The organism is Hafnia sp. HMSC23F03 (assembly GCF_001816025.1).
GTDB lineage: Bacteria > Pseudomonadota > Gammaproteobacteria > Enterobacterales > Enterobacteriaceae > Hafnia > Hafnia paralvei.
Genome location: NZ_KV824202.1, coordinates 20,988 through 71,731, shown reverse-complemented (window position 1 = coordinate 71,731; position 50,744 = coordinate 20,988). Strand labels below are relative to the sequence as shown.

At 49.3% G+C, this 50,744-nt stretch carries 43 protein-coding genes; 31 read left to right on the top strand and 12 right to left on the bottom strand.

What is annotated here, in order from left to right; translation table 11 throughout:
* Positions 1–121: 121 nt before the first annotated feature.
* The 4 genes from HMPREF3091_RS04535 to map form a co-directional block, all read right to left on the bottom strand.
* Positions 122–508, bottom strand: coding sequence for a DUF3461 family protein (locus tag HMPREF3091_RS04535; protein WP_035503752.1), 387 nt, complete (start codon positions 506–508; stop codon positions 122–124).
* Positions 509–651: 143 nt separating this feature from the next.
* Entirely contained in the window at positions 652–1,476 is an 825-nt protein-coding gene (dapD, locus tag HMPREF3091_RS04530) for a 2,3,4,5-tetrahydropyridine-2,6-dicarboxylate N-succinyltransferase (RefSeq protein WP_004094357.1), read from the bottom strand.
* A gap of 160 nt (positions 1,477–1,636) precedes the next feature.
* Entirely contained in the window at positions 1,637–4,306 is a 2,670-nt protein-coding gene (gene glnD / locus HMPREF3091_RS04525; protein WP_035503698.1) for a bifunctional uridylyltransferase/uridylyl-removing protein GlnD, read from the bottom strand.
* Positions 4,307–4,395: 89 nt separating this feature from the next.
* The gene (gene map / locus HMPREF3091_RS04520; protein ID WP_008814516.1) at positions 4,396–5,196 is read right to left on the bottom strand and encodes a type I methionyl aminopeptidase; all 801 of its coding nucleotides are present in this window, start codon (positions 5,194–5,196) and stop codon (positions 4,396–4,398) included.
* Positions 5,197–5,570: 374 nt separating this feature from the next.
* Between map and rpsB the strand changes: the two genes are divergently transcribed.
* From rpsB to HMPREF3091_RS04400, 24 genes are all read left to right on the top strand, one after another.
* On the top strand, positions 5,571–6,296 hold the full coding sequence (gene rpsB, locus HMPREF3091_RS04515; RefSeq protein ID WP_004094351.1) for a 30S ribosomal protein S2: 726 nt from the start codon (positions 5,571–5,573) through the stop codon (positions 6,294–6,296).
* A gap of 248 nt (positions 6,297–6,544) precedes the next feature.
* A complete protein-coding gene (gene tsf / locus HMPREF3091_RS04510) occupies positions 6,545–7,396 on the top strand; it encodes a translation elongation factor Ts (RefSeq protein WP_008814515.1) in 852 nt (283 codons plus the stop codon).
* Positions 7,397–7,602: 206 nt separating this feature from the next.
* Complete coding sequence (gene pyrH, locus HMPREF3091_RS04505; RefSeq protein WP_020303583.1) at positions 7,603–8,328, top strand: UMP kinase; 726 nt, start codon at positions 7,603–7,605, stop codon at positions 8,326–8,328.
* A gap of 190 nt (positions 8,329–8,518) precedes the next feature.
* Positions 8,519–9,076, top strand: a complete 558-nt coding sequence (gene frr / locus HMPREF3091_RS04500; protein WP_004094336.1) for a ribosome recycling factor — start codon at positions 8,519–8,521, stop codon at positions 9,074–9,076.
* 168 nt (positions 9,077–9,244) lie between these two features.
* Positions 9,245–10,444, top strand: coding sequence for a 1-deoxy-D-xylulose-5-phosphate reductoisomerase (gene ispC / locus HMPREF3091_RS04495; protein WP_070714488.1), 1,200 nt, complete (start codon positions 9,245–9,247; stop codon positions 10,442–10,444).
* 276 nt (positions 10,445–10,720) lie between these two features.
* Complete coding sequence (gene ispU, locus HMPREF3091_RS04490; RefSeq protein ID WP_008814512.1) at positions 10,721–11,482, top strand: (2E,6E)-farnesyl-diphosphate-specific ditrans,polycis-undecaprenyl-diphosphate synthase; 762 nt, start codon at positions 10,721–10,723, stop codon at positions 11,480–11,482.
* A gap of 9 nt (positions 11,483–11,491) precedes the next feature.
* A complete protein-coding gene (gene cdsA, locus HMPREF3091_RS04485; protein ID WP_008814511.1) occupies positions 11,492–12,343 on the top strand; it encodes a phosphatidate cytidylyltransferase in 852 nt (283 codons plus the stop codon).
* 25 nt (positions 12,344–12,368) lie between these two features.
* Positions 12,369–13,724, top strand: coding sequence for a sigma E protease regulator RseP (gene rseP, locus HMPREF3091_RS04480; protein ID WP_070714486.1), 1,356 nt, complete (start codon positions 12,369–12,371; stop codon positions 13,722–13,724).
* A 37-nt stretch (positions 13,725–13,761) separates the two neighbouring features.
* The gene (gene bamA, locus HMPREF3091_RS04475) at positions 13,762–16,149 is read left to right on the top strand and encodes an outer membrane protein assembly factor BamA (protein WP_070714483.1); all 2,388 of its coding nucleotides are present in this window, start codon (positions 13,762–13,764) and stop codon (positions 16,147–16,149) included.
* A 174-nt stretch (positions 16,150–16,323) separates the two neighbouring features.
* Positions 16,324–16,821 carry a molecular chaperone Skp gene (skp, locus tag HMPREF3091_RS04470; RefSeq protein WP_035503696.1) on the top strand — a complete coding sequence of 166 codons (498 nt, stop codon included), beginning with the start codon at positions 16,324–16,326 and terminating at the stop codon, positions 16,819–16,821.
* A 3-nt stretch (positions 16,822–16,824) separates the two neighbouring features.
* Entirely contained in the window at positions 16,825–17,847 is a 1,023-nt protein-coding gene (gene lpxD / locus HMPREF3091_RS04465; RefSeq protein WP_070714481.1) for a UDP-3-O-(3-hydroxymyristoyl)glucosamine N-acyltransferase, read from the top strand.
* A 239-nt stretch (positions 17,848–18,086) separates the two neighbouring features.
* Complete coding sequence (gene fabZ, locus HMPREF3091_RS04460) at positions 18,087–18,542, top strand: 3-hydroxyacyl-ACP dehydratase FabZ (RefSeq protein ID WP_004094325.1); 456 nt, start codon at positions 18,087–18,089, stop codon at positions 18,540–18,542.
* A gap of 3 nt (positions 18,543–18,545) precedes the next feature.
* Positions 18,546–19,334, top strand: coding sequence for an acyl-ACP--UDP-N-acetylglucosamine O-acyltransferase (gene lpxA / locus HMPREF3091_RS04455; RefSeq protein WP_004094324.1), 789 nt, complete (start codon positions 18,546–18,548; stop codon positions 19,332–19,334).
* Positions 19,335–19,337: 3 nt separating this feature from the next.
* Complete coding sequence (lpxB, locus tag HMPREF3091_RS04450) at positions 19,338–20,528, top strand: lipid-A-disaccharide synthase (RefSeq protein ID WP_070714480.1); 1,191 nt, start codon at positions 19,338–19,340, stop codon at positions 20,526–20,528.
* A gap of 27 nt (positions 20,529–20,555) precedes the next feature.
* Positions 20,556–21,167, top strand: coding sequence for a ribonuclease HII (gene rnhB / locus HMPREF3091_RS04445; RefSeq protein WP_168168178.1), 612 nt, complete (start codon positions 20,556–20,558; stop codon positions 21,165–21,167).
* Between the two features lie 182 nt (positions 21,168–21,349).
* A complete protein-coding gene (dnaE, locus tag HMPREF3091_RS04440; RefSeq protein ID WP_070714478.1) occupies positions 21,350–24,832 on the top strand; it encodes a DNA polymerase III subunit alpha in 3,483 nt (1,160 codons plus the stop codon).
* A 12-nt stretch (positions 24,833–24,844) separates the two neighbouring features.
* The gene (gene accA / locus HMPREF3091_RS04435; RefSeq protein ID WP_004094320.1) at positions 24,845–25,804 is read left to right on the top strand and encodes an acetyl-CoA carboxylase carboxyl transferase subunit alpha; all 960 of its coding nucleotides are present in this window, start codon (positions 24,845–24,847) and stop codon (positions 25,802–25,804) included.
* Positions 25,805–25,985: 181 nt separating this feature from the next.
* On the top strand, positions 25,986–26,402 hold the full coding sequence (locus HMPREF3091_RS04430; RefSeq protein ID WP_070714476.1) for a VOC family protein: 417 nt from the start codon (positions 25,986–25,988) through the stop codon (positions 26,400–26,402).
* Positions 26,403–26,509: 107 nt separating this feature from the next.
* Positions 26,510–28,120 (top strand): lysine decarboxylation/transport transcriptional activator CadC, encoded by a 1,611-nt coding sequence (gene cadC, locus HMPREF3091_RS04425; protein WP_070714474.1) that lies wholly within the window; start codon positions 26,510–26,512, stop codon positions 28,118–28,120.
* A gap of 426 nt (positions 28,121–28,546) precedes the next feature.
* Positions 28,547–29,869 (top strand): cadaverine/lysine antiporter, encoded by a 1,323-nt coding sequence (gene cadB / locus HMPREF3091_RS04420; RefSeq protein WP_035503692.1) that lies wholly within the window; start codon positions 28,547–28,549, stop codon positions 29,867–29,869.
* A 150-nt stretch (positions 29,870–30,019) separates the two neighbouring features.
* On the top strand, positions 30,020–32,161 hold the full coding sequence (locus HMPREF3091_RS04415) for a lysine decarboxylase CadA (protein WP_004094314.1): 2,142 nt from the start codon (positions 30,020–30,022) through the stop codon (positions 32,159–32,161).
* Positions 32,162–32,234: 73 nt separating this feature from the next.
* Positions 32,235–33,719 (top strand): dipeptide permease DtpD, encoded by a 1,485-nt coding sequence (dtpD, locus tag HMPREF3091_RS04410; RefSeq protein ID WP_008814499.1) that lies wholly within the window; start codon positions 32,235–32,237, stop codon positions 33,717–33,719.
* Positions 33,720–33,797: 78 nt separating this feature from the next.
* The gene (gene tilS / locus HMPREF3091_RS04405) at positions 33,798–35,117 is read left to right on the top strand and encodes a tRNA lysidine(34) synthetase TilS (protein WP_004094312.1); all 1,320 of its coding nucleotides are present in this window, start codon (positions 33,798–33,800) and stop codon (positions 35,115–35,117) included.
* A 290-nt stretch (positions 35,118–35,407) separates the two neighbouring features.
* Positions 35,408–35,725, top strand: a complete 318-nt coding sequence (locus HMPREF3091_RS04400) for a c-type cytochrome (RefSeq protein WP_020303586.1) — start codon at positions 35,408–35,410, stop codon at positions 35,723–35,725.
* Between the two features lie 81 nt (positions 35,726–35,806).
* Here the strand turns inward: HMPREF3091_RS04400 and rof are convergent, their stop codons facing one another.
* Both rof and HMPREF3091_RS04390 read right to left on the bottom strand, forming a co-directional pair.
* Positions 35,807–36,067, bottom strand: coding sequence for a Rho-binding antiterminator (rof, locus tag HMPREF3091_RS04395; RefSeq protein ID WP_004094310.1), 261 nt, complete (start codon positions 36,065–36,067; stop codon positions 35,807–35,809).
* Entirely contained in the window at positions 36,054–36,254 is a 201-nt protein-coding gene (locus tag HMPREF3091_RS04390; protein ID WP_008814496.1) for a YaeP family protein, read from the bottom strand. Before HMPREF3091_RS04390 ends, rof begins: the two co-directional genes overlap by 14 nt.
* A 226-nt stretch (positions 36,255–36,480) precedes the next feature.
* Between HMPREF3091_RS04390 and HMPREF3091_RS04385 the strand changes: the two genes are divergently transcribed.
* The 3 genes from HMPREF3091_RS04385 (at position 36,481) to nlpE (ending at position 38,189) form a co-directional block, all read left to right on the top strand.
* A complete protein-coding gene (locus HMPREF3091_RS04385; RefSeq protein WP_004094307.1) occupies positions 36,481–37,029 on the top strand; it encodes a YaeQ family protein in 549 nt (182 codons plus the stop codon).
* Between the two features lies 1 nt (position 37,030).
* Positions 37,031–37,447 carry an alternative ribosome rescue aminoacyl-tRNA hydrolase ArfB gene (gene arfB, locus HMPREF3091_RS04380; protein ID WP_070714472.1) on the top strand — a complete coding sequence of 139 codons (417 nt, stop codon included), beginning with the start codon at positions 37,031–37,033 and terminating at the stop codon, positions 37,445–37,447.
* A 61-nt stretch (positions 37,448–37,508) separates the two neighbouring features.
* Positions 37,509–38,189: an envelope stress response activation lipoprotein NlpE gene (gene nlpE / locus HMPREF3091_RS04375; RefSeq protein WP_070714471.1), complete on the top strand. Its 681-nt coding sequence runs from the start codon at positions 37,509–37,511 to the stop codon at positions 38,187–38,189.
* 40 nt (positions 38,190–38,229) lie between these two features.
* Here the strand turns inward: nlpE and HMPREF3091_RS04370 are convergent, their stop codons facing one another.
* Positions 38,230–38,490, bottom strand: a complete 261-nt coding sequence (locus HMPREF3091_RS04370; protein ID WP_004094302.1) for a YfhL family 4Fe-4S dicluster ferredoxin — start codon at positions 38,488–38,490, stop codon at positions 38,230–38,232.
* A gap of 265 nt (positions 38,491–38,755) precedes the next feature.
* On the opposite strand from HMPREF3091_RS04370, the gene yfhb reads away from it, so the two are divergent.
* The gene (gene yfhb / locus HMPREF3091_RS04365; RefSeq protein ID WP_139146193.1) at positions 38,756–39,406 is read left to right on the top strand and encodes a phosphatidylglycerophosphatase C; all 651 of its coding nucleotides are present in this window, start codon (positions 38,756–38,758) and stop codon (positions 39,404–39,406) included.
* A 38-nt stretch (positions 39,407–39,444) separates the two neighbouring features.
* Here yfhb and HMPREF3091_RS04360 read toward each other — a convergent pair whose 3' ends face one another.
* Both HMPREF3091_RS04360 and HMPREF3091_RS04355 read right to left on the bottom strand, forming a co-directional pair.
* The gene (locus HMPREF3091_RS04360) at positions 39,445–40,128 is read right to left on the bottom strand and encodes an isochorismatase family protein (protein ID WP_070714469.1); all 684 of its coding nucleotides are present in this window, start codon (positions 40,126–40,128) and stop codon (positions 39,445–39,447) included.
* A gap of 71 nt (positions 40,129–40,199) precedes the next feature.
* Positions 40,200–41,069: a pirin family protein gene (locus HMPREF3091_RS04355; RefSeq protein WP_070714468.1), complete on the bottom strand. Its 870-nt coding sequence runs from the start codon at positions 41,067–41,069 to the stop codon at positions 40,200–40,202.
* 116 nt (positions 41,070–41,185) lie between these two features.
* Here HMPREF3091_RS04355 and HMPREF3091_RS04350 point away from each other — a divergent pair, with 116 nt between their 5' ends.
* Positions 41,186–42,085, top strand: a complete 900-nt coding sequence (locus HMPREF3091_RS04350; RefSeq protein WP_070714466.1) for a LysR substrate-binding domain-containing protein — start codon at positions 41,186–41,188, stop codon at positions 42,083–42,085.
* Positions 42,086–42,152: 67 nt separating this feature from the next.
* Here HMPREF3091_RS04350 and yiaY read toward each other — a convergent pair whose 3' ends face one another.
* Both yiaY and pspE read right to left on the bottom strand, forming a co-directional pair.
* Complete coding sequence (yiaY, locus tag HMPREF3091_RS04345; protein ID WP_035503685.1) at positions 42,153–43,304, bottom strand: L-threonine dehydrogenase; 1,152 nt, start codon at positions 43,302–43,304, stop codon at positions 42,153–42,155.
* 293 nt (positions 43,305–43,597) lie between these two features.
* A complete protein-coding gene (gene pspE, locus HMPREF3091_RS04340) occupies positions 43,598–43,918 on the bottom strand; it encodes a thiosulfate sulfurtransferase PspE (protein ID WP_246839956.1) in 321 nt (106 codons plus the stop codon).
* A 220-nt stretch (positions 43,919–44,138) separates the two neighbouring features.
* Here pspE and tadA point away from each other — a divergent pair, with 220 nt between their 5' ends.
* Positions 44,139–44,651 carry a tRNA adenosine(34) deaminase TadA gene (tadA, locus tag HMPREF3091_RS04335; protein WP_035503746.1) on the top strand — a complete coding sequence of 171 codons (513 nt, stop codon included), beginning with the start codon at positions 44,139–44,141 and terminating at the stop codon, positions 44,649–44,651.
* Here the strand turns inward: tadA and mltF are convergent.
* Entirely contained in the window at positions 44,648–46,144 is a 1,497-nt protein-coding gene (gene mltF, locus HMPREF3091_RS04330; protein ID WP_004094278.1) for a membrane-bound lytic murein transglycosylase MltF, read from the bottom strand. The genes tadA and mltF overlap by 4 nt on opposite strands.
* A 316-nt stretch (positions 46,145–46,460) precedes the next feature.
* Here mltF and purL point away from each other — a divergent pair, with 316 nt between their 5' ends.
* Entirely contained in the window at positions 46,461–50,351 is a 3,891-nt protein-coding gene (purL, locus tag HMPREF3091_RS04325) for a phosphoribosylformylglycinamidine synthase (RefSeq protein ID WP_070714462.1), read from the top strand.
* Positions 50,352–50,744: the final 393 nt, after the last annotated feature.

The window sequence follows — 50,744 nt, the reverse complement described above, 5'->3', positions numbered from 1 at the left end:
GTTGCGCGCTGGCAACCTCTCGTCGGACGCCTACACTAGCGGGGTCATAGAAACACAAATGCTGATGGGCGGACGAAACCCTTCACTGCTCTAGTAGAGAAGTGTCGTCTTACTTGGACGCCTACTTCTGCGTCAACTTCTCCAAATCCGCCTCAATCTCGGCGATCTTATTCGCTACTACGCTTTCAAGATGACGTAGATCGTCCAAGATCTTATGTTTCAGATCGACTTCTACCTGATCGCGTTTGCAGATCCGATCGAGTTCATCAATGACATAGCGAAGGTTTGGGTTAATTTCGTGGATCTCTTTGTAGCCTTGCCCTGCATTATCGGCCACGATAGTTTTGCGTTGGCGTGGATATTTGAACTTCACGCTTTTGGCAAAAAACTCGCCTTTATCTTTACGGAAATAAATCTTCAGTATGTCGTTATTGGCCTCCTGACGAAGGCTGTAGCGGTCAATCTCTTCGGGTTGATTAATCCCCAAGCTTTTCAGGTTGTCATACATAGAGGCACCTTTGGTATCTTTCATGAGAAGATGAAATATAGACTAAATAACGGCATCCATTAAATCTGCGTGGCGTATCACTCTGTCAGTGCAACGTGACAGATAAAAAAATAGCGGGCTGATGGCCCGCTATCAATGTTGTGTTAGTCGATACTGCGTAACAGCTCGTTAATACCAACTTTCCCGCGTGTTTTCGCGTCTACTTTCTTCACGATGACCGCGCAGTACAGGCTGTATTTACCATCTTTTGACGGCAGGTTGCCAGAAACAACCACCGAGCCTGCCGGAACACGTCCGTAATGAACTTCGCCAGTTTCACGGTCGTAGATCTTGGTGCTTTGACCCAGATAAACGCCCATGGAAATCACCGAGCCTTCTTCAACGATAACGCCTTCAACGACTTCGGAACGTGCGCCGATGAAGCAGTTATCTTCGATGATGGTAGGGTTAGCCTGTAAAGGCTCTAAAACGCCGCCGATACCCACGCCGCCAGACAGGTGAACGTTCTTACCAATCTGCGCGCAAGAGCCTACGGTTGCCCAAGTATCAACCATGGTGCCTTCGTCAACGTAAGCACCGATATTAACATAAGAAGGCATCAACACGGTGTTGCGGGCGATAAATGCACCTTGGCGGACGCTTGCTGGCGGCACGACACGGAAGCCTTCGCGCTGGAAACGAGCTTCATCGTAGTCAGCAAACTTCATTGGTACTTTATCGTAAAAGCGAGTCTCAGCGCCTTCCATCAGCTTATTATCGTTGATGCGGAAAGAGAGCAGTACGGCTTTTTTCAGCCACTGATGAGTTACCCATTCGCCGTTAATTTTCTCAGCGACGCGCAGTTCGCCAGAGTCTAATAGCGCAATAACCTGATTAACCGCTTCACGCGTGATGCTGTCTACGTTAGCCGGAGTGATATCCGCGCGGCGCTCGAAGGCGTTTTCAATAAGAGTTTGCAACTGCTGCATATTTGTTCTATTCCCGAAGATTAATTGACGTATACCCTTGATACTTCTAGTTGTTGATGCATTGTTCCCCAGTGGCATCGTTAGCGATGCTGCTAGGGACTCACAAATTTGCCGCATCACGTCAACTCGAATTATTTGGGCATATATCACAAAAAATACATCATCCTTTATCGGTTGGATCGAGGGCTTCTGTCAACCGCTGAGCCAATTCTGACTGCATTTTAATGCTTAATGCTTTACGTTCGCCGTCTGCCAGAATAAATAAATCCTCAACCCGCTCGCCGATGGTGGTAATTCGAGCGCTGTGTAGCGACAACCCCATTTCGGCAAATACTTCTCCCACCTGTGCCAATAATCCAGGCTGATCCAAAGCGACCAGCTCCATATAACTACGGCGCTCGTTGTGCATCGGCAGGAAACTGACCTCAGTAGGCACCGTAAAGTGACGGAGTTTTGGCGATGGGCGGCGCGTGCGCGGGTGGCGGTAATGTTGTTGAGTTAACGCCTGCTCTAGAGAATGTTTGATGGTGGCGTGACGATCCTGTGCTAGAGGGCTACCGTCTGGCTCAAGCACAACGAAGGTGTCCATGGCAAAGTTATCGCGATTAGTGAAGATCTGCGCGTCATGGACACTCAGGTTGCGGCGATCTAGCTCGCCTGCGACGGCGGCAAACAGATAAGGGCGATCGGGGCTGTAGATAAAAATCTCGGTGCCGCCGCGTGTGGCCAAATGGCTGACGAGTACCAGCGGCTTGCTAGCATCATGCTTGAGCAAATGACGAGCGTGCCACGCCAGTTGGTTGGGATTGTGGCGCAGGAAATAATCAGCGCGGCAGCGGCTCCAAATGTGGTGCAGCGCCTCCTCGTTTATATTGTCCATACGCAATAATGCCAGCGCCTGTAAGCGGTGATGGCGAACTCGCTCACGCATGTCTGGCGTATTTTGCATGCCGCGACGTAGCTGTTTTTCAGTGGCGAAATAGAGTTCGCGCAACAGGCTTTGTTTCCAACTATTCCATAGCGTTTCGTTGGTGGCACAAATGTCGGCCACGGTGAGACTCACCAAATAGCGCAGTCGGGTTTCACTTTGTACTTCAGCGCTAAATTGCTGGATGACCGCAGGATCTTGAATATCGCGACGCTGAGCGGTTACCGACATCAGTAAGTGGCAGCGTACTAGCCATGAAACGAGCTGCGTTTCGCGAGAGTTTAAGCCGTGCAGTTGGGCAAACTCGAGCACGTCCTGTGCGCCGAGAATAGAGTGATCGCCACCGCGTCCTTTGGCAATATCGTGGAAGAGTGCAGCAAGAAGTAGCAATTCTGGCTGTGGTAAACGCGGATAAAGCTCTACGCACAGCGGATGGCGTTGGCGTGTATTTTCATCGGAGAAACTTTCTAGTTTGAGCAGCACGCGCATGGTGTGCTCGTCCACCGTGTAGGCGTGAAACAGATCGAACTGCATTTGACCGACGATTTTTCCCCACTGCGGCATATAGGCCCACAGCACGCTATGGCGGTGCATGGGCAGCAGTGCGCGATTTACCGCTCCCGGATGACGCAGTATTGCCATAAACAGCTTACGTGCCTCAGGTAAATCACACAGCGGCTGAGCAAGGTGACGACGGGCGTAACGCAGATGCCGCAGGGTTGTTGAATAAATCCCCGTTATCTCCTGATTTTTTGCCATCACGTAGAACATTTGCAAAATGGTGACAGGATCGCGCATGAAGGTTTCTGCATCGCGAAGATCGATAAGGCTGCCGCGTAGCTGGAAGTGATCATCCAGCGGGCGCGGTTTTTCATTGGTTCCCAGCGCGAGAATGGCCTCATCGAACAGCTGTAACAACATTTGGTTGAGCTCGCCAACGCGGCGCGTCATGCGATAAAAATCCTTCATCATGCGTTCAATGGGCGCATTGCCTTCGCCTTCGTAGCCCAACAGCTGTGCGACGCTAAATTGGCGATCAAACAGCAGACGGTTATCGTAGCGATTGAGAACCAAATGCAGGGCAAAACGGATGCGCCATAGAAAGCTTTGGCATTCGTTGAGCTCATCGCGTTCAGCCTCAGTGAGAAAGCCGAAACCAACCATTTCATTCATGGAGGTCGCGCCGAAATGACGATGTGCAACCCACAGCAAAGTATGAATATCACGCAGCCCGCCGGGGCTGGTTTTGATATCTGGTTCAAGGTTATAGCTGGTGCCGTGGTAGCGCTGGTGGCGGTCTTTCTGCTCCTGAATTTTGGCATCGAAAAACTTAGGTGATGGCCAGAATTCGTCGCTGAAAATTTGTTTTTGCAATTGTAAGAACAACGCTACGTCACCATAAACCAGCCGCGATTCAATCAGGTTGGTTGCCACCGTGAGGTCAGAAAGGCCTTCTTGCAGGCATTCATCCAGTGTACGCACGCTATGTCCGACCTCCAACTTGAGATCCCATAGCAGCGTAATCAGTTCGCTGATGCGCTGTGCGTCAGGCTCATCCAGTGAAGTTTGGCTCAGAATGAGAAGGTCAATATCAGAAAGCGGATGCAATTCGCCGCGGCCATAACCCCCAACCGCGATTAGCGCTATGCCTTGGCGTTCTTTAAAACCGAGATGGATCCACAAACGTGTCAGTAAACGATCGATATAGAGCGTTCGAGCGGCAATCAATGATTCCGCAGACTCTCCAGCCTGAAACGCGGCGGACATCCATTGCTGAAAACGCTCAAGCGATTGTTTTAGTGGTGCGCACTCAAGGTCGGTCGCCGCGAAGTTGTCAGGGGAGGGGGGCTGAATCAGTCGCTCAGTGGGGGATTCTGATGTTGCTGAATTCAATATGGGCATGGGCATCTCCCGTTGTTGCCTTGTTTTTAGAGTGCAGACCATAAAAAAAGCCGGCATAAGCCGGCTTGTTTCAATATTGACACGACGTGTTATACGTTCTCGTGAACGATAACGCGTGGGAGGTCAGTTTCTTCCTCGCGCAGGGTCAAAATCTCACAACCGTTATCTGTCACCACAATAGTATGCTCATACTGTGCCGACAAGCTACGATCTTTCGTTTTTACCGTCCAGCCATCTTTCATGGTACGGATGCGGTAATCACCAGCGTTAACCATAGGCTCAATGGTAAAGGTCATGCCTTTTTGTAGTACTACGCCGCCATCATCAGCATTGTAATGTAGAACTTGAGGCTCTTCATGGAACACCTCGCCGATGCCGTGGCCGCAATATTCACGTACGACGGAGAAACCATGAGATTCAACAAACTTCTGGATCTCGGCACCGATGGTGCGCAGGCGGATGCCTGGTTTAACCATTTTCAGTGCCAGATAAAGGCTTTCTAGCGTGATGCGGCACAGACGCTCACCAAGAATGGTTGGCTTACCGACGATGAACATCTTGGAGGTATCACCATGCCAGCCGTCTTTAATAACGGTAACGTCGATGTTGACGATGTCACCGTCTTTCAAGATTTTTTCATCGCTAGGAATACCGTGGCAGACCACTTCGTTTACAGAGATACAAACGGATTTCGGATAGCCGTGATACCCCAGACAGGCGGAGATCGCTTGCTGTTTTTGGGTAATGTAATCATCGCAGATACGATCGAGTTCACCGGTGCTAACACCGGGAACCACGTATGGCTCGATAATTTCTAGAATTTCCGCCGCCAGTCGCCCAGCAACGCGCATTTTTTCGATTTGTTCAGGTGTTTTTATTGAGATTGCCATGAAATATATGTCCGCAGGTGTCGTGAAATCGACAATGAGAATCAATTGCTGAACATGGTAACAGTCCTCGTAACCGCTGCCAAATCCTACGATAACCGTGGGCTCAAAATGCAACAAAAGGTGGAGTCTGTGGCTGGTTTATGGTATAAAGCGCGCCGCAGTTCTTATATCTGTTTTCATTAATGAGGCCGATAGGGAAGCTGTAAATCTCAATTGTGTTATTTGTATTCTTTGCAAAGAAACGACAACAACACACACATATCGGCACGTGCGCCGGGGTGCCTTGCAGGATGAGTCTTCGGACAAATGCCTTGCTGGGTCGGCTCATGGGATATGTGGAGGCTTAACCCCAAACTTTATATAGAGGTTTAATCATGGCAACTGTTTCCATGCGCGACATGCTCAAGGCTGGTGTACACTTTGGTCACCAGACCCGTTACTGGAACCCGAAAATGAAGCCTTTCATCTTCGGTGCACGTAACAAAGTTCACATCATCAACCTTGAAAAAACGGTTCCAATGTTCAACGAAGCTTTGGCTGAGTTGCAGAAGATTTCTGCTCGTAAAGGCAAAATCCTGTTCGTTGGTACTAAGCGCGCTGCAAGCGAAGCGGTAAAAGAAGCTGCTAACAGCTGCGACCAGTTCTTCGTGAACCATCGCTGGTTGGGCGGTATGCTGACTAACTGGAAAACCGTTCGTCAGAGCATCAAGCGTCTGAAAGATCTGGAAACCCAGTCTCAGGATGGCACCTTCGAAAAACTGACCAAAAAAGAAGCGCTGATGCGCGCTCGTGAACTGGCCAAGCTGGAAAACAGCCTGGGCGGTATCAAGGACATGGGTGGCTTGCCAGACGCTCTGTTCGTAGTTGATGCCGATCACGAACACATCGCGATTAAAGAAGCCAACAACCTGGGTATCCCGGTATTCTCTATCGTTGATACCAACTCCGATCCGGACGGCGTTGACTTCGTTATCCCTGGTAACGATGACGCAATCCGTGCAGTAAGCCTGTACCTGAACGCTGTAGCGGCAACTGTTCGCGAAGGCCGTTCTCAGGATCTGGCTACCCAAGCGGAAGAAAGCTTCGTAGAAGCTGAATAATAAGGCAAGCGCAAGCTTATACCCAAGAGGTTTGGAGTTGCCGCCAACACAGCAGCAGCGCCAAATAAAAAGGTATAGCCCTTATTAACCAGGTATTGAAATATGTTGGTTAGGGGGCCTTTATGGCCCCCCCTTTCTTTGTGAAAATCGCCTTTTTTATCACGGCGATATAAAGAACCAATCCCTAGATGAGAGAACCAGTCTCCGTGAGGTTCGCTCTTCACGACGAGACCACCGAGGAAAATACAATGGCTGAAATTACCGCCACCCTGGTAAAAGAACTGCGTGAACGTACTGGCGCAGGCATGATGGATTGTAAAAAAGCGCTGACCGAAGCCCAAGGCGACATCGAGCTGGCGATCGAAAACATGCGTAAATCTGGCGCGATCAAAGCGGCGAAAAAAGCAGGCAACGTAGCTGCTGACGGCGTGATCAAAACCAAGATCGTTGGCAACTACGGTGTGATTCTGGAAGTTAACTGCCAGACTGACTTCGTTGCTAAAGATGGTGGTTTCCAGGCATTCGCTGAGAAAGTGCTGGATGCTGCTGTTGCAGGCAAAATCACTGACGTTGAAGTTCTGAAAGCACAGTTCGAAGAAGAACGTGTAGCGCTGGTTGCGAAAATCGGTGAGAACATCAACATCCGTCGTGTTGCCTCTCTGGAAGGCGACGTACTGGCTAGCTACCTGCACGGTGCTCGCATCGGTGTTCTGGTTGCTGCTAAAGGCGCTGATGAAGAACTGGCTAAGCAACTGGCAATGCACGTTGCTGCAAGCAAGCCTGAATTCGTTAAGCCAGAAGACGTATCTGCTGAAGTGGTAGAAAAAGAGTACCAAGTTCAGTTAGACATCGCGATGCAGTCTGGTAAGCCGAAAGAAATCGCAGAGAAAATGGTTGAAGGCCGCATGAAGAAATTCACCGGCGAAGTTTCTCTGACGGGTCAAGCTTTCGTTATGGACCCAAGCAAAACTGTGGGTCAGTTGCTGAAAGAGCACAACGCTGACGTTACCAATTTCATCCGCTTCGAAGTGGGTGAAGGTATCGAAAAAGCGACCGTAGACTTTGCTGCAGAAGTTGCATCAATGACTAAAGGCGCTTAATCGCCTTCAAATGGAACCGCCGTGATGGTGGTTCCATTGTTTTATGTAACGTTAAATAAACCTGAAAACGTTCGACGAAGTTCAATGTAGAAAGGTTTACACTAGTAAGTATCCAGCCAGCATTAGAATGTATCCCAATGATCGGTTACGACCGTGCATTGAAATACCTCCGACAATTTATTGACTGCTTCTTAGGACAGAACACCATGGCAACCAACTCCAAACCCGTATATCAGCGTATCCTGCTCAAGCTTAGCGGTGAGGCCCTGCAAGGTGCAGAAGGTTTTGGCATCGATGCAAGCGTACTGGATCGTATGGCTCAGGAAGTGAAAGAGCTGGTCGAATTAGGAATTCAAGTCGGTGTTGTGATCGGCGGCGGTAATCTGTTCCGTGGTGCCGGTTTGGCTCAGGCGGGGATGAATCGCGTTGTTGGCGACCACATGGGGATGTTGGCAACGGTGATGAACGGTTTGGCAATGCGCGATGCACTGCATCGTGCCTATGTTAACGCGCGTCTGATGTCTGCAATTCCGCTGAATGGCGTTTGTGACAACTACAGCTGGGCTGAAGCTATCAGCCTGTTGCGTAACAACCGAGTGGTCATATTCTCTGCTGGTACGGGAAATCCATTCTTTACAACGGACTCCGCTGCTTGCCTGCGTGGCATTGAAATTGAAGCTGACGTTGTACTGAAAGCGACAAAAGTTGACGGCGTATACTCAGCCGATCCGGTAACTAACCCAGACGCAACGCTGTTTGATCAGATGACCTATCAGGATGTCTTGGAAAAAGAACTGAAAGTCATGGATTTGGCAGCTTTCACTCTGGCTCGTGACCATAACCTGCCGATTCGTGTATTTAACATGAATAAGCCGGGTGCTTTGCGTCGCGTCGTCATGGGTGAGAAAGAAGGTACGCTGATTTCTAAATAATCGGTGTGACTTTTTAGCAGCATAACGGCGCTCTACGAACGAGGAAGGTTCAGTTTATAAGGCTCTCTGGTAGTTTTACTGCCGTGAGCATTGTGCAGGACTTTCTTGCCAGTTACGCTGGATTGAAAATATATCGACGTTTCTCACGATGAAGCGTCAGTTTAATTAACCGTTTTCAAGGGTTCGCAACGTGATTAACGAAATTAAAAAAGATGCTGAAACACGCATGGACAAATGTGTTGAAGCATTTAAATCAAACATCAGTAAAATCCGCACCGGTCGTGCTCATCCGAACCTGCTGGATGGCATCTCTGTAGAATATTATGGTTCTGCGACACCTCTACGTCAGGTTGCTAACGTTGTCGCTGAAGACTCTCGCACATTGGCCATTACCGTGTTCGACCGTTCTCTGTCTGCTGCAGTAGAGAAAGCGATTATGGCATCTGATCTGGGCCTGAACCCAATGTCTGCGGGTGCCGTTATCCGTGTTCCATTGCCAGCACTGACTGAAGAGCGCCGTAAGGACCTGATTAAATTGGTTCGCGCTGAAGCAGAGCAGGGTCGCGTATCTGTACGTAACGTACGTCGTGACGCTAACGATAAAGTCAAAGTTTTGCTGAAAGATAAAGAAATCAGCGAAGACGAAGATCGTAAATCTCAGGACGAAGTGCAGAAAATGACTGACGTGATGATCAAAAAGATCGATTCCGCGTTAGCGGACAAAGAAAAAGAGTTGATGGAAGTTTAATTCTACTCTGGCTTGAAAAAAGCGTCGCTCCGGCGGCGCTTTTGTTTTTTTGGCTATCCGAGAAATACCAGACTATTGCTGAAGACGGGCTAATTCTCATAGACAAGCCGCGACCTTCGTTTCAGACTGATGTATCTCCTGTTCTAAACAGTTATTCAGAAGACCCTCATGAAGCAACTGACTATTCTTGGCTCTACCGGTTCTATTGGCACTAGCACGTTGGCTGTAGTGCGAGCAAATCCCGATGATTTTAGCGTTACCGCGCTGGTAGCGGGTAAAAATGTTGATGTTATGTTCCAGCAGTGCGTTGAGTTTGCTCCGCGCTATGCGTCAATGGCTGACGAAAATGCTGCTCAGGCTCTCCGTCTGCGTCTCATCGATGCAGGGCTAGGGGATATTGAGGTTAGCGCTGGCGAACAAGCTGCGTGCGATCTAGCCGCTCTGGATGATGTCGATCAGGTCATGGCCGCCATTGTAGGGGCTGCCGGCCTAATGCCGACGTTGGCCGCTATCAAAGCAAACAAGCAGGTTCTGCTCGCCAATAAAGAAGCCTTGGTAACTTGCGGTCGGTTGTTTATGGATGCGTTGAAGCAGAGTGAGGCTCAGCTTTTACCTATCGATAGCGAGCATAATGCTATTTTCCAAAGCCTGCCTGAGCCGGTGCAGCACAATCTTGGCTTTGCTTCGTTAAGCGATCACGGTATTTCACGTATCGTTCTTACTGGCTCTGGTGGCCCATTCCGTCAGTTGCCGATGAAGGATTTTGCAGCCGTTACTCCAGATCAAGCCTGCGCACACCCCAATTGGTCAATGGGACGTAAAATCTCTGTCGATTCTGCAACCATGATGAATAAAGGTTTGGAATACATTGAGGCTCGTTGGCTGTTTAACGCCTCTGAATCAGAGATGGAAGTGATCATCCATCCTCAATCTGTGATTCATTCAATGGTACGTTACCGCGATGGTAGCGTGATTGCACAGTTAGGTTCTCCTGATATGCGCACTCCGATTGCCCATGCGATGGCTTACCCAAACCGTGTTGAAACGGGTGTTGAACCTCTCGATTTCTGTAAAATTGGCGCATTGACGTTCGAGCAACCGGACAGGGTGCGCTATCCTTGTCTCCAACTGGCAATTGATGCTTCACGTGCAGGACAGGCGGCGACGACTGCGCTAAATGCAGCGAACGAAGTTTCCGTTGAAGCGTTTTTGCATGAAAAAATTCGCTTCACTGACATTGCTGCGCTGAACCAAGATGTATTGTCGGCGTTATCTTGTCGTGAGCCACAAAGTGTGGCAGAGGTTTTGGATATCGATCGCCAAGCTCGAGAGGTTGCGGGCAGATTGTGTGCAAACTTTCGGATATAGATCAGCTATTCACTGTGTAGGTAGTTTGTGGCCTTTCGGGTGAAATGATATAGTTTGCGGCGACTTTCAGCGGGTCGAGATGTTTAGTCTGTTAAGTATTTTGATTTTGCTGCTGATTTATTGGTTAGCCGTGACTTGTACACGGCTTTTTTGCGCATGAAACACTTGGTTGTTTAATACTCGGTTCAGTTTGTGCAATTGATGTCGCGTGGGCTAGGTTGAGCTTGCAGATGAGTCTTACTTTAGCACCATGCTTTTGAGGAATTGATTACACGTATGTCTTCCACTCAATCACCAATGACTGACGGGATAGTCTGTGGTCCACAGCACGTCGCTATCATTATGGACGGCAATGGCCGTTGGGCGAAGCGTCAGGGTAAAATGCGTGTATTTGGTCATAAAGCTGGGGTGAAATCGGTACGTCGTTCCGTACGTTTTGCCGTTAGCCATGGCATCAAGGCGTTAACGTTGTATGCGTTTAGCAGTGAAAACTGGAACCGCCCTGAGCATGAAGTGAGCGCTCTAATGGAGTTGTTCATTCGTGCATTAGACGGTGAAGTGAAAAGCTTGCATAAGCACAATGTGCGTCTGAAAATTATCGGTGATATTGGTCGCTTTAGCTCTCGCTTACAGGAACGCATTCGTCGTTCTGAGCAATTAACTGAAAATAATGATGGGCTAACGTTAAATATTGCCGCTAATTATGGTGGGCGATGGGATATCATGCAGGGCGTGAAAACGTTGGCTGCTCAAGTTAAGGCCGGAGTCCTTCAGCCTGACGATATCACTGAAGACTTGTTAAGCCAGCAAGTTTGCTTACACGATCTGGCTCCGGTTGACCTTGTCATTCGGACCGGTGGAGAGCATCGGGTCAGCAACTTTTTGCTGTGGCAAATTGCATATTCCGAGTTTTATTTTACGGACGTGCTGTGGCCTGATTTTGATGAACTTACCTTTGAAGGTGCACTTAATGCATTTGCACAACGCGAGCGCCGCTTCGGAGGAACTACACCTATCAACGCACCTGATGCGCCATAGGGGGATCTCTTGCTGAAGTCTCGCATTATAACCGCTTTAATTTTGGTGCCAATTGTCATTGCGGCGCTGTTTTTATTACCTCCTGTTGGTTTTGCGATAGTGACTTTAGTCATATGTATGCTGGCCGCTTGGGAGTGGGGACAACTTGCTGGGTTTACGACAAACTCGCAGCGTATCTGGGGGGCGGTAATCTGTGGCTTAGTACTGGCTGCAATGTTGCTCAGCCTGCCTGAATTCAACCGTAGCGTGCATCTTCCGCTCATAGCCGGTTCGCTATGGACAGCCGTTGTCTGGTGGATTGTTGCGTTGTTACTCGTGTTGTTCTATCCAAAATCTGCAGGCTGGTGGAAGCATTCACGTGTGCTGAAAATTATTTTTGGCGCCGCGACGATTATCCCGTTCTTTTGGGGAATGATTGCGCTACGCCAGCATGGTTATGAAACCGATCACTACCAAGGAGCATGGTGGTTGCTGTATGTCATGTTCCTTGTATGGGGCGCAGACTCTGGTGCCTACATGTTCGGCAAGCTATTTGGCAAAAACAAGCTGGCACCAAAAGTTTCCCCAGGTAAAACGTGGGAAGGTTTTATTGGTGGTTTGATTACCTCAGCGCTTATTTCCTGGGGATTTGGTTTGTATGCGCCACTCTCCATAAATCCCAAAACCCTACTGATTTGTTCAATTGTGGCCGCACTGGTGTCGGTGCTAGGCGATTTGACTGAAAGCATGTTCAAACGTGAGGCCGGTATTAAAGATAGTGGCCATCTGATCCCAGGGCATGGTGGTGTGCTGGATCGTATTGATAGTTTGACTGCGGCAGTACCAGTGTTTGCATGTCTTATGCTGTTAGTGTTTTACTAGTCTGCTTGAGACAGGGAGCTTACCAATGACCAATATACTCTGGAGCCTGATTGCGTTTTTAGTGGCGCTTGGGGTGTTGATCACGGTTCATGAGTTCGGCCATTTCTGGGTTGCTCGTCGCTGTGGGGTGAAAGTAGAACGCTTTTCTATTGGTTTTGGTAAAGCTTTATGGCGACGTATTGACCGCCGTGGAACCGAGTACGTGGTTGCTCTGATCCCACTTGGTGGCTATGTCAAGATGCTCGATGAGCGGGTGGAGACGGTTGCTCCAGAGTATCGCCACCAAGCGTTTAATAATAAAACGGTTTGGCAGCGAGCCGCGATCGTTAGCGCAGGGCCTATTGCTAACTTCCTATTTGCCATCGTCGCCTACTGGTTAGTTTTTGTCATCGGAGTCCCTAGTGTTCGTCCGGTTATTGGTGAAATTGTTCCCCAATCTGTCGCTGCTCAGGCAGATATTTCACCAGGATTGGAACTAAAGTCCGTTGCAGGTATCGAAACGCCTGATTGGGATGCAGTTCGTTTAGCACTGGTTGGGAAAATCGGGTCTAAAGAGACGACGGTTGAAGTCGCTCCGTTTGGCAGCGAAAATACCACGCGGAAAACTCTGGATTTAACTCACTGGCAGTTTGAGCCAGATAAGCAAGATCCGGTTGTTGCGTTGGGTATCGTGCCACGCGGGCCGCAGATTGAGCCGGTTTTAGCTGAAGTCCAGAAGGACTCCGCTGCGCAGAAAGCGGGTTTGCAAGTCGGCGATAGGATCGTTAAAGTCGATGGTCAGCCATTAAAGAACTGGTTAACTTTCGTTAAGCTGGTTCGCGAAAACCCTAACGAAAGCATTGCGGTGGACGTCGAGCGCAATGGCATTACCCAATCAATACATTTAACACCAGACGGTAAATCTGTTGGTGCAGGTAAAATCGAAGGCTTTGCTGGTGTTGCGCCAAAAGTGATTCCATTACCTGAAGAGTATAAAACGATTCGACAATATGGGCCGTTTATGGCGATTTATCAGGCCAGTGATAAAACTTGGCAGCTGATGAAGCTTACGGTCTCTATGATAGGCAAACTAATTACTGGTGATGTAAAGCTGAATAACCTGAGTGGGCCGATTTCGATCGCGCAGGGCGCAGGGATGTCAGCGGAGTATGGGTTAGTGTATTACCTAATGTTTTTGGCGTTAATCAGCGTCAATTTAGGAATTATTAACCTGTTCCCACTCCCAGTACTTGATGGTGGTCACTTGCTCTTCTTAGCGATTGAAAAGCTAAAAGGGGGGCCGGTTTCCGAGCGAGTTCAAGACTTCAGTTACCGCATCGGTTCTATTTTACTGGTGTTGTTAATGGGGCTTGCACTTTTCAATGATTTCTCGCGCCTTTAAGGGACGGGATTTAGGTTAGGAAGAACGCATAACAACGATGGCGATGAAAAAGTTGCTCATAGCGTCGCTGCTGTTTGGCAGCGCAACCGTATACGGTGCAGATGGATTCGTAGTGAAAAATATTCATTTCGAAGGCCTGCAGCGGGTCGCCGTCGGTGCGGCGTTACTTAACATGCCGGTTCGCGTTGGCGATACCGTCAGCGATGAAGATCTCAGTAACACTATTCGCGCATTATATGCGACCGGCAACTTCGAAGATGTTCGGGTGCTGCGTGATGGTGATAACTTGATCGTGCAGGTTAAGGAACGTCCTACGATCGCGAGTATTACCTTCTCTGGTAACAAGTCTGTAAAAGACGACATGCTGAAGCAGAATCTTGAGGCTTCTGGCGTGCGTGTAGGTGAAGCTCTGGACCGTACAATGCTTTCCAGCATTGAAAAAGGTTTGGAAGATTTCTACTACAGCGTCGGTAAATACAGTGCGTCGGTTAAAGCGGTGGTTACCCCACTGCCACGTAACCGTGTTGACTTGAAACTGGTCTTTACCGAAGGTAAATCCGCTCAGATTCAGCAAATCAATATCGTGGGGAACCATGCGTTCACCTCTGAAGAATTGATTGCTCGTTTCCAACTGCGCGACGAAGTTCCTTGGTGGAACTTGGTTGGTGACCGTAAATATCAAAAACAAAAACTTTCGGGCGACCTCGAAACACTGAGAAGTTTCTATTTGGATCGTGGCTATGCTCGCTTCAATATTGATTCGACTCAGGTCAGCTTAACGCCAGATAAGAAAGGCATCTATATCACCATTAACATTACCGAAGGCGATCAGTACAAACTGACCGGCGTTGAAGTCAACGGTAATATGGCTGGATATAGTACTGATATCAATCGTTTGACTACCGTTGAGCCAGGTGAACTGTATAACGGTGCGAAAGTGACCAAGATGGAGGATGACGTTAAGAAACTCCTCGGTCGTTATGGTTATGCTTATCCTAAAGTTCAGACTCAGCCTGAAATCAACGATGCGGATAAAACCGTTAAGTTGCATATGAATGTAGACGCGGGTAACCGTTACTACGTACGTAATATCAAGTTTGTCGGTAATGACACCAGCAAAGACTCCGTTTTGCGCCGTGAAATGCGTCAGATGGAAGGTGCATGGCTGGGTAGCGACTTGGTTGATCAGGGCAAAGAACGTTTGAACCGTACCGGTTACTTTGAAACCGTTGATGTTGATACACAACGCGTTCCAGGTGCACCGGATCAGGTCGATGTGACTTACAAAGTGAAAGAGCGTAATACCGGTACTTTCAACTTTGGTGTCGGTTTCGGTACTGAAAGTGGTGTCAGCTTCCAAGTCGGCGTTCAGCAGGAAAACTGGTTGGGTACAGGTAATACCGTGGGTATTAGTGGTACCAAGAACGATTACCAGACCTATGCTGAACTCTCGATGACCAACCCGTACTTTACGGTTGATGGTGTCAGCTTGGGCGGTCGTATTTTCTATAACGACTTTAAAGCTGATGACGCGGATCTGTCTGATTATACCAACAGCAGTTATGGTGTTGATGGCACCTTAGGGTTCCCAATCAACGAAAATAACTCGCTGCGTACCGGTTTAGGTTATGTCCACAACTCCCTGTCTGACATGCAGCCACAGGTTGCAATGTGGCGTTACCTCGATTCAATGGGACAGCATCCTAACGATTCGGATAAAGCCGACTATACCGCAGATGACTTCACATGGTCTCTGGGGTGGACATACAACAATGTTGACCGCGGCTTCTTCCCAACTCAGGGTACGAAAGCTTCTCTGAACGGTAAGGTGACTATTCCAGGCTCCGATAACGAGTACTACAAACTCACCTTCGATAGCCAAAGCTATCTGCCGCTGGATGATGATCGTTCTTGGGTCGTGATGGGACGCTCTCGCTTAGGCTACGGTGACGGGCTTGGCGGTAAAGAGATGCCATTCTATGAAAACTTCTATGCCGGTGGCTCTAGCTCGGTACGTGGTTTCCAATCGAATAACATCGGTCCTAAAGCGGTTTATCTGAATTCTAATGGCTCTGTTGATCAGGGCAAAACGGATGATGAGGATGCTGTGGGCGGTAACGCGATGGCAGTGGCCAGTGTTGAACTGATCACACCAACGCCGTTCGTTGGCGAGAAATACGCTAACTCTCTGCGTACCTCAATCTTTATGGATGCCGGTACCGTCTGGGATACCAACTGGGATAAGAGCGCTTATCCTGACCAGCCTGATTACAGCGATCCGAGCAACATTCGTGTCTCTGCCGGTCTGGCTCTGCAGTGGATGTCGCCACTGGGTCCATTGGTATTCTCGTACGCGCAGCCAGTTAAGAAATACGACGGTGATAAAGCGGAACAGTTCCAGTTTAACATCGGTAAGACTTGGTAATAAGCTACTCTATAAAAGCTACTGTATAAGGTGTGGGGATACGTCCTCATGCCATAATGCATAAGTTCCACTCAGAGCGTTCTTTTATAATGGACGTTGTGAGAGACACTATGGGTCGGTGCCTATGCGGTATACGTGTCGTCGACACATATGGGTGATGGTAAGGAGTCTAAATTGAAAAAGTGGTTATATGCGGCAGGTCTGGGCATGGCATTAGCGGTTTCTGCTAACGTACAAGCTGCTGATAAGATTGCAATTGTTAACGTATCCAGTATCTTCCAGCAGTTGCCACAGCGTGCAACCGTTGCTAAGCAACTGGAGAACGAGTTCAAGAGTCGTGCAACTGAGTTGCAGAAACAAGAACGCGATCTGCAGTCTAAAATGCAAAAACTGCAACGCGATGGTTCTACAATGAAAGCCAGCGATCGTACCAAGATGGAAAAAGACATCATGGCACAGCGTGATGCTTTCTCTCAGAAAGCACAGGCTTTTGAGCAGGATAATCGTCGCCGTCAGGGTGAAGAACGTAATAAGCTGTTGAGCCGCATTCAGGATGCTGTTCGTACCGTTGCTAAAGACAAAGGCTACGATCTGGTTATTGATGCAAATGCTGTCGCTTATGCTGATTCTTCCAATGACATCACTGCACAAGTGCTGAAACAGGTTAAATAAGGCATGGCTTCAATTCGACTTGCTGACCTTGCTCAGCAGTTGAATGCAGAGCTTCACGGTGATGGCGATATCGTCATCACCGGCGTTGCTTCTATGCATTCAGCAAAATCGCACCAAATCACTTTTTTATCTAACAGTCGCTACCGTGAACAATTAGCTGCTTGCAATGCAGGCGCTGTGGTGTTGACTGAAGCGGATCTGCCTTTCTGTACATCAGCAGCACTGGTGGTAAGAAATCCTTACCTGACTTATGCATTGATGGCACAGATTATGGATACAACACCTGCTCCGGCAAAAGATATTGCGCCGAGTGCGGTGATCGATATGACGGCCCAGCTAGGCAACAATGTTTCTGTTGGTGCCAATGCGGTGATTGAAGAAGGTGTTGTTTTAGGCGACAACGTTATCATCGGTGCAGGCTGTTTTGTCGGTAAATTTACCAAAATTGGTGCTGGCACGCGTTTATGGGCCAACGTTAGCGTTTATCATCAAATTGAAATTGGTGAGAATTGTCTGATTCAGTCAGGAACAGTTATCGGCGCTGATGGTTTTGGTTATGCTAACGATCGTGGTAATTGGATTAAAATTCCTCAGCTTGGCACGGTGCGTATCGGCGATCGCGTTGAAATCGGTGCCTGTACCACGATAGACCGTGGAGCATTGGATGATACGATTATCGGTAACGGTGTAATTATCGACAATCAATGCCAGATTGCGCATAACGTTATGATTGGCGACAATACAGCGGTGGCTGGTGGTGTTATCATGGCCGGCAGTCTTAAGATTGGTCGCTATTGCCAAATTGGCGGTGCAAGTGTGATTAATGGTCACATGGAAATTTGCGACAAAGCTGTGGTAACGGGAATGGGTATGGTGATGCGTCCTATCACTGAACCTGGCATTTATTCCTCTGGTATTCCGCTGCAACCCAACAAGGCATGGCGTAAAACGGCAGCTCTGGTGATGAATATTGATGAAATCAATAAACGTCTGAAAGCCGTGGAAAAGAAAGTCAATAATGACTAACGACTAAAGCTATGCCTTTGTCAGTGAATACAAATTCCTGGCATTTATCCTGTTTTACTGGGTATATACCCAAATAATTCGAGTTGCATTGAGGCGGCAAGTAAGTGAACGTAGCCAACAAAAATGCAGCTTGAGGTATGACAGGGATAAAACGATTTGCGGCCTGCATCATTGTCCTTTGCTGACGTGAGGCGGGCCGTGTTGTTGATGACAATTAGTTTTCCTACAGGAAGAGTATTTTGACTACTGACACTCATACTCTCAATATTTCCGAGATTTTAGAGTTACTGCCGCACCGTTTTCCGTTCCTCTTAGTGGATCGTGTTCTGGATTTCGAAGAAGGTAAATTCCTGCGCGCAGTGAAAAACGTGACTTTTAACGAGCCGTTCTTTCAGGGCCACTTCCCTGGTAAGCCTATTTTCCCTGGTGTTTTAATTCTGGAAGCGATGGCTCAGGCCACCGGTATTCTGGCATTTAAAAGCGTCGGTAAATTGGAACCAGGTGAGCTCTATTATTTTGCTGGTATTGATGATGCTCGCTTTAAACGCCCAGTTCAGCCGGGTGACCAGATGATTCTGGAAGTTGAATTCCTCAAAGAGCGCCGCGGCGTAGCTCGCTTTAACGGTGTTGCCAAAGTTGATGGTAAGATTGTTTGCGAAGCTTCAATGATGTGTGCCCGTAGCCGGGAGGCCTAATACGTGATTGACCCAACCGCCTTTATCCATCCAAGTGCCATTGTTGAAGACGGCGCAATCATTGGAGCCGGTGTTCATATTGGCCCGTTTTGCTATATCGGCTCCCAAGTGGAAATCGGCGAAGGTACAGTGCTGAAGTCCCACGTCGTCGTCAATGGCATAACTAAAATTGGCCGCGATAACGAGATCTATCAGTTTGCCTCTATTGGTGAAGTGAATCAGGATCTGAAATATGCTGGCGAACCAACCCGCGTAGAAATCGGCGATCGTAACCGTATTCGCGAGAGCGTCACTATTCATCGTGGTACTGCGCAGGGCGGTAACCTGACGAAAGTGGGTAGCGATAACTTGCTGATGATCAATGCGCATATTGCGCATGACTGTGTGATCGGCAATCGTTGTATCTTCGCTAACAACGCTACGTTAGGCGGTCATGTTACGGTTGACGATTTTGCCATCATCGGCGGAATGACGGCGGTTCACCAGTTCTGTGTCATTGGTGCTCATGTCATGGTGGGCGGCTGTTCTGGCGTTGCTCAAGATGTGCCTCCGTATGTTATCGCGCAGGGCAACCACGCTACACCGTTTGGCCTCAATATTGAGGGGCTGAAACGCCGTGGTTTCGATAAAGAGTCTCTGCATGCGATCCGTAATGCATACAAGATCCTTTATCGTAGTGGTAAGACACTGGAAGAGGCTAAGCCAGAAATTACCGAGTTGGCTAAACAGCACGCCGCTGTTCAGCTGTTCGTTGATTTCTTTGAGCGTTCTACGCGCGGCATTATTCGCTAAGCTATGACGTTATCTCAGATCGCCTCTGACTCATTGCCAGCGGATCGCCACTCGCGGCCGCTGACAATTGGTTTAGTCGCTGGGGAAACCTCCGGCGATATTCTTGGCGCGGGGTTAATCCGCGCCTTGAAATCCCGCCATCCCAATGCTCGCTTTGTGGGCGTTGCTGGACCTTTGATGCAAGCTGAAGGCTGTGAAGCCTGGTTTGAAATGGAAGAGCTGGCGGTGATGGGGATTGTTGAAGTCCTCGAACGTTTGCCTCGCCTATTAAAAATCCGTCGTGAGCTAACACAGCGCTTTAGCGAACTAAAACCTGATGTGTTCGTTGGTATTGATGCACCTGATTTCAATATCACGTTAGAAGGGCGTTTAAAGCAGCGCGGTATTCGAACGGTTCATTATGTCAGCCCTTCGGTTTGGGCATGGCGCCAGAAGCGTGTTTTCAAAATTGGTAAAGCAACGGATTTAGTGCTGGCATTTTTACCTTTTGAAAAAGCGTTTTATGACAAATTCAATGTTCCTTGTCGTTTCATCGGTCATACCATGGCGGACGCCATGCCGCTTAACCCTGATAAGCAAGCCGCGCGTCAAGCATTGGGAATAGCCCCAGATGCCTTGTGCCTAGCTTTGTTACCGGGAAGTCGCAGTGCTGAAGTGGAAATGCTGAGTGCTGATTTCTTGAAAACAGCGATGATTTTGCGTGAGAAATATCCTGCGTTAGAGATCGTCGTGCCTTTGGTTAATGCCAAGCGCCGTGAGCAGTTTGAGCGTATTAAGGCTGAGGTCGCACCTGACTTAACTGCGCATCTGCTGGATGGCCAAGCGCGTAATGCGATGTACGCTAGCGATGCCGCCTTGCTGGCATCGGGTACCGCGGCGTTGGAATGCATGCTAGCTAAATGTCCTATGGTGGTGGGTTATCGAATGAAGCCTTTCACCTTTTGGCTGGCCGAGCGCTTAGTGAAGACCGACTATGTTTCTCTGCCTAATCTGCTGGCACGCCGTGAACTGGTTCAAGAGCTGTTACAACATGACTGCCAGCCAGAGAAATTGGCTGCGGCATTACTGCCGTTGCTTGAAGGCGGTGAATCCACCAAAGCCTTGCAGAAGACCTTCCTCGAATTGCATCAAAGTATCCGCTGTGGCGCTGATGAACAAGCTGCCGATGCGGTACTGTCATTGGTCAATCAATAAGCTAGTCAATCAATGGGCCGTAATTCAATGAGTGCCAATTTAATTAATGACATTTTTGTCTATCCATCTGCACAGTTTATTGCTGGGGTTGATGAGGTCGGGCGTGGCCCCTTGGTTGGTGCGGTAGTCACCGCCGCGGTTATTCTCGATCCCGCTCGTCCGATTATTGGCTTGGCTGATTCGAAAAAGCTAAGTGAAAAGCGCCGGAATGCGCTGTATGAAGAAATTGTTGAGAAAGCCTTGAGCTGGAGCTTAGGCCGTGCGGAACCGCATGAGATAGATGAGTTAAATATTTTGCATGCGACCATGCTTGCCATGCAAAGAGCCGTCGCGGGGTTATCCGTTGAACCCGATTTTGTGCTGATCGATGGTAACCGATGCCCTAAATTGCCAATGGCCTCTCAAGCCGTTGTGAAAGGTGATAGTCGGGTCGCAGAGATTAGCGCGGCGTCCATTTTGGCTAAGGTCACACGCGATCGCGAAATGGAAGTTTTAGATGCGCAATTCCCTGAGTACGGATTTGCCCAGCACAAAGGTTATCCAACCGCTTTTCATCTTGATCGTTTGGCCCAGTTAGGGGCCACAGAGCATCATCGCCGTAGCTTTGGGCCGGTTAAGCGTGTTCTTGGTTTAATCTGATTGAACCCTATATATCCGTCATCCTTGAAGTAGCATGTGCGGCGGCTGAGTTTATTCACCCTAGTGACAAGCGTTATCTATGCTGCTCGGGACTCATGAATTTGGCGTCTTCATGCAACGTCAATGATTTAGGGTATAGTGTTCCACGATGAGTAACGGCTTTTTATACGAGTAATTGATTTATGGCTGAACCACGTTTCATACATCTGCGCGTACATAGCGACTATTCCATGATTGATGGGCTGGCGAAAGTCGGCCCATTGGTTAAGAAAGTTGCTGCGCTAGGTATGCCAGCCTTTGCGATTACTGACCACACTAACATGTGTGGATTAGTGAAATTTTATGGTTCGGCGCACGGCGCGGGTATTAAACCGATCATTGGCGCAGATGTATTAGTCAAAAGCGAATTGCTAGGGGATGAGCTTTCTCATCTCACTATTCTGGCAGCCAACAATACCGGCTACCAAAATCTTACTCTGTTGATTTCGCACGCCTATCAACGTGGGTACGGTGCCGATGGCCCAGTCATTGACCGTGACTGGCTGGTTGAGTATCGCGAAGGGCTCATCTTGCTCTCCGGTGGTCGCCAAGGTGACGTCGGTAAAATGTTGCTGCGTGGTAATCAGCAACTGGCGCATGAGTGCGTCGATTTTTATCAGCAGCATTTTGCCGATAGTTACTATCTCGAACTGATCCGGACCGGTCGTCCTGATGAAGAGAGCTATCTCCATTTTGCTGTAGCACTGGCTGAGGAGCGCGAGCTGCCGGTCGTTGCAACGAACGACGTACGCTTCTTGGAGCCCGGTGATTTTGATGCGCATGAAATTCGCGTGGCGATTCATGACGGCTTTACCTTGGACGATCCTAAACGTCCTAAAAACTACAGCGCTCAGCAATATATGCGCAGCGAAGAGGAAATGTGTGAGCTGTTTGCTGACATTCCTGAAGCGCTGGAAAACAGCGTAGAAATTGCCAAGCGCTGTAATGTCACGATCCGTTTGGGGGAGTATTTCCTACCGCAGTTCCCAACCGGCGAAATGTCGACAGAAGACTTCTTGGTGGCCAAATCCAAAGAGGGTTTGGAAGAGCGTCTGGAGTTCTTGTTCCCCGATCCGGAAGTCCGCGCTAAGCGACGCCCTGAGTATGATGAACGTCTGGACGTTGAGCTAAAAGTTATCAACCAGATGGGATTCCCCGGCTACTTCCTGATCGTCATGGAGTTTATCCAGTGGTCGAAAGATAACGGTGTTCCGGTTGGGCCAGGCCGTGGTTCTGGTGCGGGTTCTTTGGTGGCCTATGCGCTGAAAATTACCGATTTGGATCCGCTGGAATTTGACCTGCTGTTCGAACGATTCCTGAACCCTGAACGTGTATCCATGCCCGACTTTGACGTCGACTTCTGCATGGAGAAACGCGATCGGGTTATCGATCACGTGGCGGAAATGTATGGCCGTGACGCGGTATCGCAGATTATTACCTTCGGAACCATGGCGGCGAAAGCGGTAATCCGCGACGTTGGTCGTGTGCTCGGGCATCCCTATGGTTTTGTCGATCGTATATCAAAATTGGTGCCGCCAGAGCCGGGAATGACGTTGGCGAAGGCTTTTGAAGCCGAGCCGCAGTTGCCTGAAATCTATGAGGCTGATGAAGAGGTTCGCGCGCTGATCGATATGGCGCGTAAGCTGGAAGGGGTAACACGTAACGCCGGTAAACATGCTGGTGGTGTGGTTATTTCGCCAACCAAAATCACCGATTTTGCGCCGTTATACTGTGACTCTGAAGGCAATCATCCGGTTACCCAGTTTGACAAGAGCGACGTAGAGTACGCTGGCCTAGTCAAGTTTGACTTCTTAGGGCTGCGAACGCTGACGATTATCGACTGGGCGTTGGAGATGATTAACGCCCGTCGCGCTAAAGCGGGTGAAGATCCTATCGATATCGCGGCTATCCCGCTCGACGATAAAAAAAGTTTCGACATGCTGCAACGCTCGGAAACCACGGCGGTATTCCAGCTTGAATCGCGCGGCATGAAAGATTTGATTAAACGCCTGAAGCCTGACTGCTTCGAAGATATGATCGCATTGGTGGCGTTATTCCGCCCAGGACCTTTGCAGTCAGGGATGGTTGATAACTTTATTGACCGTAAGCACGGGCGTGAAGAGGTTTCTTACCCTGATGTTCAGTGGCAGCATGAGTCGCTGAAACCGGTACTGGAACCGACCTACGGCATTATTCTGTACCAAGAACAGGTCATGCAGATCGCACAGGTGCTGTCTGGCTATACGCTGGGCGGCGCGGATATGCTGCGTCGTGCGATGGGTAAGAAAAAGCCGGAAGAGATGGCGAAGCAGCGCTCGGTGTTTAAAGAGGGCGCAGAGCGGATGGGGATCGACGGCGAGCTGTCGATGAAAATCTTTGACTTGGTAGAAAAATTCGCCGGTTATGGATTCAATAAATCTCACTCCGCAGCCTATGCCTTGGTTTCATACCAAACGTTATGGCTTAAAGCACATTATCCTGCTGAGTTTATGGCAGCGGTAATGACCGCCGATATGGATAACACGGAAAAAGTCGTTGGCTTGGTGGACGAATGCTGGCGAATGGGGTTGAAGGTTCTTCCGCCGGATATCAATAGCGGTCAGTATCACTTCCATGTGAACGACGATGGTGAGATCGTTTACGGTATCGGTGCAATTAAGGGCGTAGGTGAAGGGCCGATTGAGGCGATCATCGACGCACGTAATGAAGGTGGGCATTTCAAAGAGTTATTTGATTTGTGTGCCAGAACAGACACTAAAAAGCTAAACCGGCGTATGCTGGAAAAGCTAATTATGTCTGGCGCATTTGATCGCTTGGGGCCGCATCGCGCGGCGCTGATGAACTCGCTGAATGACGCATTAAAAGCCGCTGACCAACACGCTAAAGCTGAGGCTATTGGTCAGGTGGATATGTTCGGTGTGCTGGCTGAGGCACCTGAACAGGTTGAGAAATCCTATAGCAGCGTCGCGCCGTGGCCTGCTCAGGTGGTATTGGATGGCGAGCGTGAAACGTTAGGTTTGTATCTAACCGGACACCCCATCACCCAATACCTTAAGGAAATAGAGCGCTACGCCGGTGGCATGCGCCTAAAAGATATGCATCCGACGGATCGGGGCAAAATGACCACAGCGGTTGGTCTCGTGGTAGCTGCACGAGTGATGACCACCAAGCGGGGTAATCGTATTGGCGTTTGCACACTGGATGACCGTTCCGGTCGTCTCGAAGTGATGTTATTTACCGATGCGTTAGATAAATACCAACATTTGCTGGAAAAAGACCGTATCCTGATTGCCAGCGGACAGGTCAGCTTTGATGACTTTAGCGGTGGGCTTAAAATGATCGCCCGCGAGCTAATGGACATCAGTGAAGCACGCGAAAAATATGCGCGTGGGCTTGCTATCTCGCTGACTGACAGGCAAATTGATGACCAGCTTTTAAACCGTCTCCGCGACTCGTTGGAACCACATCGGTCGGGGACGATTCCAGTGCATTTATACTATCAACGTGATAATGCACGCGCCAAGTTAAGATTTGGCGCGGCCTGGCGGGTAACGCCGACAGATCGCCTGCTAGTTGACCTGCGTACTCTGGTGGGTAATGAACAGGTCGAACTGGAATTTGACTAATATAGGAATACTATGAGTCTGAATTTTCTGGATTTTGAACAGCCGATTGCAGAACTTGAAGCGAAAATTGACTCGCTAACTTCAGTCAGCCGTCAAGACGAAAAATTAGATATTAATATCGACGAAGAAGTACAGCGCCTGCGTGACAAGAGCGTTGAGCTAACTCGTAAGATATTTTCTGATCTGGGTGCCTGGCAGGTTGCGCAATTAGCGCGCCATCCGCGTCGTCCGTACACGCTGGATTATATCGAGCATATTTTCACTGACTTCGATGAGTTGGCTGGCGACCGTGCCTACGCCGATGATAAGGCGATTGTTGGCGGTATGGCTCGTTTGAACGGTCGTGCGGTGATGATCATTGGTCATCAGAAAGGCCGTGAAACCAAAGAGAAAATCCGTCGTAACTTTGGTATGCCTGCGCCGGAAGGCTATCGTAAGGCTCTGCGCCTGATGGAAATGGCTGAACGCTTTAAGCTGCCAATCATCACTTTTATCGACACACCGGGCGCATACCCTGGCGTTGGCGCTGAAGAGCGTGGGCAGTCAGAGGCCATTGCACGTAACCTACGTGAAATGTCTGGTTTGACCGTTCCGGTTATCTGCACCGTTATCGGTGAAGGTGGCTCGGGCGGGGCGCTGGCGATTGGGGTGGGCGATAAAGTCAATATGCTGCAATACAGCACCTATTCCGTTATTTCGCCAGAAGGCTGTGCTTCGATTCTGTGGAAGAGCGCGGATAAAGCGCCACTGGCCGCAGATGCGATGGGCATTACTGCTCCTCGTCTAAAAGAGTTAAAGCTGATTGACTCTGTGATCCCAGAACCTTTGGGAGGCGCACATCGTGATGTTCCTGCGATGGCCGCATCACTGAAAGCTCAGTTGCTGGCTGATTTGAGCGATCTGGACGTGCTGGAAACTGAAGAGCTGTTGAATCGTCGCTATCAGCGTCTGATGAACTACGGCTACTGCTAATATCCGCCACACCTCATCTCTATTGTAAAGCCCGGTTATGCCGGGCTTTGTTGTTTTTATCAATCATTCAAATATTGCATTTTTCGAGTACTCTTTATATGGGAACAATTATCGCTGTAGAATTGCTTTCTGCCGAGTAAGGGGGTAATTTCCCTGAGAATCATTAGCATCTGGAGGATGTGTGAAACTCAATAAAGTCCACCATATCGCAATTATCGCGTCTGATTATCCACGCAGTAAGTCGTTTTACTGCGATGTTTTAGGCTTTACGCTATTGAGTGAGGTGTACCGTGCGGAGCGAGATTCCTGGAAAGGGGATTTGGCACTTAATGGTGATTACACGATTGAGCTGTTTTCGTTTCCACAACCTCCAGCGCGTGTTTCACAGCCTGAAGCCTGTGGCTTGCGACATCTTGCGTTTAGCGTAGATGATATTGATAGCGCAGTAACTCATCTGGCACAGCATCAGATCCGTTGCGAACCGATACGCATTGATCCATACACTGAACGACGATTCACGTTTTTCACTGACCCTGATGGCTTGCCGCTTGAGCTTTACCAAGCGACCAATAGGTTAAAAAACAGTACCAATTGTTGAAATTATAATACCAATAGGGCGTAGGGTGCTGCGGTTTACTGTGTAACATCTTCCGCTGTGCTACTATTGCGCGCTTCTTTCCATTTCCCTCTGAGCCTTAGCACACCATGCAAGAGCAAACTTTCCGCGTTGGCGAATGGTTGGTTTTAGCCGCTGATAATAAGATCACCCGTGATGGTCGGTTATTAGTGCTAGAGCCTCGCCTCATCGATATGCTGAGCTACTTTGCTCATCATCCCGATACGGTACTAAGCAGGGATGAACTAATTGATAACGTATGGAAACGTAATATTGTCACCAACCATGTGGTGACTCAGTGTATCTCCGAGCTGAGGAAATATCTCAAAGACGGTCGCCCTGATGCGCCGGAATACATCGTCACCGTGCCTAAGCGCGGCTACAAGCTGGTTGAGCCCGTTATCTGGTGCGAAGAGGGCGGTGCAGATTTTACTATGCCAGCTCAGGCACCCGTAAAAGTGGTTATCGATCATGAGCCAGAAGACGGCAGTGGTCAGCTTCCACTTAGCACGACTGTGGCTGAATCTCAGCAACAACAGGCTGACGCGCTGAATAGCCCAGCAACCGCAACAGAAACCGTTACCAAGGGTAAGGGTGAAAAAAAACGGTTGTCTAAGCTATGGCATTCGCGTTTTTGGGTCTGGGTGGCCTTTCTTTCTTCACTGTTGCTGTGTATTTCTTTGGTCGGTTTGGCGGTGTTTAACCAGCGAGTACCCGTTGCACCGGCGCCAATGTTGTTAAACCCACGCGACATTGATATTCGTATTCAGGGGGGCAACAGCTGTACCAACTGGACAAATCAGCTCTCTTACGTTGTCGGCCTGAGCGAAATGCTGGCGCAGGGCCTGAATACGCACTCGACGTTTTTGGTGCATGATCAGACGAACTATAACTACGGTGGACCGAGTAGCTCTGGTAAGTCCATGTATATTGAGTTTGTGAATCAACGCCACTATCGCGCGCAGCAGTGTTTTCTGTCTGTCCGCTTGATTGATAACGCTGATAGCTCAGTCATGTTGGAAAAACGCTACTTTATTACTACGGATAATTTGCTGACGGTACAGAAGGATTTTATCGATAGCATGTTCCAGACGTTAAAAGTCGTTCAACCATCGAGTATGGTGCAGAGAATAGAAACGCTGGTACCGCAACATAGTCAGGTGTTACAGCTTTACTATCAGGCACACCAGTTATTGATTCAGGGTGACAGTGACTCACTGAACCAAGCCAGTGTCCTGCTTGCTCAGATTACAAAACAGTCGCCAGAGTTTATCTACGCGCGTGCAGAAAAAGCATTGGTTGATATTTTGCTGAACTCATATCAACCGTTTAATGCAGCAGACTTGGCGGATCTTCGTAAAGAGATTACTGACGTTGAGGCTATTCCGCTATTGCAAAATAGCGCAATTATCCAGCAGATATATACGGTTGATTATTTAAGTCAGGGTAAAGTTGATGAGGCCTTTAAGATGATAAATAAAGGTATCGATTTAGAAATGTCTTGGCTGAACTATGTATTGCTTGGAAAGGTGTACGAATTGAAAGGTCAGAATAACCTTGCCGCTGATGCTTATATTACGGCATTCAATTTGAGGCCTGGAAATAACACATTAGACTGGATAAAGAATGGGGTTTTCCAGACTAACGTTATCCGTGTAGCACCTTATCTTGCCAATTACGATTTCTCTAACAACAATTAATTTGTATGATATTTAATCTAGCCTGTCTCCTTATAAAGGACAGGCTTTTTTTTACCTCCAAAGAATTATAAACCTCCCACCAAAATCCTGCTGACAATGAAAAATATATGCATTAAATGTGTTGTTTTTTTGTGTGAGCGTATGTGTTAATTTTGTTTCTTTATGTTGGTTGTTTGCTTGAAATTCTTTGGGTAATTTTTATGTCAACACACTGTTTTTATTGAATAAAATCCATGTTTCTTGATGTTTTTTTACTTGTTGGATAAAAATATCAAGATGTCATTTATTGGGACACGCTGATAATTTAACTTTACCTTTAGGACTTTTATTTTACCGGTCAGTACCATGCATCCCATCAAGTCGGTCACCTAACTGCGGTAATGAGTGAATGCGACTTTTCTGAAAATTAATCAGGAGCAACTGACCATGTCATCAAGCAAGAAAATCGGGCTAATTGCCTGCACCGGCGTAGTAGCTGGTAATATGATGGGGAGCGGTATTGCACTATTACCTGCGAACCTGGCGAGTCTCGGTTCCATCGCAATATTTGGTTGGATCATTTCTTTAATCGGTGCAATGTCACTAGCGTATGTATATGCACGTTTGGCTACTAAAAATCCTCAAGAAGGTGGCCCAATTGCTTATGCTGGTGAAATTGGTCCGGCATTTGGTTTCCAAACCGGTGTTCTTTATTACCATGCAAACTGGATTGGTAACTTAGCAATCGGTATTACCGCAGTTTCTTATCTTTCTACTTTCTTCCCAGTATTGAATAGCCCAATCGCAGCCGGTGCCGCTTGTATCGCGATTGTGTGGATCTTCACCTTCGTTAACATGTTGGGTGGTACTTGGGTAAGTCGTTTAACTACTATCGGTCTGGTTCTGGTATTAATCCCAGTCATTGGTACTGCTATCGCTGGTTGGGCTTGGTTTGACCCTGCGACTTATCACGCTAACTGGAACACTTCTGGTGGTACTGATAGCCACGCAGTTATCAAAAGTATTCTGTTGTGCCTGTGGGCGTTCGTCGGTGTTGAATCCGCAGCGGTAAGTACTGGTATGGTGAAAAACCCATCTCGTACCGTTCCACTGGCTACCATGTTAGGTACTGGTCTGGCAGGTATCGTGTATATCGCGGCAACTCAGGTTATCGCCGGTATGTACCCAGCTCACGAAATGGCTGCTTCTGGTGCACCGTTCGCAATGAGTGCTTCAACAATGGTAGGTGGCTGGGCTGCTCCTGCAGTATCTGCTTTCACCGCATTCGCATGTTTAACCTCTTTAGGTTCTTGGATGATGCTGGTGGGTCAAGCCGGTGTTCGTGCTGCTAAAGACGGTAACTTCCCTAAAGTGTACGGCGAGCTGGACAAAAACGGCATTCCTAAGAAAGGCCTGCTGTTAGCCGCAGTGAAAATGACCGTACTGATGATTCTGATCACTGTAATGAGCGCCAGCGGCGGTAAAGCGTCTGACCTGTTCGGTGAACTGACTGGTATCGCGGTACTGCTGACTATGCTGCCTTACTTCTACTCTTGCGTTGACCTGATTCGTTTCGAAGGCGCCAACGTGAAAAACCTGTTGAGCTTGGTTGCATCGGTTCTGGGTTGTTGCTTCTGCTTCATCGCTCTGATGGGTGCGGGTTCATTCGAACTGTCCGGTACCTTCATCGTGAGCCTGGTTATCCTGATGTTCTATGCACGTAAAATGAACTCACGCAAACCACAAGCTAGCGCAGACAGCAACGCATAAGTGACTTGGCTAACGCCACGGACACAACGAATTGAGTAATCCTCGCGATTACACACAGCAAGACAAATTAATTTATCCAGCCTCTCTCTGTTTGAAGTACTTCTACTGAAAAGTAGGGAGGGGCCAGCTTTTTGCCTGGAGAATTAGAGTATGAATATTATTGCCATCTTGAATCACATGGGCGTCTACTTCAAAGAAGAGCCTATCCGTGAACTGCACAAGGCACTGGAAGCACTGGATTTTCAGATTGTTTATCCAAACGACCGTGAAGACCTGCTGAAACTCATCGACAACAATGCACGTCTGTGCGGTGTTATCTTCGACTGGGATACTTATAATCTCGACCTGTGCGAAGAAATCAGCGCGATGAACGAACATCTGCCGGTTTATGCTTTCGCCAACACCCACTCTACTCTGGATGTTAGCCTGAACGATCTGCGTTTGAACGTTGAGTTCTTCGAATACGCGCTGGGCGCAGCTCAGGATATCGCGCAAAAAATTCGTCAGAGCACTGATGCATACATCGACGAAATTCTGCCTCCGCTGACCAAAGCACTGTTCAACTACGTTAAAGAAGGTAAATACACCTTCTGTACTCCGGGTCACATGGGCGGTACTGCGTTCCAGAAATCCCCAGTGGGTAGCATCTTCTATGATTTCTTCGGCGCTAACGCGATGAAATCTGATATCTCCATCTCTGTGGGTGAACTGGGTTCTCTGCTTGACCACTCAGGTCCACACAAAGAAGCTGAAGAATACATTGCGCGTACTTTCAACGCAGAACGCAGCTACATGGTGACTAACGGTACTTCTACCGCGAACAAAATCGTTGGTATGTACTCTGCACCTGCTGGCAGCACCGTTCTGATTGACCGTAACTGCCATAAATCTCTGACTCATCTGATGATGATGAGCGACATCACTCCTATCTACTTCCGTCCAACCCGTAACGCTTACGGCATTTTGGGTGGTATTCCTAAGAGTGAATTCCAGCACGACACCATCGCTGAACGCGTTGCACAAACTCCAAATGCAACCTGGCCAGTTCACGCCGTAGTGACTAACTCCACTTACGACGGTCTGCTGTACAACACTGATTACATCAAAGAAGCGCTGGACGTTAAATCCATCCACTTTGACTCTGCATGGGTTCCTTACACCAACTTCAGCCCGATCTACAAAGGTCTGTGCGGTATGAGCGGTGGCCGTGTTGAAGGCAAAGTTATTTATGAAACTCAGTCTACTCATAAACTGCTGGCTGCATTCTCTCAGGCTTCAATGATTCACGTTAAAGGTGATATCAACGAAGAAACCTTCAACGAAGCCTACATGATGCACACCTCTACTTCTCCTCATTACGGCATCGTGGCTTCTACCGAAACCGCAGCGGCAATGATGAAAGGTAATGCCGGTAAACGTCTGATCAACGGTTCTATCGAACGTGCGATTCGTTTCCGTAAAGAAATCAAACGTCTGAACTCCGAGTCTGAAGGCTGGTTCTTCGACGTATGGCAGCCAGAAGGTATCGACGAAGCGAAATGCTGGCCTTTGGATTCCAAAGACAACTGGCATGGCTTCAAAGATATCGATAACGACCACATGTATCTGGACCCAATCAAAGTCACTCTGTTGACTCCTGGGATGCAGAAAGATGGTTCAATGGCTGATACCGGTATCCCAGCGTCTATCGTCTCTAAATATCTGGACGAGCACGGCATCATCGTTGAGAAAACCGGTCCATACAACATGCTGTTCCTGTTCAGCATCGGTATCGACAAAACTAAAGCGCTCAGCCTGCTGCGTGCACTGACCGACTTTAAACGTTCATACGATCTGAACCTGCGCGTTAAGAACATGCTGCCTTCACTGTATCGTGAAGATCCAGAGTTCTATGAAAACATGCGTATTCAAGAACTGGCACAGGGTATCCATGCGCTGATTCAGCACCACAACCTGCCGGACCTGATGTACCGTGCATTTGAAGTGCTGCCAACCATGGTGATGAACCCACACGCTGCGTTCCAGATGGAACTGCGTGGCCAGACCGAAGAAGTTTATCTGGAAGAGATGATCGGCAAAGTCAATGCCAACATGATCCTGCCATATCCTCCAGGAGTTCCTTTGGTCATGCCAGGTGAAATGCTGACCGAAGAAAGCCGCCCAGTTCTGGAATTCTTGCAGATGCTGTGCGAAATCGGTGCGCACTACCCAGGCTTCGAAACTGATATCCACGGTGCATATCGTCAGGCAGACGGTCGCTACACTGTTAAAGTTATCAAAGAACAGAAGTAATAGACTGACTGAGGGGGCGTCCTAATAAAGGGCGCCCCCTTTTATTATGCAACCCCCTTAAATGGGAGATGACATGAAAACACCCTCACAACCGCGCGCTATCTACTATGTCGTAGCATTGCAAATCTGGGAATATTTCAGCTTTTACGGCATGCGTGCGTTACTTATTCTTTATCTCACCCATCAGCTAGGGTACAACGATACCCACGCTTTCAGTCTTTATAGTGCTTACGCCTCACTCGTTTACGTCACGCCAATCATCGGCGGGATCCTAGCAGACAAATTGTTAGGTAACCGGATGGCTGTGATTGCAGGGGCGATCCTGATGACGCTGGGCCATGTGGTCTTGGGCGTTAGTGCGGTTTCACCGTCTTCTCTCTATTTAGCCTTAGCCATCATTGTGTGTGGTTACGGGCTGTTCAAATCCAATATCAGCTGCTTGCTGGGAGAACTTTACTCTCCCGAAGATCCACGCCGCGACGGCGGTTTTTCACTGCTCTATGCCGCTGGGAATATTGGTTCGATCGTAGCGCCAATTGCCTGCGGTCTGGCTGCCGAACAATACGGCTGGCACGTCGGCTTTGCGTTGGCGGGGATCGGTATGTTTGCCGGTTTGATTATCTTCTTATGCGGGCACAAACATTTCCGCCATACCATTGGTGTGAACCATCAGGGTATGAAAAATACAACGCTGCGCATCCCAAACTGGGGGTGGTTGCTGGCGGCGGTGATTCTCTCTCCTCTGTTTGTGGCGGTGCTCTTCTGGCGCGACTGGTCGAGCTACGCTTTGGCACTGGTGTGTGCCGGTGCCATTATTATTCTGGCTGGGATCTATCGTCGAGCAGAGCCTGAGCAGCGCAAAGGTCTGCTACAGATCGTGATCCTAATGTTGCTGGGAACGTTATTTTGGGCATTTGCTCAGCAGGGCGGAAGCTCGATAAGCCTATTTATCGATCGTTTTGTCAATCGCCAGTGGTTCTCTTTCACTATTCCAACGGCGGTATTCCAATCCGTGAATGGCTTTGCCGTGATGTTAAGCGGCGTGGCGCTTGCTTGGCTGGTACGTGAAAATAGCAATGGCAATCGTATATTGCGTATCTGGGGTAAATTTGCGTTAGGTCTTGCGCTGATCAGCGCAGGGTTTGGCATTCTTACTTTTAATGCTCGTTGGGCCGCGGTTCATGGGCAGGGTTCCATGGCGCTGACCGTATTGGGCTTAGCGGTTATGGGGTGCGCAGAACTGTTTATCGATCCTGTTGCGATGGCACAGATCACACGTCTGAAAATACCGGGAGTGACGGGCGTCCTGACCGGTATTTATATGCTGGCGACTGGATCGATAGCTAATTATCTGGCAGGAATTATCGCCAACCAAACGGCAGAAGTTTCATTTGAACAGGGCGGTGAAGCAACGGCGCATTCAGTGATGGCTTATGTGAGCGTCTTTAGCGATATCGCCTGGGGCGCGCTCGGCTGCGTGGGATTAGTCGCGTTAATCTGGCTATGCCATATGCTGATGGTACGCCGGAATGCAATTGCTGCCGAGTCGTGCGAATAAGGGCTTGCTTCCAACAGAGCGGATGGTTAACGTTCTGATATTCAATCGTTCAGGGCGGTGACCGCGCCGTAAAGTTTCATGAATAGCTCAGAAATCCAGATGCGAATTGCCAGCAAGCTTCAGGGGCGTTCGCAACTGATGGTTGCTTTTAGCGGTGGACTTGATTCCACCGTACTTCTGCATGCGCTAGCACAACTGCGCATGCAGAATTTTCCTCATCTACAACTGCGCGCAGTCCATGTACATCATGGACTAAGCCGCTATGCCGATTTATGGGTCGATCATTGCGAGTCCGTTTGTCGCCAGTGGCAGGTTCCCTTGAAGGTGCTACGCGTTAAGGTTGATTCCCAACGCAGCGGAGTGGAGGCAGCAGCGCGCGACGCGCGATATCACGCCATTGCTGACGAAATTAGTCATCACGAAACGTTGCTCACGGCTCAGCATCTCGACGATCAGTGCGAGACGTTTTTGCTGGCGCTTAAGCGTGGCAGTGGTCCAACCGGACTCTCTGCTATGGCGAGTCATATGCCATTCTTCAGTACTGAACAGCTCCGTCCTCTGCTGGATATCAGCCGTGCTCAGCTTGAGGAATATGCTGCTAACTACGATCTCAAATGGGTCGAAGACGACAGCAACCAAGACGATCGTTTCGATCGCAATTTCCTGCGCTTGCGCGTCATTCCGAATTTACGCGATCGCTGGCCGCACTTTCCCGAAGCGGTTGCTCGTAGCGCCAGCTTGTGTGCAGAGCAAGAACAACTGCTCGATGAGCTACTGCTAGAATCGCTGCAATCCCTCATGAGCGAAGATGATTCGCTCAACATTGACGGCCTATTACCCATGTCGGAGGCCAAACGCTATGCGCTACTACGCCGTTGGATCGCCTGCTTTGGCGTAATGATGCCGACCCGAGAGCAACTCCAATTGCTCTGGTCTGAAGTCGCCATGGCACGCGAAGATGCCGAGCCTCAGCTTCAGCTTGGCAAAAGCCAAATCCGTCGTTACCGCCAGCATCTTTATCTATTGCCACCGCTGCGTTCCCTAAAAGATCAAGTGATTGAATGGGATCCGAGAGAGTCGTTGTCGCTGCCCGATGGGCTCGGTGAACTACAGCTCGGTAGCCGAGGAATATGTGTACGCGCCCCGAAATTCGATGAGGCCGTCTCGATTCGCTTCGCCGCCCATGGCACACTACGCATCGTTGGCCGCCGCCATTCGCGACCAATCAAAAAAATCTGGCAAGAACATAATATTCCACCGTGGGAACGCGAGCGAACGCCTATGCTCTACTATGGTGAAACGCTCATCGCCGCTCTCGGTGTATTCATCACCCAGAATGGGCAGGCCGTGGCGGATGAGCCTGTATGGAATATTCACTGGACCAAAGACTGGATGTAAATCTCCGTCATAATTCAAGCCACAGATGCGTTGGCTGCACGCGTTCACCCTAGTCACTTACCAGTGTAAGCTCCTAGGGATTCACGTGTTTGCCGCCTTCCTGTGGCCTGAATTATTTAGGAGATTTTGTGTTGTCATAATTGAAGCAACCTCGGCGTTAGCGGTGCTTGCTTGATGCTGCTCCAATTACGTTGAGGATAATCTCCGTCATAATTCAAGCCACAGATGTGTTGGCTGCACGCGTTCACTCAGCGCGGGTGGAAGTGATTGCAATGTCGAGGAACATAACAATGATGAAAAAATTAATGGCTGCGGTTGTGCTGACGGCGGTGGCTTCTTTGCCAGTGCTGGCTGCGGGTGATGCGGCAGCAGGTAAAAGCAAGGCGATGACCTGTGTCGCCTGTCACGGTATGGAAGGTAAAGTGACGGTGCCGATGTATCCGAATCTGGCGGGTCAGAATGCGATGTATCTTGAGCAGGCGCTGAAGGATTATAAAAGCGGGGGGCGTTCCGGCGGGCAGGCTGAGGTGATGAAGGCCTACGTTGGCAATCTTTCCGAGCAGGATATCAGCGATTTAGCCGCTTACTATGCAAGTCTTAAACCCTAGAGAGTCTCAAACCCAAATAGAAAGGGCGATGATTTCATCGCCCTTCGTATATATGTGGCTGGAGATGTGTGCCGAAAGGGGCTAAGAAATGCTTACGTTGACGGTACCAATTTCAGGGTGACTGAAGCTGGCTATGTGGTCTAAACGTAACTCCCGTGGCTCGCCGTCTTGCTCAATGATCAGATACTCTACGTGTTTACGCGAAATCAAATCATTGGCTTTAGCTTGCAACTTCTCTCCGTTGCGCAGTTCTAGCGCCAGTATCAGATGATGCTGGCAGGCGAGTTCCAAATTGTCGTAATCGTCACAGTTGATTGGCTGATACTCTTCAATTTTCGACATAATCACTCACCAATAAGTTAGCGGCGGCATAGGCCGCCTGTTCCCTAACGGCAGATGGCAGCGCTTCATTGGCTGCAACCTCATCCAGAGCTTTTAAAACACAACCTAACGCATCAGGTATATACCCCAAATCTCCACTGCCGATCTGGGCATACATACGGCGTACTAACTCAGAATATTGCTGCAAAGTTATCCTCCTATAAAGCTTATCCCAATGACGGGCAGTTGGTAAAAACCGGCATGAGGATAAGCTCTGCTTATCTCAACGACTATAGCACAGTCGCTCTCACTAGAAAGCAGCTAGAACCGTTGCGCAACGCAATTAATTCGTTCTTTACACGTGACAATCCCCAGCCGACTAGTTGGCTGGAAGGGGATACGGTACACTGTAAATAATTATACGAGAGGATTTTATGGCATTAAAGGCAACGATTTACAAAGCTAACGTCAATATTGCAGATATGGATCGTCATTTTTATCATGATGCTTCTTTGACGCTGGCACAGCATCCCTCAGAAACCGAACAACGAATGATGCTGCGACTTTTGGCCTGGATTTGCCATGCGAACGAGCGTTTGACGTTCACTAAAGGTCTATGTGCCGACGATGAGCCAGAGTTATGGTTGCGCAACGATTACAACGGAATCGATTTGTGGATTGAACTCGGTTTACCCGATGAGAAACGTCTTAAAAAGGCCTGCTCGTTATCGCAGGAAGTGGTTCTCTACGCTTATAGTGAACGCGCTGGACGAGTGTGGTGGCAGCAAAATCAGGCAAAACTGAGTGGTCTTAAGGCGCTTTCCATTCGTTTTGTCAGCGATGACATCATGGCTCAGTTGCCAAAATTTGCTAGTCGCACCATGGATCTACAGGCCACGATACAGGAAGGCGCCATTTGGCTATCTGATGCGCAACAAAACGTAGAGATCCAGTTTGACCATTGGAAACCTGCGGGAGTTTAAGATGTTGCAGATAACCAATACCGTTTCTATTGCTGATGACGAAATTGAAATCACCGCGATCCGTGCGCAGGGAAACGGTGGTCAGAATGTGAATAAGTCATCCACGGCGATTCATCTACGTTTTGATATTCGTACCTCCAGTTTACCCCCGTTGTATCAGGAGCGTTTATTGGCGATGAGTCATCATCTGATTACTTCTGACGGCGTCGTGGTGATTAAGGCGCAGGAATATCGTAGTCAGGAGTTAAACCGTGAAGCGGCGCTAGCGAGACTAGCTGAATTGATTAAATCGGCAGGGGTTGTGGAGAAAGTTCGCCGTCCCACTAAGCCGAGTCGAAATGCAAAACGTAAGCGGGTCGAAAGCAAAACCCGACGCGGGGTGACCAAGTCTTTACGCGGTAAGGTCAGTGCTGATTAAGATTAGCAATTACGAGCGGCTTAAGACAAACATGATAAAGATCCACAGTAGGAGAATAACTGTGAAAAAATTGGCTATTTCGCTGTTTCTGGCAGCGGGTGCGATGGCACTGTTCGGGTGTAATGCTCGTTCTCAATATGTAGAACAACCTCTCAAGCCGATGGCGCAAAGTTTTCAGGGCGTTTTGCCCTGTGCTGATTGCCAAGGGATGGATACGTCGCTGTTCTTGGAAAAAGATGGCACCTTTGTTCTGAAAGAAGTTTACCGTGGTACACGTGACGGCGATCAGGCTTTTGCGGAGTACGGTAGCTGGCAGCGTACCGCCGATAAACTGGTACTTACCGGTACGGACGGCAGCAAGCGTTATTTTCGTCCTAAAGGCAATGACTTAAACATGCTGGACGCCAGCGGCAACGATATCGACTCCACGTTAAATTACACGCTGAAAGCGACGGATGCGCCGCTGCCAGTTACGCCGATGACGTTTAAAGGCATGTATGTCTATATGGCCGACGCGGCGACCTTCCATGATTGTGCTACGGGCAAAAATTTCCCGGTGAGCAATAACATTGCTTTGGAGCAGGGGTATAGTCGCGCTCAGGGCGAAGCGGGTCAGCCGGTATTTTTGGAAATTCAGGCGCACTTTGCCATAACGCCATCGATGGAAGATGGGATGGTTGAAAAAGCGATTGTCCCTGACGGTCAGCCTCGATTTGATGCCAAAGGCGAATGCGCTAACTGATATCGTTCAATAAGACCTCAGGGCGAGAGCCCTGCGGTCATTAAATTTTGTCTGAGTGATGCAGTACCACGAACTTATCCCACAGCTGTTCGTTGCTTTCTAAATGAGCCGGATCGCGAATAATTGTATTATCGATGGGGCAAACCTTCATGCAGGTTGGCTCATCGTAGTGACCCACGCACTCGGTGCAGCGTTCGGCATCAATCTCGTAAATATCCATTCCCATGGAAATCGCTTGGTTCGGGCACTCCGGCTCGCACATGTCACAGTTGATACATTTTTTTGTGATCAGTAGGGCCATAACTCTCTCATAACGTTGCTGGGTGGTCGCGAACCAAGTCGGCTAAACCACTCGTGTGGGGCGGATAAATACTCGCGGGGGCGCGATTATACCCCCTCCAGCGACAGACACCAATTTTTTACTCAGGTTATTCCTTTGCGGTGAGCTTTGGTTTAGCTCGGTGCAGTTTATGGGATGCCATAGTTGTATCTTGAAGAGATGCTGGTTACCGTTATGGCAGGATTTTTGTCTAGAGGATGGGATTTCGCTTTCCCGAGGAGCCGTTTTGACCGATAACCCGTCAGCGAGAAATACACACCGCGTGGTCTTTTTTGACCTTGATGGCACTCTGCATCAGCAAGATATGTTCGGGAGTTTTTTAAGATTCCTGCTTTGGCATATGCCGCAAAATTTGCTGTTAGTGATCCCATTATTACCCGTGATTGCTTTTGGCTTGATCGTGCAGGGCAGAGCCACGCGCTGGCCGATAAGCCTGTTGCTTTGGGCGATCACTTTTGGTCATCGAGAATCACGCCTGAATGCGCTAGAACGTCAGTTCGTTCAAGTGTTTAAGCGCGATGTCGTTCCTTTCCCCGTAGTACTGGGGCGGTTGAAAGAGTATCTCGGCAGCCAAACCGCAGAGGTGTGGTTAATTACCGGATCACCGCAGCGTTTGGTTGAACAGGTTTATGCTGATGAACCTTTTATTCATCAGGTGAGAACGATCGGCAGCCGCATGGTGCGTAGAAACGGCGGCTGGGTGATGCCGCTGCGCTGTTTAGGGCAGGAAAAAGTGGTTCAGCTAGAAATGCAGTTGGGCAAACCTCTTAAGTTATTCAGTGGATACAGTGACAGCCAGCAGGATAATCCACTGCTGGCGTTTTGTGAGCACCGTTTCCGCGTGAGCCCAATGGGAGAACTCCAGCAACTGGAGTGAATGAAAAAGCCTCTACGGCTGCGTAGAGGCTAAGCGAATTAGCTGCGCTGCGAGTCTAACACTTCATTATCACGCACCGCCTGCTGTGCGCGCGTATGGCTTTCGATCAGCAACTGATAGTGAGGCATTGCCTGCGCATACACTTCAGCCCACTGTTCCGCGTCAGGGCGATTCCAAGTACCTTGTAGCTCTGAAATGGTGCCCATGGTGTCGATAGGGACAACGCCTGCCTGCGTTAAGCGTGCAATCGTTAAATCGCTGGCCATTTGTGAAACGGTGCCTGAAGCATCAACAACGGCAAAGACTTTATATCCCTCATAAATAGCGCTGATGCACGGGAAGGCCAAGCAGACGCTGGTAATTGTGCCAGCGATAACCAAGGTTTTCTTGCCGGTTGCTTTCACTGCATCAACAAATTCCTGTGAATCCCACGCGTTAATTTGCCCTTTACGCGCCACGTAGGTAGCGTGCGGTGCGGCTGCGTGAATTTCTGGGATTAACGGGCCATTAGGTCCTTGCGGTACAGAGGCTGTGGTAATGACCGGAATTTGCAGTAAATTTGCCGCCTTTGCCAGCGCGATGGCGTTGGCTCGCAGCTGGGGTAAATCGATATCTTTAACAACCTGAAACAGGCCGCTTTGATGGTCGATCAGTAAGAGTGCGGTATCGTTAGGATCGATAGTCGGCTTAGCGCCGTTAAAGTTAGCAATATGGTTATTCATAGGATGACCTTTTAGTTTTATGACAGGGGATCTATCTAATTGAAAAGTAGGGACGTCCTTGTCCATGACGACTACTGGCTCGTCATTCGTCCAAAATGACCGGTTTGAAAATCACTAAATGCCTGAACAATTTGCTGTTGGCTGTTCATGACGAACGGGCCATAACCCACAATGGGCTCATCGAGTGGCTCGCCGCTGAGCAGTAATACTACGGAGTCGCTGTGTGCGGTCAGAGTGACGCTCTCACCTTCAACGGAAAACAACGCCAGTTCCGCATCATGCAGTAGCTTTTGTCCATTCACTTCCACCGCACCTTTCAGTACCACCAGAATGGCATTGCGCCCAGCGGGTAGCGTGAAGTTCGTTGTCTTGCCTGCATTAAGCTTCATGTCCCACACATCGAGCGGTGAGAAGGTATGCGCTGGGCCTTGGTGCCCGCTGAACTCACCGGCGATAACGCGTAGCTGTCCTGCATTATTTTCAAGATCGAACTGTGGGATCTGTGCTTTCAGCAGCGTTTGATAACCCGGTTCTGTCATCTTGTCTTTCGCGGGCAGATTGACCCACAGCTGTACCATCTCTAACGTGCCACCCGTGGCTGCAAATGACGGCGCATGAAACTCTTCGTGTAAAATTCCCGCGCCTGCGGTCATCCACTGCACGTCTCCTGCGCCAATAAAGCCGCCATTCCCGGTGGAGTCTCGATGCTCTAACTCCCCCTGATAAACAATGGTGACGGTCTCAAAGCCACGATGAGGGTGCTCGCCCACGCCACGGCGTTTGTCCGTTGCTGAGAAGCGTTGTGGACCGGCATAGTCCAGCAATAGAAACGGGCTGATGTATTCGCCTTGCTGGTTATAAGAAAACAGGCTGCGAACTGGAAAACCGTCGCCCACCCAATGTGAGCCGGGAGCGCTGTAAACGCCGATAATCTTTTTCATGATGTTGCTCCGCTTAGCTAAATTCGATGTGATAAGTCTAATTCAGCGCAAGTTGGTGCAGTAGTAGGCGTAAATGTGTTTCACTGTTCTAAATTTGGAACGATTGGAGTTGTACGATGTATGACTTAAATGAAATGTTTTTATTTGTTCACGTCGTCGAAAATCAGGGCTTTGCCGCAGCTGGGCGTGCGCTAGGTATGCCGAAATCTAAAATCAGTCGCCGGATTGCCCAGTTGGAAGAGCGTTTAGGTATCCGGCTAATCAACCGTTCTACGCGCCGTTTTTCGGTAACGGATTTGGGCCAAGAGTATTACCACCACTGTCGTGCGATGGTGGTGGAGGCCGAGGCAGCAGAAGAGTTGGTTGCACGCCGCCACTCTGAGCCCTGTGGCACGATTAAGATCAGTTGTCCGACTTCGTTGTTGGATTATTGGGTGGGAGCCATGCTGTCGCGCTTTATGCTGCGTTATCCACGCGTGAACCTGCAAATAGAGAGCACCAATCGAAAGGTTGATGTGATCCACGAGGGGATTGATATTGCCATTCGTGTGCGGATGTCTCCGCTGGAAGACAGCGATCTGGTGGTTAAACGACTGGGGAATAGCCGACAAATGCTGGTGGCAAGTCCGGCGCTGATTGATGGGAGAAACATGACGCCTGCAGCGCTCAGTGAGCTTCCTGCATTACATTGGGGATGGGTGCAAAGTGATTATAGCTGGCGACTACAAGGGTCTAATAGCGCGACGGCGCAAATTAGCTTCCAGCCTCGGATTGTCACCGATAATCTAAGTTTGCTTTGTCAGGCCGCCGTTGCCGGGTTGGGCGTGGTTCATTTGCCGTATGTCGTGGCGCGTAGTGCGTTGGCAAGTGGTCAATTGGTAGACGTGCTGCCACAGTGGCATCCATCGTCGGGGTTAATTCATGCCGCTTATCCAAGCCGTAGAGGGCTCCTACCGGCGGTGAAAACGTTGCTCGATTTTCTGGGTGAAGAGTTTCAGCACAGTGATTTGATGTAGAACCAACTCAAGAGCATAAAAAAGGTAGGCACTATGCCTACCTTTGTCTTTTTAACTCAGAAGGTTATTACATTGCTGCTTTAAAGATAGCGACAATTTCTTCATGAGTTGCCTGAATTGGGTTAGTGAACCCGCAGGCATCTTTCAGCGCGTTAGTTGCCAGCGTAGGCAGATCTTCGATTTTAACGTTCAATTCGGTTAAACCGGCTGGGATGTTGACATCTTTGGCCAGTTTACGAATTTCAGCGATGCAGGCATCGGCACCCTGTTGGTCATTCATATTGCTAACGTCAACGCCCATTGCGGCAGCGATGTCTTTTAGGCGAGAAGCACAAACTTTCGCATTAAAGATCTGTACGTGTGGCAGCAGAACCGCGTTACACACACCGTGCGGCAGATCGTAGAAACCGCCAAGCTGATGCGCCATTGCATGCACATAGCCCAGTGACGCGTTGTTAAATGCCATACCAGCCAAGAACTGAGCATAGGCCATGGTTTCGCGCGCTTCCATGTTGCTGCCGTTTTCAACTGCGTGGCGCAGAGATTGGCTGATCATGGTAACGGCTTTCAGTGCACAGGCGTCGGTGATTGGGTTTGCCGCAATAGAAACATAGGCTTCTACGGCGTGAGTCAGTGCGTCCATACCGGTTGCCGCTGTCAGGCCTTTTGGCATTCCCGCCATCAGCTCAGGATCGTTAACGGACAAAATTGGAGTGACGTGCTTATCAACGATCGCCATTTTGATGTGACGGTCGATATCGGTAATGATGCAGAAACGGGTCATTTCTGACGCGGTACCGGCAGTGGTATTGATAGAAATCAGCGGCAGCTGTGGCTTAGCTGATTTATCAACGCCTTCATAGTCACGAATGTCACCACCGTTGGCAGCGACCAGCGCAATACCTTTTGCGCAGTCGTGTGGAGAGCCACCGCCAAGGGAAATAACACAGTCGCTTTTATGCTGACGCAGAATTTCCAGACCTTCAGCGACGTTAGTGCTGGTTGGGTTTGGATGAGTGCCATCGTACACGGCGCTTTGGATACCTAGGTCGGCAAGCAGAGATTGTACTTTAGCAACGACGCCGATTTTGTTCAGGACGGCATCGGTGACGATCAGCGCGTGTTTGTAGCCGTAGCCTTTCATAGTGGTGGCGGCTTCTGCGAGGCAACCAGCACCAATCATGTTCACAGATGGGATAAAGAAGGTAGAAGTTGTCATCGTGTCATTCCTTAATGTGAGAAAATTAACATCACGATACTACTCAAGAGGTAGAGTAAATCTGATCTTCCTCAAGATCTGGTAGGAATAAAATGATAGCAAAATTAATACATTGATTATTTATATATTCGTGTCTTGTGTGATGCTTGACATGTATAAATATTCTTCTGTGGTGAAACGTGTTAGTGGCGCTAACCTATCTTTACGCGGGTGTAAAATTAGGGGGAATAAGGAGGGAATGAGTCAGCCCCCCGAAGCCGATGGTTTTTGCATCGAGGGGAATAATCGTGTGATTATTTTATCATGGCCTGTGTTTTTTCAACGTCTTTCAGGCCGCCTTCGTTAATGGCATTTTTGTAGCCCATATTTTGCAGCAGCTTTTCCGCTTTACCGGACTGATTACCCGTGTTGCAGTAAAGGTGCAGCGTATCGTTCTTGTCCTGCGCCACTTCGCTGATGCGTTGATCCAGTTGTTTTAACGGAATATTCACGGCACCTTTTACGTGAGTTTCCTGATACTGGTCTGGAGTGCGCACATCGATCCAATGTTCTGCAGCCCACAAAGAAGTGGAAGCCATAAGCATGACACCGGCGAGTAACGCTTTTTTTACCATTCGAGTTTGACCAAACATCGTGATACATCTCCTTTTCAACGTTGAATAAAATAGACGGCTTAAGCCTTGTACATCGTACGTGATTCTTTGGCATAAAACTTTGCGTCCAGATCGCATAGTAAAAAGAGTACAGAGGCGTTGAACGATGATGATTAAGCCAAAGATGCAACTTCAGGCAAGAAAGGTATAATGCGCGCCCTGAATGAACGGAGGTGAGCACGTGAGCGAACTAAATGATGCTTACTGGATGAAGCAAGCATTAGCACTAGCGCAAAAAGCATGGGAGCAGGGCGAAGTTCCTGTTGGTGCGATTTTGGTGCTGGATGATGAAGTGATAGGGCAAGGATGGAATCGCCCGATTACCCGCCACGATCCTACCGCACACGCTGAGATTATGGCGCTACAACAGGGGGGGCAAATTGTGCAGAATTACCGACTGCTCAACGCAACTCTGTATGTGACATTAGAGCCCTGTGTGATGTGTGCAGGCGCAATGGTTCACAGCCGCATCAAGCGTTTAGTGTATGGCGCGAGTGATTTAAAAACCGGGGCGGCGGGATCTCTGCTAGATGTTTTACGTCATCCGGGGATGAACCATCAGATCGAGATTACCGCTGGCGTGATGGCGAACGAATGTTCAGAGATGTTAAGCCAGTTCTTTCAGCAGCGTCGCGAGCAGAAAAAAGCCGAGCGTGAGGCTCGGCGCCAGAATAAACCTGATCGAGCAGATTAAAACGGTAGCAGCCCGCGAGGGCTGCGCTTAGGCTTCCCTTCAAGTGCATCTTCCGGTGATACGGCGGGATAGCCTTTACCGAGTAATGCCTGACGGGTTTGTTCGGCTGCGACCTGTTTCTCTTTTTCTAACAGATATCCTTCCAGACTGACCAGATAACGGCGAATGTTTTCGACATACTGATAGGCTTCGTGCCCACGTGCGTAGCCGTAGGTCAGATTCTGGTTATATTTTTTCTGGCTTAACATCGGCAATCGCTGCTTCACATCAACCCAGCTATTAGGATTTCCGCCCTGTTTCTGTGTCAATTGACGCACGTCTAGCATGTGACCATAGCCCATATTGTAGGCGGCCAGCGCAAACCAAATTTTCTCATCTTCAGGGATGGTGTCCGGCAGTTTATCCATCAAACGTTCAAGGTATAACGCGCCGCCCGCAATACTTTGTTCGGGATCGAGACGATCTTTGACACCAAGTCCATCAGCCGTGGCGCGAGTGAGCATCATCAATCCGCGCACCCCGGTGGGGGAGGTTGCCTGAGGATTCCAGTGAGATTCTTGATAGGCAATTGCCGCCAAAAGTTTCCAGTCGATTTTATCAGCGTATTTTTTAAAGATATCGCTCAAATCCGGCAGTACGTTATCAATTGCAGCTAAAAACGTTTTGATATCGACGTAGTCAAAGCCGCCCACATGGCCCAAATACTTCTCTTCGAGCCTAGCAAGAGAGCCGTCGTCCACCATGTTGCTGAAAAAATCCAAAACGGCGGCGTATAAGCTGTCGTCGTCAGTGCGGTTCAGATACCACATGACCGGCTCTTCATCGCTGATATCAAAAGCCACGGCGAGTTGAGGATGGATGCGTTGAAACAGTGCCACGGTGACGGAGTCCGCAATGGTGTAATCCAGTTTTCCCTGAACGACACGCTGCATAAGCTCGTTAGAAGAGAGATCGCTGGAAGATTCCCAAGTGAGATTAGGATATTTATTCTGTTTATATTGGCTCAGCGTGGTGACGTGGGCCGAGCCAGATTGCACCGCAAGCGTACCGCTTAAATCATTCAGCGATTTTGGGCGAGGCTTACCTTGCCGATAAACCAACTGCTGTGATACCGAGTAATAAGCAGGGCCAGTGCGGAAACGGCTCAGGCGCTCGGTATTATAAAGCAAACCAGCTGCAACCAGATCGCTTTTACCGCTATCCAAATCGTCAAATAATTCGGGCAATGTGCCACGCACACGAACTTTTAGCTTTACGCCAAGATAATCAGCAAAGCGTTTTGCCAGCTCATAGTCCAAGCCGCTCACGTTTTTCCCATCAGCCTGATAGGTTAAGGGAGAATTAATCGTGCTGACCCGCAGTTCCCCACGGTCAAGGATCTGTTGTAGCTGGCTCTCATTTCCGCTACGCCACGGAATGTTGGGCCATAGCGCAAGCGCCAGCAGGGCAGAAACGATACCAATAAGATAATAATTATATTTTATACGTTTCAAATAGTTATCTCATGAATGTGTATCGAGTTGTGAGGCTGTGTTTGCAGGATAGTATATGGCTAAATCAACAGGTAGGCGGGCATTTTGCGCAACAAAGCGTCAGTGCGCAACTCAAAAAGCACATAAATTTTATCTTACTATGAAACACCCAATGTGAAATAAAGGCTACGCAAACGGTTTCGTCTGGCGTGTAGATTCTCTATAATGTCTTCCGCTTTCCCCCTGTTTCGCCCACTGAGGCGGTTGTAGACAAGGTTTTTTGACCTCTCACAGCCATCTCGAAGACGAGAGAACCTAGATGACGGACTTATTTCCAATGGAAATCATGCGTGGCTCACCCGCTTTGTCGGCTTTTCGTGTTACCCAACTGCTGTCTGCTTGTCAGGACGCTAATCTTCCAGTCAACGATATCTATGCTGAATATGTGCACTTTGCCGACGTTAGCGCGCCTCTCTCAGCAGAAGAAAAGGCGACACTCCAGCGTTTGTTAAAATACGGCCCTTCTTTGGCCGAGCACGAGCCCAAAGGCCGTTTGCTGTTGGTGACACCACGCCCTGGAACCATTTCCCCGTGGTCGTCTAAAGCAACCGACATTGCGCATAACTGTAATCTTCCACAGGTGATCCGTTTAGAACGTGGTTTAGCCTATTACGTGGATGCGCCAGAACTTACCGACGCGCAGTGGCAAAAATTGCAGGGTCTGTTGCACGACCGCATGATGGAGCGTGTATTCCATGAATTGCAGGACGCCCAGAAACTCTTTAGCCACCAATCTCCCGCGCCAGTACAGAGCGTCGATATGTTGGGAAAAGGCCGTAGCGCGCTGGTTGAAGCTAATACACGCCTAGGGCTGGCGCTGGCCGATGATGAAATCGATTATCTCTTGGAATCGTTCACTCGCTTGGGGCGTAATCCAAATGACATTGAGCTTTATATGTTTGCTCAGGCGAACTCTGAGCACTGCCGCCACAAGATTTTCAATGCCGATTGGATTATCGATGGGCAGGAACAGCCAAAATCGCTGTTCAAAATGATTAAGAATACCTATGAGCAGACGCCAGATTACGTGCTGTCGGCTTATAAAGATAACGCCGCGGTGATGGAAGGTTCTTCTGTGGGGCGCTTCTTTGCCGATCCGGAATCAGGTGTGTATGACTACCATCAGGAAGACGCTCATATCCTGATGAAGGTGGAAACCCACAACCACCCAACGGCGATCTCTCCCTGGCCTGGTGCGGCAACCGGTTCTGGTGGCGAAATTCGTGATGAGGGTGCAACGGGCCGTGGTTCCAAGCCAAAAGCAGGTTTGGTCGGTTTCTCCGTTTCCAACTTACGTATTCCTGGCTTTGAACAGCCGTGGGAGCAGGATTTCGGCAAACCAGAACGCATCGTGAATGCTTTAAGTATTATGACCGAAGGCCCATTGGGTGGGGCGGCGTTTAACAACGAATTTGGCCGTCCAGCGCTGCTAGGTTATTTCCGCACCTATGAAGAGCAGGTTAAAAGTCATAACGGCGTTGAACTGCGTGGTTACCACAAACCCATTATGTTGGCGGGCGGTATCGGAAATATTCGTGCGGAACACGTACAGAAAGGCGAGATCACCGTGGGAGCCAAGCTCATTGTGCTTGGTGGGCCGGCGATGAATATTGGTTTAGGTGGCGGTGCGGCTTCTTCGATGGCATCAGGCCAGTCTGACGCGGATCTCGATTTTGCATCGGTACAGCGTGACAACCCAGAGATGGAACGCCGTTGTCAGGAAGTGATCGATAGTTGCTGGCAGTTGGGTGACGAAAACCCGATTCAGTTTATTCACGACGTTGGCGCCGGCGGGTTATCTAATGCGATGCCTGAGTTGGTGAGCGATGGTGGTCGTGGTGGGCGTTTTGAACTACGCGATATTCTCAACGATGAGCCGGGAATGAGCCCGCTGGAGGTTTGGTGTAACGAATCACAGGAACGCTATGTGATGTCCGTTGCACCAGAGAAACTGGCTCAGTTTGATGCGATTTGCCGTCGTGAGCGTGCGCCTTATGCCGTCATCGGAGAGGCTACCGAAGAACTGCATTTAACGCTGAATGACCGCCATTTCGACAATCAGCCTATCGATATGCCTTTAGACGTATTGTTGGGTAAAACGCCGAAGATGACACGTGATGTCACCACGCTAAAAGCGCTGGGCGATTCGTTAAACCGTGGCAGTATCAGCATTGCTGATGCGGTAAAACGTGTGATGCATTTACCCGCCGTAGCGGAAAAAACGTTCCTGATTACCATCGGTGACCGTAGCGTAACCGGTATGGTTGCTCGCGATCAGATGGTCGGCCCGTGGCAGATCCCAGTAGCCGACTGTGCGGTGACGACCGCAAGCCTCGACAGCTACTATGGTGAGGCGATGTCTTTAGGCGAACGTGCTCCGGTTGCTTTGCTTGATTTCGCTGCCTCGGCACGTTTGGCCGTAGGCGAAGCATTAACTAACCTTGCCTGTACTCAGGTCGGTGAGCTTAAACGCGTTAAGCTTTCGGCTAACTGGATGTCTGCAGCCGGTCATCCAGGCGAGGACGCGGGGTTATATGAAGCCGTCAAAGCCGTGGGCGAAGAGCTGTGTCCAGCGCTGGGGCTGACTATCCCCGTAGGCAAAGATTCCATGTCGATGAAAACGCGCTGGCAGGAAGGTAACCAGCCACGCGAGATGACATCACCGCTGTCGCTGGTGATTACCGCATTTGCCCGCGTCGAAGACGTGCGCCATACGGTGACACCACAGTTGCATGTTGATCAGGGCGAAAATACGCTGCTGCTCATCGACTTGGGCGAGGGGAACAATGCGTTAGGTGCGACGGCGCTAGCACAGGTCTATCGTCAGTTGGGTGATAAGCCCGCTGATGTGCGTAACACGCAGAAGCTGGCTGGTTTCTTCAATGCCATGCAGACGCTGGTGGCTGAAGGTAAACTTTTGGCTTATCACGACCGCTCTGACGGTGGCCTGCTGGTCACGTTGGCAGAAATGGCGTTTGCTGGGCACTGTGCGCTGGATATTGATATCAGCATGCTGGGGCAGGATCACCTTGCTGCGTTGTTCAACGAAGAGTTAGGTGCCGTTATTCAGGTTCGTAACACGGATCTCGCAGCAGTAAAAGCCGTGCTGACCGAGCAGGGAATTGCTGATATCGCGCATGAAATTGGTCATGCCTCAAGCGGCGATCGCTTTGCGATTCAGTCGCATGGCAAAGAGGTGTACCACGAACAGCGTTCAACGCTGCGTCTGTGGTGGGCCGAGACGACGTGGCAGATGCAACGCCTGCGTGATAATCCGGAATGCGCCGATCAGGAACATCAGGCCAAACAGGTGGAATCCGATCCTGGCTTGAACGTCAAACTGACCTTCAATCCTCAGGAAGATATTGCTGCACCTTATATTGCAACAGGGAGCCGCCCGAAATTGGCGGTGTTACGCGAGCAGGGTGTGAACTCTCATGTGGAGATGGCAGCAGCCTTCCATCGTGCTGGTTTTGATGCCGTAGACGTACACATGAGCGATATTCTGGCAGGACGTATCACGCTAGATGAATTCCATTCGCTGGTGGCGTGTGGCGGCTTCTCATACGGTGATGTTTTAGGTGCTGGTGAGGGGTGGGCGAAATCCATTCTGTTCAATGAACGTGCACGCGATCAGTTTGAATCGTTCTTCCATCGTCCACAAACCTTGGCTTTGGGCGTGTGTAACGGCTGTCAGATGATGTCCAATTTGCGTGAGTTGATTCCAGGTGCTGAGCATTGGCCTCGTTTTGTACGCAATACGTCAGAACGTTTCGAAGCGCGTTTCAGCTTGGTAGAAGTCGCTGCGAGTCCATCACTGTTGTTCCAGGGAATGGAAGGTTCTCGTATGCCGATTGCGGTTTCTCACGGTGAAGGCCATGTAGAAGTTCGTGATGATGCACATCTGGCTGCGCTAGAGCATCATAATCTGGTGGCGCTACGCTTTGTTGATAACTTCGGTAAAGTCACCGAGTCTTATCCAGCGAACCCGAATGGCTCAGTGAACGGCATTACCGCCGTTACTAGCGCCAACGGTCGTGCGACGGTGATGATGCCGCACCCAGAACGCGTGTTCCGTACGGTTAGCAACTCTTGGCACCCAGCCGAGTGGGGCGAAGATAGCCCGTGGATGCGTATGTTCCGTAATGCACGTAAGCAGTTGGGGTGATAGCGGTCTCTAGATCTCTAGAACAGTGAAATATCTGTATGCCCTCGACCAGCCACCGGCATTGTTGCCGGTGGCTCTATAATGCATTCTTTCAACACGAAAATGCGTCAGAACCTTTTTATGTAAAAATGGTGAAAGTTTTCGTCCGCCCGTCAGCATTTATGTGTCCATGACACCGCTGGCGTAGGCGTCCGACGAGAGGTTACCAGCGCGTACCCTCTCGACTCTCGCGCTTTTTTACCGCGTCGCTTGGCCGACCGGTCTCGGAGCGCACATCCTGTACGCCCTCGACCTACCGCCATCATCCCTGATGGCGGTTCTAGAATGCATTTCATTTAACACGAAAAGATCTTTTCATCTTTTAAAAGTTTAAGTCTTGGTAGGGAGAGCCGC

What these genes read in the sequence shown, in the direction of transcription:
- HMPREF3091_RS04535 (WP_035503752.1), bottom strand. Translation starts at nt 508, where the DNA reads ATGTATGACAACCTGAAAAGCTTGGGGATTAATCAACCCGAAGAGATT.
- dapD (WP_004094357.1), bottom strand. Translation starts at nt 1,476, where the DNA reads ATGCAGCAGTTGCAAACTCTTATTGAAAACGCCTTCGAGCGCCGCGCG.
- glnD (WP_035503698.1), bottom strand. Translation starts at nt 4,306, where the DNA reads ATGCCCATATTGAATTCAGCAACATCAGAATCCCCCACTGAGCGACTG.
- map (WP_008814516.1), bottom strand. Translation starts at nt 5,196, where the DNA reads ATGGCAATCTCAATAAAAACACCTGAACAAATCGAAAAAATGCGCGTT.
- rpsB (WP_004094351.1), top strand. Translation starts at nt 5,571, where the DNA reads ATGGCAACTGTTTCCATGCGCGACATGCTCAAGGCTGGTGTACACTTT.
- tsf (WP_008814515.1), top strand. Translation starts at nt 6,545, where the DNA reads ATGGCTGAAATTACCGCCACCCTGGTAAAAGAACTGCGTGAACGTACT.
- pyrH (WP_020303583.1), top strand. Translation starts at nt 7,603, where the DNA reads ATGGCAACCAACTCCAAACCCGTATATCAGCGTATCCTGCTCAAGCTT.
- ispC (WP_070714488.1), top strand. Translation starts at nt 9,245, where the DNA reads ATGAAGCAACTGACTATTCTTGGCTCTACCGGTTCTATTGGCACTAGC.
- ispU (WP_008814512.1), top strand. Translation starts at nt 10,721, where the DNA reads ATGTCTTCCACTCAATCACCAATGACTGACGGGATAGTCTGTGGTCCA.
- rseP (WP_070714486.1), top strand. Translation starts at nt 12,369, where the DNA reads ATGACCAATATACTCTGGAGCCTGATTGCGTTTTTAGTGGCGCTTGGG.
- bamA (WP_070714483.1), top strand. Translation starts at nt 13,762, where the DNA reads ATGGCGATGAAAAAGTTGCTCATAGCGTCGCTGCTGTTTGGCAGCGCA.
- lpxD (WP_070714481.1), top strand. Translation starts at nt 16,825, where the DNA reads ATGGCTTCAATTCGACTTGCTGACCTTGCTCAGCAGTTGAATGCAGAG.
- lpxB (WP_070714480.1), top strand. Translation starts at nt 19,338, where the DNA reads ATGACGTTATCTCAGATCGCCTCTGACTCATTGCCAGCGGATCGCCAC.
- rnhB (WP_168168178.1), top strand. Translation starts at nt 20,556, where the DNA reads ATGAGTGCCAATTTAATTAATGACATTTTTGTCTATCCATCTGCACAG.
- dnaE (WP_070714478.1), top strand. Translation starts at nt 21,350, where the DNA reads ATGGCTGAACCACGTTTCATACATCTGCGCGTACATAGCGACTATTCC.
- accA (WP_004094320.1), top strand. Translation starts at nt 24,845, where the DNA reads ATGAGTCTGAATTTTCTGGATTTTGAACAGCCGATTGCAGAACTTGAA.
- cadC (WP_070714474.1), top strand. Translation starts at nt 26,510, where the DNA reads ATGCAAGAGCAAACTTTCCGCGTTGGCGAATGGTTGGTTTTAGCCGCT.
- cadB (WP_035503692.1), top strand. Translation starts at nt 28,547, where the DNA reads ATGTCATCAAGCAAGAAAATCGGGCTAATTGCCTGCACCGGCGTAGTA.
- HMPREF3091_RS04415 (WP_004094314.1), top strand. Translation starts at nt 30,020, where the DNA reads ATGAATATTATTGCCATCTTGAATCACATGGGCGTCTACTTCAAAGAA.
- dtpD (WP_008814499.1), top strand. Translation starts at nt 32,235, where the DNA reads ATGAAAACACCCTCACAACCGCGCGCTATCTACTATGTCGTAGCATTG.
- tilS (WP_004094312.1), top strand. Translation starts at nt 33,798, where the DNA reads ATGAATAGCTCAGAAATCCAGATGCGAATTGCCAGCAAGCTTCAGGGG.
- HMPREF3091_RS04400 (WP_020303586.1), top strand. Translation starts at nt 35,408, where the DNA reads ATGATGAAAAAATTAATGGCTGCGGTTGTGCTGACGGCGGTGGCTTCT.
- rof (WP_004094310.1), bottom strand. Translation starts at nt 36,067, where the DNA reads ATGTCGAAAATTGAAGAGTATCAGCCAATCAACTGTGACGATTACGAC.
- HMPREF3091_RS04385 (WP_004094307.1), top strand. Translation starts at nt 36,481, where the DNA reads ATGGCATTAAAGGCAACGATTTACAAAGCTAACGTCAATATTGCAGAT.
- arfB (WP_070714472.1), top strand. Translation starts at nt 37,031, where the DNA reads ATGTTGCAGATAACCAATACCGTTTCTATTGCTGATGACGAAATTGAA.
- HMPREF3091_RS04370 (WP_004094302.1), bottom strand. Translation starts at nt 38,490, where the DNA reads ATGGCCCTACTGATCACAAAAAAATGTATCAACTGTGACATGTGCGAG.
- HMPREF3091_RS04360 (WP_070714469.1), bottom strand. Translation starts at nt 40,128, where the DNA reads ATGAATAACCATATTGCTAACTTTAACGGCGCTAAGCCGACTATCGAT.
- HMPREF3091_RS04355 (WP_070714468.1), bottom strand. Translation starts at nt 41,069, where the DNA reads ATGAAAAAGATTATCGGCGTTTACAGCGCTCCCGGCTCACATTGGGTG.
- HMPREF3091_RS04350 (WP_070714466.1), top strand. Translation starts at nt 41,186, where the DNA reads ATGTATGACTTAAATGAAATGTTTTTATTTGTTCACGTCGTCGAAAAT.
- yiaY (WP_035503685.1), bottom strand. Translation starts at nt 43,304, where the DNA reads ATGACAACTTCTACCTTCTTTATCCCATCTGTGAACATGATTGGTGCT.
- pspE (WP_246839956.1), bottom strand. Translation starts at nt 43,918, where the DNA reads ATGGTAAAAAAAGCGTTACTCGCCGGTGTCATGCTTATGGCTTCCACT.
- purL (WP_070714462.1), top strand. Translation starts at nt 46,461, where the DNA reads ATGGAAATCATGCGTGGCTCACCCGCTTTGTCGGCTTTTCGTGTTACC.